Here is a 52,853-nt window from a genome sequence, read left to right as displayed (position 1 = left end):
GCAGGAACTCACCGACTACAGCGGCGAGATCATGTGGTCGGCCAAGTACCGCGCCTACGGCAACCTCGCCGCCCTCGACGTGGCCGAAATCGACAACCCCCTGCGCTTCCAGGGCCAGTACTTCGACGCGGAGACAGGCCTACACTACAACCGCCATCGCTACTACAATCCGGGGACTGGACGGTTCCTGACGCCGGACCCGATCAAGCTGGCGGGTGGGTTGAATAACTACCAGTACGTGCCTAACCCTACGGGATGGGTGGATCCACTAGGATTGGACAACTGCCCTGGAGCAGATTGTAAACCCCCGAACAATACCGCAAATGCGACCAAGCCTGATCGCATCCCGATGACGCAATCTAAATATGATGAGATTATTAATTTAGAACGAGGCAATCGGCCTGGGAGTGCGCGTGAGTACTTGCCGGAGCAGTATGTAGACCTTCACGAAGAGGCTTTTAGACAACAAGGTGGCTCATTTGTTGTTATTGATCAGTGGATTGAGCGATCCTCCTATCCGACGTTCCCCCCTAGAAAATTTGTAGGCCTACCGTCCGAAATGGACAGTGTAGTTGCAAAATACAAAGCAAGTGGTGGAGACTGGGAGGTTCTAAACCGAGAGCTAAATCTGGGTTCGAACGACCTTTCGTCAGCTAAAATTTATCTAGTAAAAATTAAACCTGATGACCCACGATTCAAATACGAAATACCTAACGGGAACGAAGCCGGTGCTTACCCTAAAGAATGGGTTCCTGGTGGCGAGACCAAGAGCGGCACCAAAGAGGCAGCGCTCATCGGCTCCGAGAAAATCGATCACGGTGCCGACATGAAGAAACTTCTAAGCCAATTTGATGATTGGGAACAACTCCAATGACAACCAATTTTGAAACAGCCTTAAATAAAAATGAGTTTCCCGATTATTTTAGAGGGAATGGCGAATACTTCACACGAGACCCTGACTGGGGAACCCAGTTGCATATCATAAATTGGCAGGGGCTATGTGGTTATTTGAAAACATTGGATAACTCAACAGAGATATTGAAGGGGGCGTTTAGCGCCTACTTAAACTCGGTCGAGCTTACTAAAAATGACGCTAATGATCTGCTTGAGAACATTGGATGCTACTATTACCTGCGAAATAAGCATCCTTTTTTGTCGAAGCATGGATTCGACCTTGTGCGAAATGCCGCTGATAGTGAAAAACAGAAAATCTCGCTCGTCATGGCATTCCTAAGAAAGACTGTCGTAACCGACAATAACCCACAAGACATAGAGCTTTATAATCGTCGTATGAGCAAACTCATTGACGACGGTGGCCCAGCCAACATCGATAATCTTTAATTTATCTTTGACGACGGAGCCCATCAGCTTATTCCGCATTGATGGGCGCGTCACCTCCCGTGAACAAGGTGCACGTGGTGCGCATTTGCTGAGCCTCCGAAACCAGTCAATCCGACTTCATCTACGTGCAAGATGTCACTTTTATCCGGAGAAATGGCTGTGCTAACCGATCTGCAGGCCCGTACGGCGCTCAAAGAATTAATTGAGAAATATCTCAAGGGCAAATATCTCGACTTCGACCGCCTAATCGAAATTGTTCAGAATCCTTCGCGACAAGTACCGATCAAAGGGGTGTTGGAAGATATTCGCCGCCACAACAAAATTGAGTACACGCCAGAAGAGGTTCAACTGTTCGACAACCTTCTATATATGTATGGGTAATTTGCTTGCTGCTAATAACCGGAGACCCAAAAAAGAAGACGCCATGAATACCCCCCTAAGCTTGACGACAAGCCAATATCGCGGCATGAAATGCATAGTCAGAGACAGACCTCGCAGCAATGATCGCTTGATGCTCGATGGTGTGCTTTGGGTGCTCTGCTCAGGCGAGATATGCCTGAGCGAAACAATAACTTTACTACCACCAGGAACGACTCCATGAGATTCACCTCAGAAAACGAAACAGTTAATCAACATCACATTGGATGCCGAAGCCTTGGCTTCGGCGAACCAACAGACCTAAAAACGAAACAATACGAACTAATTATCGACTTTAACAAACTGCCAAGCAGCTTCATAGAACACGCCAACACATTCATCCAACAATGCAGGCTTGACGATACTGAACAAGGCTTCCCTGACATCCAGGAACTACAAACTTTGCAGTATCCCGAGTTTTACGAGCTAACGAAAAAATCTCCAACCCTATCCGCATCCTTAATAAAGGACTACCTTTACTTCGACCTGCTTTTTGCACTATTCCCGCAAACTGAAAACCTAAAGCTTGTGATAAGCAATATAACGAGCATCCAAGCAAGTGATACCAGATTAAAAATAACAGGCGAAACCTTTCCTTTCAAAATAAACACCAGCACTAAAAACATTTACCAGCCATAGTAAAACCCACCACGCTCGACTACCGCCACCTGCCCGGCAGCCAGCTCAGCGGCATCGACCTCAACGGCTCCCGCCTGACCAGCCACCAGTTCAGCGCCGGCCGCGAACAGCAACGCCAGCAAGGCCTGCTGCTCAGCCAATACCAGTACGACGAACAAGGGCGGCTGCAGGCCCACAGCGTCAGCCAGCGCGACAAGAACCTGTTCCAGCGCCGCTACGCCTACGACGCCAACGGCAACCTCGCCGGCATCGACGACAGCCGCAAGGGCAACCGCAGCTTCCACTACGACCCGCTCGACCGCCTCATCAGCGTGCGCGGCGCCACCCCGGAAAGCTTCGCCCACGACCCCGCCGGCAACCTCCTCGGCCAGAACGACCTGCCCGTCGCCAACCTGGCCAACGTCAAGGGCAACCGCCTGCTGATGCAGGGCGACCGCCACTACGACTACGACGCCCACGGCAACCTGATCCGCGAACGCCGCGGCGCCGGCCAGAAGCTCGTCACCGAGTACCGCTACGACACCCAGCACCGCCTGGTCGGCGTCACCCTGCCCGGCGGGGGCAGCGCCAGCTACAAATACGACGCCTTCGGCCGCCGCATCGAGAAGACCGTTGACGGCCACACCACCGAGTTCCTCTGGCAAGGCGAACGTCTGATCGCCGAAAGCGCCGACAACCGCTACCGCAGCTACATCTACGAACCCGGCACCTTCCGCCCGCTCGCGATGCTGGACGGCGAAGGCCCGCGCCGGGCCACGCCGTTCTACTACCAGCTCGACCACCTCGGCACCCCGCAGGAGCTCACCGACTACAGCGGCGAGATCATGTGGTCGGCCAAGTACCGCGCCTACGGCAACCTCGCCGCCCTCGACGTGGCCGAAATCGACAACCCGCTGCGCTTCCAGGGCCAGTACTTCGACGCGGAGACGGGCCTACACTACAACCGCCATCGCTACTACAATCCGGGGACTGGACGGTTTTTGACGCCGGATCCGATCAAGCTGGCGGGTGGGTTGAACAACTACCAATATGTAACCAACCCCACAGGCTGGGTGGATCCTCTGGGACTAAACCAATGTCCTGGGGCATCCCGCAAATTTTTAGACAAACCGGCAGATGCTGATGGATCACTCAACATTGGGGCAGGAACAAACCCAATTGAAGGCTACTACAACATTGATATTGACCCTAAAGCACCTGGTGTCCACGCTGGAGATGCAACCGACTTATCAGGCATAAAGTCTGGATCGCAAAGCCACATCAACATGGATAACCCATACGGATTTGATCCTTTAAACTCAGAAATATTAAGAGTACTGTCTGAAAATGGACAAATAACCATCACTGGCAGCGCATATGCAAATAAATACATAAAAAAATCCCTGAGAAACATCGAAGAGCTAGGACTTAAAATCGTCTCGCACACAAAAGTTGATCCAAAAGGGTTCAAAACTGTCAGCGGCGAACAAATAGGATCAAAAACACTCGATCAATTTGTAATCGAGAGGGCAAAATGATTTTTTCAATTGATATTACAGAAGCTTTTGGCGCGCTCGATTTCGACAACGCCGGTGGAATTGTATCCTACATAGACATCCTGCCAACCGAAAACTTAAGCAAACAACTGAGTCTTACCCTATCAAATTTCGTTCTCAATCTGATCGACGAGCCCGTTACAAATTCGATAAATAGGCAAGATCCAGATTTCACTAAGCACATGACCGAAGATGGTTTCCTTATAATAAACAATGCAATCATCAACTTCAAAGAAACAAAAGGATACGAAAAACTACTGCGACTATCAAATCAAGATCATGGATATCTGATTCACGAGCGCCATGGTCAAACATTCAACTCCGGAGATAGAATCTACGACATCGGAGGAAGATCCTGCTCGACCCCCGAGCTACTAATCAACTTCGCCATCATTTCACCAAAATCTATATCACTTGAGTTCGACTCATCGAGCCACACATATATAGAAAACTACACCAAACTCAATGAATCCCTTATAACAATAAATTCAAGAGCAAAACCAGCCCAACCACCACTCACTGGACTGTTCGACACATCATTCAGCAACATACATACCCGCAGCAACTTCGAAGCAGGCTACCGAACCTATATAAAATAAATAGCGAAGATGGCGATGCCACTATGTGAAATTTTCACGTGAACACTTTCCCTCGTCCAACGAACAAGACGATGGCTCCCTGCAGGTCAACCCGGACGGGAGCACCGCCAGCTACAGGTACGACGCCTTCGGCCGCCGCATTGAGAAGACCGTCGACGGCCACACCACCGAGTTCCTCTGGCAAGGCGAACGCCTGATCGCCGAAAGCGCCGACAACCGCTACCGCAGCTACATCTACGAACCGGGCAGCTTCCGCCCGCTGGCGATGCTCGACGGCGAAGGCCCGCGCCGGGCCACGCCGTTCTACTACCAGCTCGACCACCTCGGCACCCCGCAGGAACTCACCGACTACAGCGGCGAGATCATGTGGTCGGCCAGATACCGCGCCTACGGCAACCTCGCCGCCCTCGACGTGGCCGAAATCGACAACCCGCTGCGCTTCCAGGGCCAGTACTTCGACGCGAAGACAGGCCTACACTACAACCGCCATCGCTACTACAATCCGGGGACTGGACGGTTCCTGACGCCGGATCCGATCAAGCTGGCGGGTGGGTTGAACAACTACCAGTACGTGCCTAACCCTACTGGCTGGGTGGATCCACTGGGCCAAAGTAAGTGCCTTGGAGGGAAGAACAACGCTTCTGCGTCATCGAGGCCTGAAGAGAAAGCCAAAGCTAAGGATGGAACTCCACCGCCCCGGTTGCTGACAAAAAAATCAAGCCAGGAGAAGACGTACGTCACTTTGAAAAGCATGGTGAGGAAATAAAACAAACACTAGGCGAAGACAACTATACACTTGAACAGTATGTAGCTGACGCAAATTCAGTAACTCGCAATGGGACATTTGCTCCCGAGCTGAATGCTTATGTCGCAATTCCAGGAGGAGCAGGCAGTGCTAAGGGCTTACTTGTTGGCATCGATAGAGCCACAGGAGAAATCACCACACCGCACCTAAAACCAATTTCATTTTTTTTGAAAACAAGGCTCCAAGTTTAGGTTGGAAAGCTCAGCCAAAATCAGCCAAAACAGATACAATTGGATCTAACCCGCAGCTGGATGGAAGTCCCCATATAAAAACAAGCCGAGTGATAAAAATGATAATTAAGAATATCAAGTGGATTTCGGAAAGCGCTGAGGAAGCAGAGGTTGAAATTAGCGATGGAGAGTTCACCTGCGTTGCTTTCTCGCAGCCATGCGATAGAACTATTGGAGAGACAATAGATGAACCCTTGCACGTTTTTTCCATGAGGGATGCGATGATCTGCGAGAACGAACCTACTGTGGGAATTTGGAATATAGAAAACTCCGGACTTTCCAGAAGAGTTGTTGCCAAAGTAACAGACACCACCCAACAACTTATTGCCGTCGGAAAAATCAATCTAGTCATTGAAGATCACCTGCCCGGAGGATTAGAGAAAGATGACTTAATTGAGTTTAATTGTGGACGAATTGATCTCTGGCAGACAACCTCGCAAGGTTTTCCAATGACAGTCTAGACATGCACCAACACTAAAAATACAGCCTCAAGCAATTCTGAAGAATCTCTAGGAACATTTAGAACAAAAGACACTGCTGAGTTCATCAGCAAAATTGAGTCCTTTATGTTGTCATCGCTACTACAATCCGGGGACTGGACGGTTTTTGACGCCGGATCCGATCAAGCGAGCGGGTGAACTGGTGCAACGGTTACAAAGACCGCACTAAAAAAAGGCGACAATTCGCACACTTACTTTAATAAAAAAGAACATGAAAACACTCTATGCCTGCGAACCTGGAATTAAGCTTTGGGAGCAGCCCTCAAGCCTTGCAACACCTGACTTTGTAACATTCTCACTTATTGATTCTTCTATTGCAGAGATTTGGGAGACATGGTTAAAGTTTGCAACTGCACTAGCTTCCGAATGGCCAACACTAATGAAATGGCGGACCGCAGGCTATTCTATAGCATCAGAGAAAGTTCAAGAGCTACGCTTACGCAAAGAGATTGAAAAAACGCTGAAAAAAGCAGATCTATTGGAAAAGAATGACACCACAAAAATATACTCATACATCCAATTCAACAAAACGCAGAGCATCAGCTTCAACCCAAACGAACTTACACAACACCGAAACACCATAATAATTCTTACAAAAGAAAATGTAGACATCCGTTCCATATGGAGAAAACTATGCAAAAATGACAACGGCATAACCTCACAAGGCTTACTGGATTTCCTAATAGAGCAGCATGAAACACTCATAGCTCGCTTCATTGAAAGCGACATTCATTCGGCAGCACAAATTATCACACCCTCGCCCTACAGCAACAAAATAGACGACACACTTAACAACCTAAGACTAAAGAAAATTGATTCGATCAGAATCCCCGAGGCAATTCAAAGTCTCTAACGCTTTATACCTTCACGCAAAAACACGCACTTAAGAACTGTCGACTCCATTACACATAGTTCTCCTACACCTCATCACTGGTTAAAAAGCACATGAAGAACAAAACAACATGAGCACCCGTCTAGAGCATGAGCTCCAGCCACTTCGAGTCCCAAGCGGTTGGACAATCACAATCAATAATCTATTTGAAGTTGAGCTTACCCCTAACACTGCCGAATGGTTTAGCAGCTCCGTTTTACTAGGTGGAGTCCGACGCTCAACTGGACATTGCTTCGACTCCCGAGTTGAACCTGAGGGTGATCCCAACGGGGAGTTTGTAATCGACTTCCTGACAATCAGGTACGATAATAAAGGAAACCCTCTAAAAAATTCTGAAGGATTTCTAGGGGAGTTTAGAACAAAAGACAAGGCTGAATTCATCAGCAAAATCGAGTCCTTTATGTTAGACACTCAATCTATAAACTTAAAATAAGCAGAAGTGAAAATAGAGGAAGAGTATGCAAAATTTATCAAAGAGGTTATAACCAAAACCCCTCCCACCGAGATTGAGCCTGAGCTAAAAAGTTTACTCCTTAAAGCTGAATCAAATTAAGAAATAAGAACAACAGCCAGAACAAAGAATACACGTTATCGAAACAGCTCTAACTTATCGAGAAACCCTCACCCACCACACCAATGATACATTCTGCAACACCGCCACCAACTATAGCGATAAAAAATTGGCCGATTAGACGTTCTATTGGCGAGCATCTTAAAGTACCGAATGCTAGCTGAATAGAACTTCCGCCGTACCTTAATACCTTTTACACAAACCAGTCTACACTACAACCACCTATCGCTTAGATTATTCTGGAGCCCCCCATCTTGGGACAGCAGAAATGAACAGTATAAAGAAAATACCGAGAAATATTTGGTGGGGACTGGAGGCAAAATCCTATACCGAAATAGCTCAGAAACTTCCTACCGCAGATGAAAAGCTGAGACGATGGGTTGCGATCTACGCTGTATACCACATTGATTTTGACAATAGATTCCCAGGAGAGCGCTACTATAGCTTCCTAGAAAACGCAAAGGGTTCAAGGTACGTAATTGTAGATTTCACCCTACCTATTCACATTCTAGAAACAAGAGATAGCATCGGAGCAAGCGACACAATAATAACCAATTGTAAAAAACTTGACACTGAAGAAGAAATCGATATCTTCCTACAAAACAACAACATCGATCCTGAACTATTTACTCCCCCTTGGACATGCGAGTATCCATTAGATTAATAGAGCCCCCCCCCCTGCATACAGTTCCGCACGAGTTCAAGGATAAAGTTGACGATTAGGGCTGACTTTTGACCCATAGCGTAAGCTAGTGCTACAAGAACCACCTGTTTCAGCGCTACTACACCTACGACGCCCACAGCAACCTGATTCAACTATGCCGCACCTTAAACTACATCCAAAATCGAGTTCCACCAGGTACAAAACAGATGAAAATCACAATTACACGTATAGTAGAATTCCATCTCGACATAGCCCATGTAGAGTTCTCTACCTCTTATGGTGAAGGTCTCTCCAATTTTATTGGCCCGAAGCCGGTAGAAAACCAAGCGCATGATGTAGAAATCGACATCGAAGATGAGTTTACCTGGAATGTAAATATTTTCTTTTCTGACAAACAGTCACCTTCAATTTACTCAAGCGCCGAGTTCCTCCACATTACAGGAGAGCTAATGGACATAACAGCTGATGGATGTGGCGTGCTAAGAATTGGCAACTCACTGGCTTTGATTTCGTTAAATCCCATTCACATTGAAAAAACAACCCCGTTTTTCGTTGAAATCAAAGCAAAAAAAACATTTTTATACCCGACTAACATCTGATCAACACTAGAAACGTTCCCCTTCGGACTAAACCTTAAATAGAAAACTGTCAGCATCGACCTCGATAGTTCGCACTCGACCAGACCTTGACCCAGCACGTGCTGTTCGACCAGTACCAAACGCAAGCCCACGACATCAGATAACGCGACAAGAGCCTGTTCGCCGCTATGCCTACGACGCCAACGGCAACCTCGCCGCCCTCGACGTGGCCGAAATCGACAACCCGCTGCGCTTCCAGCGCCAATACTTCGACGCAGAAACGCGCCTACACTACGACCGCCTTCGCTACTACAATCCGGGGACTGGACGGTTCCTGACGCCGGATCCGATTTAACTGACGGGAAGCTACTACATTATTGACGGACATCAACGAGCGGCAGCAGAAAGGCGAACGCATACGCCCGTTAGCATTAGACTGATCACCGACTTGAAAGAATACGGCAACAAAAACTACGCAGCTATGGACGACATATTAGAATCAGCCAGAAATGCTGGAAATGCTGGAAATGCTGGAAATGCTGGAAATGATAGATTAGAGCGACCAAGAAGATGACAGACAAAGACTTCAGCTCATTAATTGCTAGCTTTCTAGAAAGCGTAGAGTCTTCCCTAAAACTCCTTGAAGATAAATTTGGCTCACGCGAGCTTCATAAACTATGGCGACAAAACAAAATAGCTCAACGAGGAGAGATCACCGACACAATCAGCTACCAGCTACATGGAAATGGATGCATGGTAGAACATCAAGACCACTGTATCGATTTTGACTTCGCCCCAGATGAAAGAACCGATGGCTTTGATGCATGGCGCCTATATAATTACGCATGCGAATTCCCGGAGAAATACGCCTCCTATACAAACCTCAAAACAATCGAAACCATACTGAAAGAATACGAAAAACAAAAAAAGATTCAAAAAATTGAAAACTCAACTTCAAACCTATACTTTTTACAATCAAACAACGCCGTTACAACCACAGCACCCACGTCAACCTGATCCGCGAACGCCGCGGTGCCGGCCAGAAGCTCGTCACCGGGAATCGCTACGACGCTCAGCCCCCCTGGACTGCCCGCACACGCAAGATACGATAGAAATCAAAGACCTATCGCCAAAATAGAGCAGCCTGTTGCAGGTCGAGCGACAAGCCAAACAGAAGAGATACTCAAAATATTAACAGCGTAGAAATAAAACTCGAAAAATCTGACACAAATCGACCGCTCACCGCACTCCTCATCAATTAATGTTAACCACCTCAAAAACTACCATGCTTAGAGTTCCGTTTACAGACCTACCCTACAAACCAACTGTTGATTCCTTGTTAGCAGGACTCGACACAGAGTACAAAGATGACAGCTTCAAATCAAAACTACTAAAACTCAACCCAAACAACAAAGCCGATAGAGAAACCATAATCAAGAATTACATAATAAAAGACCAGGAGCACCTATCATACAAACATAAATACCTATTGATAAAAGAGCTAGAAAAAGCCATAACTGACAAGAACTATGACTTTTCAACATCCTTTGAGTATGATTACGAAACTGACGAACCTTCAGCATCTCCATGGCCCGCAGACGAGATCGACACTCCACGTGGTTTTTTGAGGACATTTACCAAATCGCTAAGAAAACCTGGGAAGCAGATCTTTCAAAGGCTGAATCTGAAGATCCTACAACGTGGTAATTCCACAACAAAAAACCACCAACATCAAAAAACTCGAGCCACCAACAACACAGCTAAAGAAAATCTTACACAATTAAAGATATTAAACTTACAGCTCCTCTCCCCAACAAATAGGGCTATGACGACCGTGAGATCAACCGACCGGTAGCCAACTGCGCACCGCTACGACACTCACTTCTGCAGTTCAACGCCCACGAACACGACCTCAACGGCCCACTGCTGAAGAAAGCAACCATTATGTATTTTGAGCAACCTGAAATGTGGACATCATCAATATCAAACAAAAGAATGTGGACTTCTACCTTTGGAGAAGACTACTCATCTGCCAGCATGCATATTTCGTATGCAATGCTAGACGGAAACTCCATATGCTTAAAACTGCACAACAAAATAGAACCAACTTCCGCACCAACGAAATGACTAGAAAAATACAACGAATACGAATTCAACCTATACATAGTCAGCATAGAAGACTTTAAGGTAGAAAATTTCAACTTCAGCGGCCCCATTACCTTAACAATTACACAAACCGATTCAAGCCACAAGGTCAAACTCGAGTTTGCAAACTCATGCATAGCCATGTGTAACGCAGAAAACATTACCATAGCAAATATCAAGGCATACCATAACGACGGTGCAACATAATTTAAAGCTCACGCCAATGACAGACAAGTAAGCCATAGCAAATAAATTTGCTTTCAGGACAGACTTAAATAAAATGAAAATCTATGGATTTGACAAAATAGAGAAGCTAGGTGGAACAATCACCTTTGACGACATATCGAAACTCAACAAAACCATTGACATATCACTCATCACCGATGATTTGAAAGAGGACCTATTTCAAGCATCCTTCCCGCTCGGCATGACAATTGATATCGGATGGTATCCCGAGTTTAGTGAGTACGGATCGTTCAGAATCACCCTCATTGAAAATTCCAACTGGGAGATTCCTATCTACAGCAAGAGAGCAAAAAACTGGGAAGCGCTTGATAAAGCCATTACTGCGGCACTAGAAAAAATCAAGTAAAAAGGGACTTCAAATGAAAAGAATCAATCGCATTGAAGCCATTGAAAAAATCACATCAGACGAAATAACACGACTAACCAACGAGGATCGCGAGTCGTATATTTTAGATTGGTGGGGCATAGATGAGAGCAACGAGCACTTCAACAGCCTACCCCAAAAGCTAAAGCAGTTAATCATAGACAATGATGACCACCCAGGGGACATAGAGAATAGCTTATATGACCATCTAATCCTCATAGCTCTAAAATCCAGATACAGGGGCACCACCAATGAATATCTCTCAAAAAGATTAAATGATTTAAAAATCGAGAACTACACTATTCATGGAGAAACTGAGCAACTGGAAGCCTGCCCTTGCTGTGGGTTTCGCACACTTTCCTCAATTGCAGAATATGAGATTTGCGCTTTGTGTAACTGGGAAGACAGCGGAGTAACCGATCCGAACACCTACAGCACCCCGAACCACATGACTCTCCAAGACGCAAGAGATGCATTCAGGAGTAACCTCAATACACTTCCGCTAAACAAGTGGATAAAATCTGACCCGTGCTAGACCAGCATCAAATGTAGTTAACCTGTGCGCTGTATGAATGTAAACCAGTGGAGCCTGCTGAGTAGCAGTCACTGCATATAAACGACTACTCCCAGAACCATCAGGTATTCATCATCCACTCTTTCGCCTCAGAGGGCTGGAGACTTCATAACGATTACAAAAACTTTGATGATTGGTTTAAGTATGCTATAGATACGCATCCCGCCTGGGATTCAGAAAAGCAAAACAACTAACCTTCACATTCCCTCTATAAATTTTTCTGGTGCAGCACCAACAACGCACCGCCGCTACTACAATCCGGAAAGCTAATACCTAACAACTCATACCCAACTAAGATACCCAGAATAGCAAAGTGAATGAATTTTCCGCCATCGATGGCACGATAAAGAAAATAACAAGCACACCGAGAAAAATCACCGTAGAATTTCTTGATTGGAAAGAGCAGCTTTGGATGCTCACTTTTGAGAATGTAGTTAGTTTTCAGAGCTCTAGCGCAGAAGGAGAAGAAATCTCCGAAATAACAATAAACATCTTAGAAACCCTTAAAACAACCACAACAAACGAATCCACGGCTAATTTACAAATATACACATTTCTTTGTGCATGGCACCAAATCCCAGTACTCACAGTAATTGCGAGTGGTTTCCACCAAACAAAAATTACACCTGACAGAGACACGCTTTCCAACGCACCTATACTAAGGCAATGAAATCAATGGCATGCAAATTATTTTTCTGAAAACCAATTGATCGAAGTATCAATAGCTGTCTTTTCCGAACTGGGCTGGAGCGAAGAAAAATTGAAAAAACGACACGCCAGAACAATACAAAAACCATAGATTCCCTGACGGACGACACGAAATGAAGACCATATCAGTACCACTTTCCATAGAAGCAATGCACCGACTCGATCTTGATGAGTGTTTGCCCGGAGACCTCGAAGAACTCCTCATCTCTGACGAAACACTTTACGAACTTTTTCGATCCGGAGTGTTTGACACAATAAACATTACCCTTGAAAAATCCATTGACGATTATGAAGACGAGTGCATTTCAGGACAGCGCGACCTTATGACCACCTTGCAAATACTGGATAGCGTTTCCCAAAACACAGAATCCGAAGCCATAGAAAAATTAAAGAAACTTACAGCGCTAGCAATAGAAATGGATACCGGCATATTTTTCCACTTCTGAAACTCATGTCGCCAGGTCACTCAAACACCTCCCCCTCCACCAAATACTTCACCACCACCCGATTCCGATAAAGCCGCTCCCTCTCCACCAACGCCCCCACCTGCCCCTTCTCCCGCACCTCCCGCCAGATCTCGTTCTCACGAAACACCCGCCCCCCCTCACGCACAAACCGATGCCCACGCTCAAACACGTGATACCGGAACGCCCGTTCCCGGTCGCACAGCAACTCCCCTTCCAATTGCTGTTCCCCCACGTTCAGCTTCAGCTGAAAGTGCCGGTCCGTGGGGTTGTGCAGCACCAGGTCGATGTAGTTGTAGAAGATGGCGGCGCCGGAGCCGAAGGGCAGGATGCGGCCGTCGTCCGGGAAGGGGTCGAAGCTGTGGTTGGCGCGTTCGGTGACCACCAGGGGGGAATGGATGGCCATCCAGTGGATCAGGTTGCTGAGTTGGCAGATGCCGCCGCCGACGCCTTGGCGGGCTTCGCCGAAGGACAGTTCCATGCCTTCGACGTAGCCGCGCCGGCGGGTCGGGCGGCCGACCAGGCGGCAGAAGGAGAAGTGTTCGCCGGGGGCGATGACGATGCCGTCGATGGACGCGACCGCCAATCTCAGGTTGATGACTTTGTTGTGTTGCAGGGCCAGGTCCGAATCACCGAGTTTGCGGATCAGTTTCGAGGTGTGCTTGAGGTAGCGAAACGGCAGGCGTTCAGCGGTGCGCCGCTGCGCATAGCGGCAGCTGGAGCAGTGCCAGGCGATGTGGCGGAACAGCCGTTTTTGCCACACCCGCAGCCAGTAGAGGACGGGGTGGTAGAGGGACAGTGGTTTCATCCGTGACGCAACGGCGTGGGCCGTTTTCTTCCTTGAGTTGAAATGGGGCGGCGCATCTTAACGCACCGCCCTGCCCGGCCGCCAAACGCCGTAACATCTGCGGCGCCCGCCGGCGCCGCAAAATTAAGTTTGAACTAAGGTTGCCCCGCTACCTTGCGCTCCAGAAAGCGGCGCCCATGTACGAATCGGCCGTCGCCCACCCTGCCATTGCCTTTCAAATGGGTCGTCATGATGAGCGCGTTGGATTTGCCCGCCGGACAGCATTCGGATTTCAGCCTTGTACTGGTGAACTACAAGACCCGGGACATCACCCGGATGTGCCTGGAGCTTCTGCGCCAGCATGTCGTTGAACATCGAATTCCGGTGTGGGTGGTCGATAACGACTCCGCGGACGAAAGCCTCGATTACTTGCGTTCGCTCGACTGGATCAACTTGATCGAACGCCCTGCCGTGCCGTCGGAGCCAGGCCATATCGCCCATGGCAAGGCACTTGATCTCGCCTTGGCGCAAGTGCAGACCGACTATCTGTTCCTGTTGCACACCGACACTTTTGTCTATGACCCCGCCATCTTCCCGTTGATGATGCGCGAGTGCACCAAGTTGCCGGAGATGGCGGCAGTCGGTTGCGTCGAGCAGATCGACCGCGGTGCGCTCAGGGATGCGTGGCGTTTATCGTCGCGTTACTTCAAGCATTACTTCCGCCGGGCCAAACAACGCATCGGTTTGCCTTCCCGAGAACCCAAGCCCTACCGGGAAACGCACTTGAAGAGTTTCTGCACCTTGTGGAATGCGCGTTTGATCAAAGCCAACGCTTTGCACTTCTCGATGGATGACCGGGTGCCCGGATATACCCTGCAAGACCGCATGGTCGGCTTGGGATACGGGGTGAAGTTTCTGTCGCCGCGCACGGTCTTCCGCTATCTGGATCATATCCAGGCCGGCACGGTGGCGGCTTCGGGCCGCTACGGCAACGGCCACCGGCGCACCAGGATGTATCACAGCGCGCTCAATCGGTTTGAGTTGCGACAAGGCTTGAGGACAGCCAAAAGTTGAGGCCAATAAAAAGGGCGACTGTACAGTCGCCCTTTTTTGTATACAAAATTCCTGACGGTCAATGCCGGTCGAGGTGTTCGCCCAGTGTAATGGCCTGGCAATCCTTGCACCGGTAAAGAGCCCTGACACTGGGCGAACGGGAAGGATTTTAATGGAATTTGGCGGATATGTCGTGCTGATTGAACATGAATTTTATGTACGAAAAAGTTAACGGAGTTCAATCGTCGATATTTACCGGCAAACTTGCTTAACTCACCGGTTGGAACATTTTCATATGACTGTTCTCATACCATTACTTGTACAAGAACAGTCATCTTGTAGAGTCAATACTCAACTTTCATGTTCGGTGGTCACTTTTAATACATCGGTGTAAGTGACCACGACGCTTTGCCCGACTTTGAGGTTTTTAAGTTTGGCCCGGATCTCAGGCTTTTCGACACTGAGGGTTTTCGACTGGCCGGACGGGTTTTCCAGGGTGACCTGATTTTTCGCCAAATCAATTTTGGTGATTTTCAGTTCCACCTGCACCTGCCGGAACGCCTCGCCGCCGGGGTTGGGGGTGCCCGGGGCGTTGCGCAGTTCGCCGGTGCGCTCGGTGGCGCCAGGCAGACCTTTATCCACGTCGGTGTCCAGATAAGCGGCGACGGAATGGGTGACTTCGAGCTTCACCTGATCGCCGACCTTGAGGTTGCCGAGGTTTTTCGCGTTGTCGCTGAGCTGGATGTGGACCTCGCGGCCTTCGGCGCCTTCCAGGACCACCTGATGCTTGGCCGCATCGACCGCCAGCACTTTGGTGGTGACCTGATCGTCTTCGACCGTGGCGGACAGCGGAATGTCGGCGGCGTGCACCGTCAGACCAGCGGTGGACAGGACGGCAGCGAGGGCCATGGCTTGGGTGAGTGCGCGGAGCTTCATAGGCGGTACGTTCCCTGTGATGGATGGCAGCGCCCGGCGTCGGGCGTGGGGTTGAGCATAGACGCTGTCCCTGCCGACGCCATCGCCAGCAGGCGGGCTCCCACAGGTTGCGGGGCGCTCACAGAGGTTGTGTTTAACTCGGACACTGTGGGCGTCGACTTGCCCGCTCTCACATCGCATCAGTACCCGGTCATTTCGAGATAGCCTTGCCCGCCGTGGCTGCCGCTCAGGCGCACCGGGCCTTCCCAGTACGGGATGCGCAGGTTCATCCAGGCGTTGGGGTTGAGGGCGTCGAGGGTGAGGTCGAAGCGCTTGTCGGGTATGGCCACCGTCCAACGCACCGGCATCGCCCGGCCGGCGACCTTCGCCGTGTCTTTGGGGGTCAGGACGATCTGCGCGGCGGACAGCGTCTGCGGCTGGCCGTCGGCGCCGATCCACGTTCCGGTGAGGTACGGCGCGCCGTCCTTCTGGCGCATGCGGTACAGCATCACCTGCTCGCCGCTGTCCAGGTGCAGGGAGAACCAGTCCCAGCCGGTCTGGTCGGCGGTCAGGGGCTGGCTGCTCCATTCGCGGTCGAGCCAGGCCGGGCCGCTGACGGTGTAGCGCTGGCCGTCGATCTGCAGCGTGCCTTCGGCCCGGAAGAACGGCTGGCTGTAGTAGTACGACGCCTGGCCTTGCTCAGACTTGCGGCTATAACCGTGATCGCCCTGCAACACCAACGGACGATCCGTGGTGAGGTGCAACCGGTAGCTGAAGGATTGGTCCTGGGCGCTGAGCTGCAGGTCGTTCAACGCCTCCCCCGCTTGCTCGGCGAAACGCCACTCGTCGATCCACGCTTCGAACGGCGCCAGGCGCACCCCGGCCTGCCCGGTGCCGCCGCGGGCGTAGCGCTCGGCGGCATGGTGGACGTTGGCGGACGTCACCGCCGCATGGCCGAGCCAGATGGTCTGGTTGGCCCAACCCGGCTGCGGCGCAGCGGCGTTCAGGGCGCTGCGGAACAAGGTCCATTGCACGCCGAATTCGTTGCCCTGGCCGTCCTTGAGGTTGGCGGTGACGTACCACCATTCGATGCGAAACCCTTCGTGGGGGCCATGGTCCGCCGGGAAGCTGAACACTCGCCCCGGCACCACCGGCGTGAATGCCTGCGCCTGGTTGCCCAGGCCAGCGAAGCCCTTTTGCTCCGGCGCGGGCTCGCCGCAGCCGGCGAGCAGCGACACCACGAACAGCAGAACCGCCACCTCAATCCTCATGGGCAAAGGTCCTCAGCAGGTCCGCCGGCTGCGTGCGGTACAACGCGTACAACGGCCACGCCGATGCCAAGAGCGTCGCTAGTAGCGCCAGCCCCGTCAGTTGCAGCAACTGCAGCGGAAACACCCGCAGCGGCAGGCGCCAGCCGAACGCCTGCACGTTGATCACCGCGTCCAGGCACCACGCCAGCCCGATGCCCAGCGGCAACGCCACCAGCAGCGTCAACACCGCCAGCAGCCAGGTCTGGCCGAGGTTGAGCAGCATCAGCCCGCGCCGCGTCACGCCCAGCGCCCACAGCGGTGCGAGCTGGCCGAGGCGGCTCTGGCTCTGGGTCAGCAGGCTGATGAACAGCGCCACCCCGGCCACCGCCAGCGTCAAGCTGTTGAGCGCCGCCGTCGCGGCGAAGGTGCGCTCAAAGACCTGCACCGACCAACCTTTCAGCCGCGCCTGATCGACGATGCGGGAATCGTCGAGCCGGAACCGCGCCTGCAAGGCGTCGAGCAACGCCGGAATCTTCGCCGGATCGATCCGCAGGTTGAAGCGGTTCGGCGTCAGTTGCGGCCAGTTGCGCAGCAGGTGAGCACTGTTGACCAGCACATGGCCCTTGGGGTTGCCGTAGTCGGCATAGATGCCCACCACCCTCGGCGACCACGGCCCGCCCGGCGTCGGGATCGTCAGGCGATCCCCCGGGCGCACCTTCAGCCGGCGGCCCAGCTGTTCGCTGAGCATCACCGCGTCGTCCGCCGCCAGCGATGCCCAGGGATCGTCGCCCCTGGCCTCCAGCAACGGCCAATGCTGGCGGTAGTGCGGATGGTCGATCACGCCGAACACCTCCGTCGGCCAGCCTTGCAGCGTCACCGCCACCTGCCAGTTGGGCAGCACCGCCGTCACCTCCGCTCGCTGGCGCAGCCAACTGTAGAGTTCCCGGGACTGGGCCGGGTTGGCGGGGTTCAGGTACAGCTCGGCGGTCAGGCGCTGTTCGAGCCAGTCGTTGAACGTTTGGCGGAACCCGGCCGTCATGCTGCCGGCGCCGATGTTCGCGGCCATGGCCAACAGCAAGGCCATGAGGGCCAGGCTCAGCGCCGGCAACTGCTGCCGGCAATCGGCGACGAACCATTGGCCCAGCACCGAACGGCTGCGCGCGGACAAACCGTTGAGCAGCGCACTGAGCAACACCGGCAGCGCCAACGCGGCACCGAGCAGCAGACCGGCCAGCACCGCGAAGCCGCTGGCCAGGCTGTCGCCCCACAGCAATGCGCCGAGCGCCACCGCCCCCAGCACGAACGCCACCCGGCCCTGACGCCGCAACCAGCGCGCATGCTGCTGATGCCAGGCCTGGGGATCGGCCACCGCCAGCAACGGCAGGCGCGCCGCCCGCAGCAGGCTGCTGGCCCCGGCCAACAGCGCGCCGAGCAGGCTCAGGCCGATCCCGCTGAGCCACCACCAGGGGCTGAGCCGCAACTGCCCGGCCACTTCCGCCCCGTACAATCCGCGCAGGCTGGCCGCCACATCCGGCAGCAACACACTCGCCAGCCAATAGCCGCTGACCACGCCCAACACCCCGCCCGCCAGCGCCAACGCGCCCAGTTCGATGACCAGGCCGGCGATCAGCAGCCGCGCGCTGACCCCGCAGGCACGCAGGGTGCGCAGCAGCCCACGGCGCTGCTCCAACGCCAGGCCGATGGCGGCATGCACGATGAACAGGCCGACGACGAACGACAGGAACCCCAACGCGTCGAGGTTCAGGTGAAAGCTGTCGGTGAGCCGCGCCAGGTTGTTTTCTTCGCCGCTGCCCTTGAGCTGCAGCAGGCCCTTGAAGCCGGCCGGCAGATCGCCCTGGAAACCGGCGGGCAACCACAGGCGCGTCAGTTGCTCGGGCTGGTCGAGGACGGTTTGCGCGACGCCGATGTCCACCAGCAGCACGCCGGGGGCCATGTCCGACTGGGCTTGCAGCGGCGGCAAGGCCCGACCGTTCTCGGCCTGGGGCGTGTCGCCTTCTTGCAGGTTCAGCGCGTGCAGGGTTTCAGGCGCGATCCAGGTGCTTCCCGGCGGGCTGAAGAATCCGACGATGCGCTCGATCGGCATCGCCTGCCCCGCCACGGCGCTGTCCGCCGGCAACGACACCGGCTCGATGCCCATCAATTGCAGGCGCTGGCTGTCGTGGCCCTTGAGGATCAGTCGGCCTTGCAGCACCGGCGACACCGGCCAGCCCTGGCGGCGCAGGTCGACGAACCATTGCTGCGGGAACGGCGCGCCGTTCGGCGAGACAAGGCTGGCCTGGGGTTCGCCGCCGATCAGTCGGCTGGCGCGGGCGTAGCTGTCGCGGGCCTGGCTGTTGAGCGCTTCGACGCCGGTCAGCAGCCCGGTGGCCAGCCACAGGCCGGTCAACACACTGAAGAACTGCACCGGGTGGCGCCGCCAATGGCTGAGCAGCGCGGCCAGCGTGTACCGCAGCACCGTCACGTCAAGCGACCGTTGGACAGCACCGCCCGTTCGGCCAGCCGGGCCGCCACGCGTGAGCTGTGGGTGACCATCAGCAAGGTGGTGGGGGTGTCGTCGAGCAGTTCCAGCAGCAGGCGCAGCACCTCGTCGCTGGTGGTTTCGTCGAGGCTGCCGGTGGGCTCGTCGGCCAGCAGCAGGGTCGGCTGCGCCGCCAGCGCCCGGCCCAACGCCACCCGCTGCTGTTGGCCGCCGGACAGTTGCTCCGGATAGCGCTGCAGCAGCCCGCCCAGGCCCAGGCGCTGCACCAGGTGGTTCTGCCAGCGCGGATCATGCCGCCCGGCGAGCCGCGCCTGGAACGCCAGGTTGTCTTCGATCCGCAGGCTGCCGATCAGGTTGTACTGCTGAAACACCAGGCCGATTTCCGTGCGCCGCCAGCGGGCCAGCTGTGCCTCGTTCATCTCGTCGAGCCGGTGGCCGCCGCTGCGGATGCGGCCGCGATCGACCTTGTCGAGCCCGGCGATCAGGTGCAGCAACGTGCTTTTGCCGCTGCCGGACTCGCCCATCAGCGCCAGGCTGGTGCCGGGCCTGAGCGACAGGTCGACGCCTTGCAGCACGGGCAACAGGCCCTGGGGCGTGGGATAACTTTTGAAGACGTCTTGAACTTCGAGCATGCCGGCATCCGGGCGGTCCGTGTGGGGCAAGGATAGCGGATCTGCATCCGGCGGCGACCGGGCCGGCCTCATCGCCAGCAGGCTGGCTCCCACAAGGGTTGCGGTTGCCCACCGCTTTTGTGAGCGTCACTGAATCCTGTGGGAGCCAGCCTGCTGGCGATAGGGCCGACACAGCCCCAAAGGCCCTACTGCCCCGCCGCCACGCTGGTGCCCGCCTCCCCCGGCGTCACGATGCTGCCCAGATCGATGTGCTTCCACTCGGGCTTGGCCCCCAGCCGCGCGTTGAAGCGGTAATTGAAGGTGAAGTCATCCGCTGTCGGCACGCTCAGCGGCTTGCCGTAAACCGCTTCGATGCCCGCCAGGTCGTAGCCCATCAACTGCAGCAGCGTCGGGAAAATGTTGTAGTGGCTGGAACGGTCCTTGTTCGCCGCCAGTTGGGCCGGCCAGTCAAGGGTCTGCAGGCGCTCGCCCTGGATCACCACCAGCGGCACCAACCCTTCTTCCTCCACCGGGTCGCCGCCGCAATGGGTGTTGAGGCCGGGGTTGCCGCGCTCGTGCAGGTCCTGGCCGTGGTCGGAGGTGTAGATCAGCACCGCGTTGTTCAGGTCGGCCTGGGCGAACACCCGCGAAAAGAACTCGCCGACATTCCACAGCACGGTGTTCTTGTAGGCGTTGCGGTACAGCGCCCAGTCGTCCGGCTGGCCGTTGAAGCCGTCGCGTTTGCCGGTGTCGGCGATGTCGGTGAACTGGCCCCGCGGCAACGCCGGACGGTAGGCCATGAACGCATCGGGGTATTTGTCGTGCACCGGGAAGTGCGCGCCGACCTTGTTGATCACCACCAGTTGCGGCGTGCCGTCGTTGAGCAGTTCGACCAGTTTGGCGGCCGCCGCCATGTCGCGGTCGCGCACGCTGGTCTGGTCGAACTGGACGAATTCGTCGATGTCCTTTTTCTCGGCGCCGTCCATCAGGTTCTGCAGGTTGCCGCCGGTGCGCTGGGCGTCGATGTACACCGTGCGCAGCCCCGCGCCTTTGGCGTACTGCCAGATCGACGGCAGGGTGCTGTTGATCCGCCGGTAGTCGGCGCGGGTGCCGCCGTAGCGCAGGGTGACGTTGGTGTCGGCGCTGCAGTTGGCGATGGACGCGGCGTAGCCGTAGTTGAAGACCGCGACGCCGGGATGCGCCTCCTTGAGGTTGCTGTGCACGCCGAACGGCGCGTTGATGTCCAGGTAGTTGCCGGAAATGCTCTCGTCGATGATCAGCACGATGTCGTGGCCGACCGCCGCCCCATTGCGCGCCAAAGACACCGGCTCCCGCGGCCCGACCGTGTTGTGCAGCGCCTCGTAGGCGAACAGGTTGAGGTAGGCCAACGGCGTGTACATCACCGGCAGCCCTCGGGCGCCCTCCCCGGCACGCACGAACAGCACGGCGCTGAGCAGCATCACCCCGCACAGCGGCGCCGCCACCCGCAACGCATTCGGCAGCGGGAACGGACGCCGTGGCTTGAGGCCGATGCCGAGCAACAGCGGCACGCCGTTCAGCAGGCCGTGCACGATCGCATCCCGGTACTGGTACGCCGCTTCCTGGATGAAGCCGCCGGAGTACACCAGCGACACGAAACCGCTGTAGGTCAGGTAGTCGGCGGTCACCCGCATGTACACATCGAAGAACACCGCCGAGATGAACATCGCCAATGCGAACAAATGGCGAATGAAAGACTGACGTATATAGGCCGTAAGTAGTAATGCGAAAGTAAGCGCCAAAAACATAACGCCAAAAAGAACTACCGCAAAACCGACCCCGATAGCATTTAACCGATCCAGGTAATAATCGGAATAAAGCAGCAGATAGATAATTAAAAGCAGTTCTTTCAAATATCTGAACATGGCATTTCCGGGGGATATCGGCGGGCACCGGTCAATAGTTTGTCGGTCAATTTCTGACACTAGCAGCAGGCCATCAAAGCGCAAGAAGTGCCGGACTTTTGCTCAAAGCGTCAAAAAAACATTGACTCAAAACTGACACACCCAAGTCGTTACAGGCCTTGAATTTTGTGGCCTACGACCGTTTATCGTTTTCTTTGAAATGTGAAAAACATGTCAAGGACGGGACAAACCCAGATACAGCAAGTACTTGATGGCCTTTAGCCCCCAAAACTGGGGGTGTTATACACGTGCAACATGTCATTTTGCTGACATGCTTTTCCAACGCTGCGCTATACCCCTTTTGACAGTTCCAATTCGATCTTCCCCAGCGTCTTGCGAGGCACGCCAATATGGACGTGAGCGTATTCGGTACGGGCTATGTCGGCCTGATTCAAGCAGCGGCATTGGCCGATGTCGGACATCGAGTTTTGTGCATCGATATTGACCCGAACAAAATTAAACAACTTCAACAGGCGGTGCCGCCCATCAGCGAACCGGGCCTGTCGGCGACCCTGGAAGAGAACATCAAGGGCGGTCGCCTGTTGTTCAGCACCCAGGCCAGCGATGCGGTGGAACATGCCGAACTGATCTTCATCGCCGTCGGCACCCCGGCCGACGAAGACGGCTCCGCCGACCTCAGCCATGTGCTCAATGTGGCACGGCAGATCGCCGGTGTGATGGAGGCCGACCGCACGCTGATCATCAAGTCCACGGTGCCGGTCGGCACGGCGGACCAGGTGGCGGCCACCGCCGCCGAAGAGCTGCAGCGGCGCGGCAAGGGCAGCCTCAAGGTGCGGATGGTGTCCAACCCTGAGTTCCTCAAGGAAGGCAGCGCCCTGGCCGACTGCATGCGCCCGGACCGGATCATCATCGGCACCCGCGACGCCCAGGCCCGCGAGCAGATGAGCGAGCTGTACGCGCCGTTCTGCCGCAACCACGAAAAACTGATGTTCATGGACAACCGCAGCGCCGAGCTGACCAAGTACGCGGCCAACGCGATGCTCGCCACCCGCATCAGCTTCATGAACGAACTCGCCAACCTCACCGAACGGCTGGGCGCCGACATCGAAGCGGTGCGCAAGGGCATCGGCTCCGACCCGCGCATCGGCTACCACTTCATCTACCCCGGCTGCGGCTTCGGCGGCTCGTGCTTTCCCAAGGACCTGCGCGCCCTGCTGCACACCGCCGAGCACAACGGCATGCCGCTCAAACTGCTGCGCAGCGTCACCGACGTCAACGACCGCCAGCGGCACATCCTGTTCAGCAAGCTCAAGGCGCAGTTCCCCGAAGGCCTGGCCGGCAAGTCCGTCGCCATCTGGGGCCTGGCGTTCAAGCCCAACACCGACGACATGCGCGAAGCGCCCAGCCGCTACCTGATGGAAGCGCTGTGGGCCGAAGGCGCCAGCGTGCAGGCCTACGACCCGGAAGCCATGGCCGAGTGCCGGCGCATTTACGGTTTCCGCGACGACCTGCACCTGTGCGCCACCCGCGACGACACCCTGGAAGACGCCGATGCCCTGGTGATCTGCACCGAGTGGAAAAACTTTCGCGTGGTGGACTTCGACCTGCTGGCCGAAAAGCTGCGGGCGAAAGTCATCGTCGACGGCCGCAACCTCTACAACCCCGAACACGTGGCGGCGGCCGGCCTGCACTACAGCGGCATCGGCCTGCGCCACATCGCCCCCGAAGGGTTGCAGCCATGAAGGTCCTGGTCACCGGCGCGGCCGGTTTCATCGGAGCCCACTGCGTGCTGCGGCTGATCCGCGACGGGCACGACGTGCTCGGCCTGGACAACTTCAACGGCTACTACGACCCGCAGCTCAAGCACGACCGCGTGCGTTGGGTGCGCCACGAGGCCGGGGATTTTCCGCTGGTGACGACCGACCTGGCCGACGCTGCGGCCATCGAAGCGCTGTTCGCCCGCGAACGGCCGCAGGTGGTGGTGCACCTCGCCGCGCAGGCCGGGGTGCGCTATTCGCTGGAGAACCCGCGGGCGTACCTTGACAGCAACCTGGAAGGCTTCCTGAACATTCTGGAAAGCTGCCGGCGCCACCCGGTCGAGCACCTGATCTACGCCTCCTCCAGCTCGGTGTACGGCGCCAACCAGCACACGCCCTACTCGGTGCAGGACGGCGTCAACCACCCGCTGTCGCTGTACGCCGCCACCAAGAAGGCCAACGAACTGATGGCCCACAGCTACAGCCACCTGTTCGGCATCGCCTGCACCGGTCTGCGCTTTTTCACCGTTTACGGTCCCTGGGGCCGGCCGGACATGTCGCCGATCCAGTTCGCCCGGGCGATCAGCGAAGGGCTGCCGCTGAAGCTGTTCAACTACGGCCGGCACCAGCGCGACTTCACCTACATCGACGACATCGTCGAGAGCATCGCCCGCCTGATCGACCGCGCGCCCCACGCCAACGGCGCCTGGGACCGCGAGCAACCCGACCCCGCCAGCAGCATGGCGCCCTGGCGCCTGTTCAACATCGGCGGCCAGCACCCGGTGGAGCTCAAGACCTACCTGGCGCTGCTGGAGAAGCATCTCGGCCAGAAGGCCGTGGTCGAGCTCCTGCCCCTGCAACCGGGCGACGTGCTCAACACCTGCGCCGAGGCCAGCGACCTGGCCCGGGCCACCGGGTTCCAGCCCCGGATAGAGCTGGATGAGGGACTGGGGCGCTTCATCGCCTGGTTCCGCGAGTACTACCCCACAGCCTATCGCCCACGCGCCGCGCGCGGCTGATCATCCGCGGAGGAATCCATGACTGGACATGAGAAAGGTGTGCCGATCCAACAGCTCTACCGCGACAAGCGCATGGATCCGGAACAGCGAATGCGCCTGGACAGCGCGATCCACCGCCAGGGGCGCGGCTGGGTCACCGGCCGCGAGGGCGGACGGCCCTGGACGCTGTCGCGCACCAACCGCGTGGTCGCCTGCCTCGGCGCCCTGGTCATCCTGCTGCTGATTTCCCCGCTGCTGCTGGGCCTGGCCCTGACCATCAAACTCACCAGCCCAGGGCCTGTGATGTTCGTGCAGAAGCGCACCGGCTACCGCGGCCGCAAGTTCGGCATGTACAAGTTCCGCACCATGGTGGCCAACGCCGAAGAGCTCAAGGAGTCGCTGCGCCACCTGAACAAGCACGGCGCCGACGCCATCGACTTCAAGATCGACAAGGATCCGCGCATCACCGGCATCGGCGGCTTCCTGCGCCGCAGCAGCCTCGACGAGCTGCCCAACCTGTTCAACGTGGTGACCGGCGACATGCGCCTGGTCGGCCCCCGTCCGACCTCCTTCAACGCCTACCGCTACAAGGACAGCCACCTGGCGCGCCTGAGCATCTACCCCGGCATGACCGGCCTGTGGCAGATCTCCGGGCGCAGCGACGTCGACTTCGACCAACGTGTGGAGATGGATCTGAGCTACATCGCCGAGCAGAGCCTTTTGCTTGACCTGAAGATCCTGGTGAAAACCCCCTTCAAAGTATTCAGCGGCCACGGAGCAAGCTAATGGACGGTTCAACCAACAAAAGCCTGAGCATTGCCAGCCCCAGCGAGTCGAACCTGACCTCGACCGTGCTGGACCTGGATCTGCGGATCCTGTTCCTGACCGCCGCCAACCCCGGTGCGGGCACCACCACCAGCGCCCTGGCGCTGGCCAGCCAACTGGCGCAGATGAGCAGCGGCCTGGTGCTGCTGGTGGACGCCAGCCAGTCGGCGACCAATCTCACCCAGCAACTGAACCTGGGCAAGGAGCGCGGCCTGCGCGAACTGCTGTTCAACGAAGAGAACCCGCCGCTGCTGCAGGACTGCGTGGTGCAGGTGTCGAGCCTGCCGTTCCACGTCCTGCCCAACGGCCGGCCGATCCGCACCATGGAGCGCCTGACCCCCGAGCGCCTCGGCCCGCTGCTCGATCAGTTGGGCAGCCAGTACCGCTTCGTGGTGATCGACGGCGACGCGGTGTACTCGGCCGCCGACACCCTGGTGCTGGGCACCCAGGCCGACGGCGTGGTGTTTGTGGTGCGGGCCGAAGACACCCGCTGGGAAGTGGCCCAGGCCGCCGTGCAGCGGCTGACCCAGGCCGGGGCGAAAGTGGTCGGCAGCGTGTTCAACCGCCGCAAGTACTACATGCCCAAATGGCTGTACAAAAACCTGTGAGCCACTGCGAGGGATGACGCCATGAACGCAAAAATGCTTGTGCTGCTGTTGCTCCCGCTCGCCGGCTGCTCCAGCACCTCCGACACCCTGACCATGCCGGTGAACATCCTCACCGCGCCGCCGGCCAACGCCCAGGCCACCGACATGCCCAAGGTCGAGCAGACCCTGCGCCCGCAAGATGTGCTGGACGTGATCTTCCACATCAGCACCAGCGGCTCGGACGCCTACCGCATCCAGTCCGGTGACCAGATCGGCCTGAACTTCACCGCCGCCAGCCAGCTCAACGGCAACCAACTGGTGCTGCCCGACGGCACCATCGAACTGCCGGGCGCCAACACCCAGGTGAAAATCGCCGGCCTGACCAGCGACGAGGCCCGCCAGGAAATCCAGCGCGCCTACAACCGCAAGGCGCTGTTCCAGCCCAACCGCAACCAGTTGACGGTGCAGGTCATCAGCCCGCTGACCAACGAGCAGAACCTCAAGAGCGCCCTCAACCACCCGGCCACCGGCATGAGCCGCGAGATCACCGTGGGCACCGACGGCTACGCCAGCTTCCCGGAGATCGGCGCCGTGCCGCTGCAAGGCATGACCGTCAACCAACTGGAGACCTTCCTCAACCAGAAGTACGCGCAACTGCCGGGCCGGATGACCGTGGACGTGCTGCTCAAGTCCACCGCCGGCAACGAGATCTACGTGCTGGGCGAAGTCGGCCAGCCGGGTTCCTACCCGATCCGCCGGCCGGTCTCGGTGCTTGAGGCCCTGACCCTGGCCCGCGGCACCAACGTCAAGGCGCGCCTGGACTCGGTGATGATCATGCGCCGCAACGGCAACCAGGTGCAGGCCGTGCGCTACGACGTCGAGAAGGCGCTGGCCGGCGACGCGTCGCAGATCGCCTACCTGCAGCCCGACGACATGCTCTACGTGCCCAAGACCAAACTGGCCAGCGCCGGCGAACTCGCCCGGCAACTGGCCGACGTGGTGCTGTTCCAGGGCGTGGGGTTCAGCTTCGGCTACCGCGTCGACAACAAAAACAGCAACAACTGACCCTCGGGTGACCGGCCATGAATCCAAAGGAAAACTACCTGCATGAGTTCTTCAGGATCTTCTTCGCCAACAAGCGGCTGGTGAAGCGTGTCTTCCTGATCTTCGCGGTGATCGCCCTGGCGCTGCCCCTGGTGCTCAAACAGAGTTTCGACATCACGGCCCAAGTGATCGTGCAGTCCAAGAAGCTCTCCCAGGGCGACGCCTCCACATCGCTGACCGTGGACAACGCCACGTTCATTCCGCCGTCGCTGGCGGACATGGAGACCGAGAGCAACATCCTGCGCTCCCCGGCGCTGATCCGTCAGACCATCGGCGAACTGCGGGACAAGGGCGAGTACACCCCGTCGCCGGGGATGTTCAACCGCCTGGTGAGCGAGCCGTTCAAGCGCTACGTCAGCTCGCCGCTGCGCGAACATGTGATCAACCCGCTGCGCGGCCTGCTCGGGCTTGAGACCGATCCGGTGCGCGACACCGCGCTCGACGCGCTCACCCAGCAAGCCATCGACAGCCTGAAGATCGAGACCCTGCCCGGCTCCAACGTGATCTCGGTCATCTACAGCTTCCCGGATCCGCACCAAGGCACGACCTTCGTCGCCGCCCTGCTGCAGAACTATCTGGTCAGCCGTCAGGCCTTGCAGTCGATCGACCTGCCGCAATCGTTCTACGAGTCCAAGAAGCACCTGTACCAGGTGCGCCTGGACGGCCTCGAAGGCACCCGCCAGGCGTTGCTGGAAAGCGTCGGCTCGTCGGACCCGAAGGAGGAAATCACCTTCCGCCTCAACGCGATCAACACCGAAGAGCAAGCGCTGAACCTGTACCAGGATCGCCTGCTGCAAAGCCAGCGCTGGCTCGAATACCTCAAGACCGCCCTGGCCGCGGCCAGCAGCAACAAGCTGGATGACTACTCGTTCCCCTACACCTTCACCACCACCGTGGACAACGTGGCGTTCGAGGACCGCGAGATCAAACAGCTGGGCGAGCAACTGACCACCCAGGTCAGCCGCTACATGAACGACCTGGCGGTGTTCCGCCCCGGCAGCGAACCGATGCTGCTGACCCGCGAGCAGATCGCCCGCACCCGCGCGCAGTTCCTCAAGATCGTCAGCAACCGCATCCAGGAGCGCACCAACGACCTGGCGGTGGTCACTCAGGTCATCAATCAGAAGACCGAGCGCATCGCCCAGTTCAAGGAACGCATCCGCCAGTTGCAGCAGACCCAGAGCAAGCTGCGCCAGATGGACACCGAGATCGACGCGCTGCACGCTGCGTTCTCGACCTACGCCCAGCGCTTCGCCGAAAGCAGCACCACCCGCTCGCTCAACGACGACCTGTCCAACGCCCGGGTGCTCAGCCCGCCGTTCGAGCCGACCGAGCCGGCCTTCCCCAAGCCGCTGCTGATCATTCCGTTCGGCCTGTTCACCGGCCTGCTGCTGGCGATCGCCCTGGTCTATGTGCGTGAGTTCTTCGACCACCGCTTCAAGCACCCTGCACAGATCAGCCACGAACTGGGCGTGCCGGTGCTGCTGGTGATCAACGACCAGAACGCGCTGCCGGGCAACCCGCACAAGAACTGGACCGTGCCGAGCTTCCTGCATTGGGTGCGCAATTGAACGCGCCGTCCTCAGCCAGCACCGCCCTGCCGATCATTCACTTGCTCAGCAGCGGCGGGTTCTACGGCGCCGAGCGGATGCTGCTCGACCACTGCGTGGCCACGCCGGGTCGGCATCAGGTGATGTTCCTCGACGCGCCGCCGGAGCTGATCACGCGCTTTCGCCAGGCCGGGGTCGATGCGCAGGGCTGCGCGGGTTTCACCGCCCTGCTGCGGCACCTGCGCCAGCGGCGCGGCGAATACCCGCTGATCAACACCCACAACTTCAAGGGGCTGCTGTTCGGCTGGCTCGGTGCGACCCTGCTGGGCCTGCCGCTGGTGATCACCCAGCACGGCTTCACCCCGCGCAGCCGCAAGCAGAAGTTCTACACCTGGCTGAGCCTGCAACTGTGCCGCACCGCCTCGGTGAACCGGGTGGTGTGCGTGGCCGAAAGCATCGCCGCCCTGCACCGTCAGGCCAGCGTGCGCGCCGAGAAGCTGCAGGTGATCCCCAACGGCCTGCCGGCGGCAGAGGCCGCCGGCAAGGCACGGGCCGGCCGCCAGCGCCAGCTCGCCGGCTACGTGGGTCGGTTGAGCAGCGAGAAAGGCCCGGACCTGTTCCTCGACGCGCTGATCCCGCTGTGCCTGCACCACTCGCAGCTCGACGCGGTGATGCTCGGCGAAGGCCCGGAACGTGAGGCGCTGCAAGCGCGGATCGATGCCGCCGGCCTGCACCAGCGCATCCGTCTGCCGGGCTATCAGACCGACATGCGCCGCTGGTGGCGGCTGCTCGACGCGCTGGTGATCAGCTCACGCACCGAAGGCACGCCGATGATCCTGCTGGAGGCGATGCAGAGCGGCGTGCCGGTGGTGGCGTTCGGCGTCGGCGGGATCCCCGATGTGCTGGAGCACCGGCACAACGGCCTGATGGCGGCCCCCACCGACACCGCCGCCCTCGCCCGCCAGCTCGACAGCCTGCTGACCGACCCGGTGCTGGCCCGGCAGCTGCGCGACAACGCACGGCGCACGCAACAGGACCGCTACGACCTCAAGGCCCTGGCCGAACGCTGGTCGCAGCTGTACATCCGCACGGCACGGGAGGCACGCGCATGATTGTCCCGCTCTCGATCGTCAGTCTGCTCGGCCTGGTCTGCGTCGCCCTGCTGGCCAGCCCTTATCCGTACCTGGCGCCGGGCGCGGTGCTCGGCCTGGTGGGCGTGGCGATGCTGTACCGCAAGCCGGCCTGGGGCCTGCTCGGCATCGCCGCGCTGGTGCCGTTCGAGGGTTTCTTCAAGGACAGTTCGCTGTCGGGCAGCAAGCTGCTCGGCGCGTCCCTGGCCTTGATCCTGATGCTGCAACTGGCGCTGCACCAGCTGCCGTCCGAGCGCCTGCGCAGCAATGTCTGGCGGTTCCTGATCGGTTTCATGGCCCTGTACCTGCTGAGCCTGCTCGACACCGACGACATGGGCATGTCCCTGGGGCACCTGCGCGAGCTGAGCGTCGGCCTGATCCTGTTCGTCATCACCCTGCTGATCGGCCGCGAGCTGAACCTGGACCTGTTCGCCCGGCTGGTGACCCTGAGCGTCAGCGCCACGTGCGCCATGGCGATGTTCTCCACCAAGTTCCAGGACCAGGGCCGCGCCGCCGGCCTGCTCGAAGACCCCAACGCTTTCGCCCTGCTGATCGCGTTCGCCGTGCCCTTGGGCCTGCTGCTGGTGATCCGCAGCCCGAACCTGCTGCACCGGCTGTTCTGGGGCGGCTGCTGCCTGCTGTTGCTGGGCGGCATGACCAAGACCGAATCCCGTTCCGGGCTGGTGGTGCTGGCCCTGAGTCTGGTGATCGGCTGCTGGCATTACCGTGCGCAGCTGTCGCGCATCCGCCCGCGTCACCTGGGCTTCGCCATGCTCGGCGCGGCCATCGTGATTCCGCTGGCGATCTACGCGATGCCCGCCGGCTACCTGGCGCGCATCCAGTCCTTGAGCGTGCTCAGCGCCGGGGCCCGCGGCCACGACGACGAATCCCTGGGCCGGCGCGCCTCGTACATCGTGGTCGGCGGCCAGATGATCCGCGAGAACCCATTGCTCGGCTCCGGCCCCGGCACGTTCCCGCTGCACTACGCCACCACCGGCTACGCCAAGGCGTTTTCCGCCAACCGCAAGATCGGCGACCTCTACCGCCGTGCGCACAACACTTACCTTGAGATCTTCAGTGAACTGGGGATCCCGGCGGGCCTGCTGTTCGTCGGCATGCTCGCCCAGGGCCTGTACAACCTGATCCGCGCGCGGCGGGCGTGGATGCAGCGGCGCGACTGGGAGCAGGCTGACCTGATGACCCACCTGGGGATGAGCTTCCTGTCGCTGACCCTGTTCCTGATGTTCCTCAGCGCACCGAACCAGAAGTACGTGTGGATCATGCTGGCGCTCGCCAGCGTCCTGCGCCTGAAAGCCGAACAGGCGCCGCCGAGGGAGGCCCGCCCATGACCCGGATCAGCATCGTCATTCCCATGTTCAACGAGGCGCGGCACATCGGCCGCACGCTGCTCGCGGCACAGAAGGCCGCGCAGGCGGCCGGCGTCGAGTGCGAGCTGATCGTGGTCGACAATGGCTCCACCGATGACGGCCCGCAGATCGCCCGGCGGTTCGGCGCCCAGGTGCTGGTGCTGCCGGGGCTGATGATCGGCGCCCTGCGCAACCGCGGCACCGCCCGCGCCACCGGCGAATGGCTGGCGTTCATCGACGCCGACATCGAAATGCCCGAAGACTGGCTCGGCCCGCTGTTCGCCACCGAAGCCGTGGGCAGCGCCGACGTGTTCGGGCTGGACCTGCACACCCCCGCCGCCGCGCCGTGGTACGCCGTGGCCTGGCAGCGCCGCACCCTGCGCCCGCAGACCCACATCGCCCATGCCGTGGACTGGCTGCCCAGCGCCAACCTGCTGATGCGCCGGCGCTGGTTCGACAAGGTCGGCGGGTTCGACGAGAACCTGCGCACCGGCGAAGACAAGGAATTCACCCTGCGCCTGAACGAACAAGGTGCGCGGCTGCTGTCGGTCAACGAAAGCGTGGCCCTGCACTGGGGCTACGAAATGAACTGGCGCGAGTGGATGGGCAAGGAAATGTGGCGCCAGGGCAGCCACCTGCAATTGCTGCGCACCCACGGCATGAGCCTGCGCCTGCTGCGCTTCCCGTTGCTATCGCTGGTCGCGTGGCTGCTGGATCTGTTGGCGGTGTCCGCCCTGCTCAACGGCTTTCCCCATCACGCGGCGATCATGGTGATGCTGACCACCCTGCCGGCGCTGGCGCTCAGCGTGCGCCAGAGCAGCCGCCACCGCCACATCGGCCTGACCCTGCAACTGTGGGGGCTGCACTGGGTGCGCCTGCACCTGGCCGGGGCCGCGTTCATTCTCAGTCTGTGTCATTGGACCGCCAGGAGGCCTGCCCGTGGCTGAATTCATTTTCTGGACCTGCCTGCTGCTGCCGGTGTACGCCTACCTCGGCTATCCGCTGCTGCTGACCCTGCTCGCGCCGCTGTTCCCGGCCTGGCGCCACACCCCGGCGCCGCCGCTGAACGTCAGCGTGGTGATCGCCGCCCACAACGAGGCGCGGCACATCGAGCACAAGCTGCGCACCCTGCTGGCCCAGGACTACCGGCCGGCCACGCTGCAGATCATCCTGGCCAGCGACGGCTCCACCGACGACACCGTGGCCCGCGCCCGTACGGTCGACGACCCGCGCATCACCGTGCTCGACCTGCCGCGCCAGGGCAAGGCCGCCACCCTCAACGCCGGCGTGGCGCAGAGCAGCGGCGACATCCTGGTGTTCACCGACGCCGACAACCAATGGTCGCTCGACACCCTCGGCCACCTGCTCGCGCCCCTGAACGACCCGCAGGTCGGCGCCTGCGCGGGGCACATGGTGATTCCGGTCACCGGCGGCGGCCTGAGCGTCGGCGACAGCCTCTACCGGCATTACGAAGGCTGGCTGCGCCGGGTCGAGAACCGCACCGGCTGCATGGTCTCGGCCGACGGCGCGCTGCTGGCCCTGCGCCGCGAGCTGTTTGAGAACGTGCCGGCGGAGGTCAACGACGACTTCTTCCTCAGCACCTGCGCACCGGCGAAGTTCAAGCGCATCGTCTACGTGCCCGAGGCCCAGGTGATCGACCACGGCGTGGACGATGCGGACAAACAGTTCCGCCGCCGCCAGCGCGTCACCGTCGGCGGCCTGCAGAGCCTGGCCCAGCGCCGCGAGCTGCTCAACCCGCTCAAGCACGGCCTGTACGCGCTGGCCCTGATCAGCCACAAGCTGATCCGCCGCCTGGCGCCGGTCCTGCTGCTGCCGTTGCTGCTGAGCAATTTCTGGCTGTGGGACGACCACGGTTTCTATCGCCTGAGCCTGCTGGCGCAGCTGCTCGGCTATGCCGCCGCCGTCGCCGGCCTGCTGGATTCGCAACACCGCCTCCCCAAACCGTTCCGCCTCGCGGCGTTCCTGCTGGTGACCCTGGCAGGCATGAGCATCGGCCTGTGGCAGTTCTTGCGCGGCCAACGCTACGCCCAGTGGAACCCTGAACAAAACCGATAAGAGCGAGGGCACAGCCATGGCGATCAAACAACTGATAAAACGCACCAGTGGCTGGCTGTACCTCAATTCGTCCGTGGGGCGAAACCAACTGCACGGCGCCGGGGTGATCCTGATGCTCCACCGGGTGCTGGCCAACGACCGCGCCGCCGACCTGCCGCACCGCAACGAACTGTGCGTGGGGCCCAAGGCGTTCGAGCACCTGTTGGTGTGGCTTCGGCGCCATTTCGATTGCGTGCCGCTGATGGAGATCCTGCAGCCCAACGCGCTGCGCACCGAGCGCCCGCAAGTGGCGCTGACCTTCGACGACGGCTGGCGCGACAACGCGGTCAACGCCTTCGCGCTTTTGCAGAAGCACCAGGTGCCGGCCAGCGTGTTCCTGTCCACCGACTTCATCGGCAGCCGCCAGCGCTTCTGGTGGGAAAGCGTCGGCGAAACCCTGTGGGGCAGTCACGGCGAGAAGCCGCGCCAGCACCTGATCGAATGCCTGCATGCCATCGGCCATCCGCTGCCGGTGCTGGTGGACGACATCGACGTGAACCGGCGCAGCCTGTCGTTGCTGCATTACCTGCAAGACCTCAAGACCCTCGACCCGGCCATCCTCGAACGCCTGACCGACGAGTGCCCGCAAGAGGCGCTGCCCCAGGCGCTGGACTGGCACCAGGTGCGCGCGATGGAGGCGTCCGGGCTGGTGCGCTTCGGCCCCCACGGCGCCAGCCACGCCATCCTCACCGGCCTGGACGACGTGCGCCTGAACGAAGAGATCAGCCGCAGCCGCACCGCCCTGCACAACGGCTGCAACCGGCCGTTGCCGGTGTACTGCTACCCCAACGGCGACAACGATGCGCGGGTGCGCGAACACATCGCCAACCACGACTTCCCGTTTGCCCTGGGCACCGGCACCGGCATCTACCGCGGCACGGGCGATCCGCTGAACCTGCCGCGCTTCGGCGTCAGCCAGCGCACCGCGCGCAATCCGGAGCTGCTGTCGTGGCGGATCTTCCGTGGGGCGCGGCCATGAGCCGAGGCAACTACCTGCGCCACCTGGCCCTGAGCATGGGCACCAAACTGGCGATGATCGGCCTGCGCCTTTTGCGCAACGTGCTGCTGGCGCGGATCCTGGGCCCCAGCGAGCGCGGGCTGTTCGCACTGCTCAGTACCCTGCCGGACCTGATCAGCGCGGCCACCAGCGGCGGGCTCAATTCGGCGGTGGGCTATCAAGCGGCCAAACAGCGGCCGATGGGCCTTTTGCTCAGTCAGGTGCTGGTGTTCGGTTGCCTGCTGGCGGGGCTGCTGACCTTGCTGGTGGTGGCGCTGGTGCGCGAATTCGGCGCTGATCTGGACGTGACGGTGCAGTTGGGCCTGCTGGCTTGGCTGTTGCTGCTGGCGGTGCCGCTGACGGTGCTCAAGAGCGGCCTGCTGACCCTGCACAACGCCTCCGGCGGCGTGGTGACGTTCAACGCCTTGCGCCTGGTGGAATCGCTGGCGCCGCTGCTGCTGTTCCTGGCGCTGTTCTGGATGTGGAAGGAATCGGCGCTGGAAGCGGCGCTGATCAGTTGGCTGACCGGCATAAGCCTGGTGGTGCTGGCCGGCTGGGTGTGGCTTGGTCGCGCGCAGCCCGTGCGCCTGCAATGGGACCGCGCCAGCCAGAACGAACTGCTGCGCTACAGCGCCCGCAGCCATCCGGACCTGTTGTTCCAGCAGGTGATCCTGCGCTCGGACTACCTGTTCATCGGCGCCCTGCTCGGCAGCGCCGCGCTGGGCCATTACGCCATGGCCAGCGCCGCCGCCGAACTGCTGCTGATCGTCCCGGAAGCGGTGACCACGCCGCTGATGAAACGCCTGCTGCAGCAGGACGAAGGCATGGATCGGCTCACCCCGCTGGCCCTGCGCCTGACCGCCACGGTGATGCTCGGCGCCTGCCTGACGATGGCGCTGATCGGCCAGTGGCTGATCGTCACCCTGTTCGGCGCCGCCTACCAGCCGGCCTACCCGGCCCTCTTGGCGCTGTTGCCGGGCCTGCTGGGGCTGTGCTACGCGAGCATCCTGCGCCTGGACCTGCTGGGCAAGAACCGCCCCGGCACGGTGTCGCTGCTGATGGGCCTGGGCGCGTTGCTCAACCTGGCGCTGAACCTGCTGCTGATCCCCGCCTACGGCATCGTCGGCGCGGCGGCGGCCTCGTCCATCGCCTACCTGGCGGTGACGGTGGCGATGCTGGTGCTGTACTGCCGGCTGAGCGGCGTGCCGTTCTGGAAGACCCTGATCATCCTGCCCAGCGACGTCGCGCCGATGTGGCTGATGCTGCACAGGAAAACCGCATGAGAAGCCTGGCCCTGCTGCTCGGCCTCGGCCTGTCGCTGGACGCCTTCGCGGCGGCGATGCGCTGGGGCGACATCCGCGACGGCAGCCTGTACCTGCAGGCGGACCGCCCGGACACGCTGACCGTGCGCTGGGCGCCGGCCTGGCAGGCCGACGCCAACGAAGAGCACCTGTACCTGCTCGACGGCCAGGGCAAGCTGCAAGGCGAGCGGCTGATCGCCGCCAGCGAAACCCGCGGCAGCCAGAGCTGGCCCCTGGCGCCGGGCGCGGCCAGTTACCGGTTGGAGATCCCCGGCTACAGTTTCCGCAATTACCGGGTCGAGCACGACGAGCGCACCGTTGCGCTGTTCGCCCCGGCCAAGGTGCATTTCTGCGCCGAGACCCGGGACGGCGACACCCTGTACTTCAAGGTCGCGCCGGGCGAACGCGCGGTGCTGGCGGGCAAGTTCCACGGCGGCGTCGACGCCCTGCAGGCGCAGCGGGTCGGCGACGGGCAGGCCCTCACACTGAAACTGGTGCCCTACCCGGCCTATTGGCAGTTCGACCAGGTGAGCCTGCCGGTCAGCGAGCGCGAACAGGTCTGGCGCCTGCGCCTGCAAGGCAGCGGCAAGGCGGCGTTCTGGCTCGACGGCACGGCCAACCTGTTCGCGCAGGCGCCCGAGCAGCTCAAGCCGCTGCGCGAAGACGACGGCCAGACCCGCCTCACCCTGCACGACAAAGTCCTGGGCCGCACGCCGGACCTGGGCGTCGCCCTGCCCTACGTGCTGCCGCCGCCCGCCAGCCATGCCGTGCTCGATGCGCTGAAGCCGGCGGCGGCCAGTTATTACAGCTTCGTCGACGTGACGACGAAGAACCCGCATTTCGAAGACGCGTTCCGCCAGGCCTATCAGGAACGCTTCGGCATCCGCCAAGACATCACCCTGCTCGCCGGCAGCCAACGCCAGGCCGACCTGCGCGCCGACACGCAAAGCAACGGCGGCCTCGACGCCTGGCTCGCCGGCACCCGTGCGCTGGGGGGCAAGGGCACCCACTACATCGGTTTTGCCGACGAGCCGAACCTCAACTACGCCAGCTACGAGCAGTACCGGGCGATCTTCGCCAGCATGGCCCGCCAGGTGCGCAGCGACCCGGCCAACGCCGCAGCCGGCGTGCGCATCGCGATGCCGGCCAGCGCGAGGCTGGTCAACGGACCGTTCGCCGACCACGCGGCGGACAAGCGCGGCCTCGACTGGGCGCGCCGTCTGCTGGACGAATCCGCCGCCCAGGTCGATGCCCTGGCCTGGCACGAATGGATGGTCCGCGACCTGCTCGCCACCCGCACCTACCGCGACAGCGTGCAGCGGGCCGCGCAACTGGTGGGGCTGGACGCCCACGGCGCGCCGCGCAAGGCGCTGCTGCTGGATCAGACCAACCTGTCCAGCGGCTCCAGCCTGAGCCCCTACGACCAGGACACCCACTACGCTTCGCTGTGGTGGGCGTCGGTGGTGATCAACGCCTCCCAGGACGGCCTGCTGACGATGCTCAACTGGTTCCAGGCCGCCGACGAGCCGCAGTACCCCAAAGGCATGATCCGGGTGCTGGGCGATGACCGTTTCGAACTCAAGCCGGTGGGCCTGGCCCAGCAGTTCATCCGCCAGCACTGGCTGCACCAGGTGCTGTGGCTGGACAACGACGCCTTCGAGGTCGATGCGCTGGCGATGGCCGGCGACGACCAACGCTCGCTGCTGGGCGTGAACAAAGGCACGCGCCTGCAACGGGTGGACCTGGGCGGCGCCAAGTGCCCGCTGAACAACGGCGCCCTGCGCTACTTCGGCGCCGACAACCGCAGCCGCGACGCACCCTTTCGCTGCCAGGACGGCCGCGTGCGCTTCGACCTGCCGGGACAGACCCTGTTCGCCCTGCGCTGGAGCGCCTCATGACCGCCCTTGTGATGTTCTGCCGCGCAGGCCTTCGGCCGCGCCCTGCACCGTCATCAGGAGTGAACACCATGAATGCCCTGAAAAAACTCAGCGAGCGGATCCACCAGAAAGGCCTCAAGGCCACCTTCAAGACCCTGTGGAAGCGCTACGTGTTCTTCCACTGGGAACTGCTGTGGATGGAGCGCGACCTGGTCAGCCCGGTGCCGCCCCACAGCCTCAAGCCCTACCCGGCGCTGAGGGTGGTGAAGATCACCCCGACCAACACCGGTGCCTTCGCCCGCTACTTCGGCGACCGTGTCGGCACCATGGCGGAACTGGCCGCCGAAGGCCACACCGGGCACATGCACCTGGACGACCAGGGCGATGCCGTGGCGTTCATCTGGGGCTGCGCGCACAACTACTACGACCGCCATTACTACGGCTGCGAATTCCCGGTCAAACCCGGCGAGTTCTTCGAGTTCGGCGGCGAACTGACCCGCGCCTACTGGGGCACCGAACTGTCGGTGGATCTGCAGCTGGAGCTGTGGAAAGCCATGGCCGCCCAGGGCTGCGACAAAGTGGTGGACGTCTGCGAGTTCCACAACATCCCGGCGCTCAAGCTGCACCTGCGCATGGGCTACACCGAGCAGGGCCGGATCATGAACGTCTACGGCCTGTTCGGCCGCTGGCGCTTCTACCGCGAAACCCGCTACAGCGGCTCGCGCCTGGATGCGCTGCGCAAGCCTTCCCGTCCACCTGTCACCGCACCGGCGACCTGACCCTATGGCGCAATTCGAATGGCGCACCTCGCTGTGCGCACCCGACTTCCCGGCCGCGCAATACGAAGCGCTGCGCCTGCGGGTGACGGACCACACGCCGTTCAACAGCCTGGCTTGGCTGTGCGCGGCCGAACAGGCGCTGGGCGAGGACGAACGCCTGCACATTCTGCTGGGCTGGGAAGCGGACGAATTGCGCCTGTGCCTGCCCCTGGTGGCCGGGCGCGAACGGTTCGGCGGCTGGCCCTTCCGGGTCGTGCATCACCTGGGGCATCCGCTGGCCGACCGCCTCGCGCTGCTTTCGCAACTGGACGCCGCCGGCATGCGCCGGGCGCTGGCGCTGATCCGCCGGCGGATGCCCCACGCGCTGCTGCAACTCAACGAACTCACGGAGCCGGTGGGCGAGCCGAGCGCCCTCACCCACTGGATGGCCGTCAGCTCTACCGGCGAGCGGCGGCTGAGCTGCCGGGTGCCGGTGCACCTGATCAGCGACGCCGACCGCCAGGAAGTCTCCGGCGATCCGCGCTACAAGCTGCGCCGGGCGCGCAAACGGATCGCCGCCTGCGGCGCGGTGGTGCGGCGCATCGTGCCCGACGCCGACAGCATGGGCCCGCTGCTGCAGGCCATCGGCGAAGTCGAAGCGGTGAGCTGGAAAGGCGACGAAGGCGTCGGCATCTTCGCCACCGAGCGCAGCCGCCGCTGGATGCACAGCGCCTTCACCGCCCTCGCCGCCCAAGGCCGGGTGCGGGTGGTGACGCTGGAACTGGACGGGCGCTGCCTCAGCTACCGCCTGGGCCTGCTCGAACAGGGCCGGCTCTATGACTACAACCTCGCCTTCCTGCCGCAGCACGCGGACCTCGGCAGCGGCCGGGTGCTGCTGGAGGAATGGATCCGCTGGGGACTGGACGAGCACTGGCACTGGATCGACGCTTCACGGGTGAGCCTGGAGAACTCCAGCCACCAACTGCACGAACGCATGACCGGGCAACTGGAGCACTGGCGCTGGAGCTTCTACTCCTGGCGCCCCAGTGGCCTGCTGCTGGGCCTGGCGCTGCGGCTCTGGCAGCGGCTCAAGCCGGCGCTGCAGCGATGGCGGGCGCAGCGGGCGACGCCTGACGCCAAGCCTGCGCCGCACACCACCCCAACGACCACGGAGGGCGAACATGCCACGCCAAATCATAGTCAACGCTGACGATTTCGGCCTCAGCCCGAACGAAAACTCGGTGATCTTCGGCGCCTTCAAGGCCGGGGTCATCAGCTCCGCCACCGCCATGGCCAACATGCCGGCCTTCGAGGCGGCCTGCGCCCTGGCCCGCCATCCGTTGCTCGAAGGCAGGGTCGGCCTGCACTTCAACCTGACCTACGGACGGCCCCTGAGCCAGGCCATCCTGGCCCGCCGCACCTTCTGCGACAGCCACGGCGTGTTCGACCTCAACCTGCCGCGCCACAGCCTGTGGCTGGGCCGTGAGGACCGCGAGGCGGTGCAGCAGGAATTGCAGGCGCAATGGCAGCGCTGCGTCGATCACGGCCTGCGTCCCAGCCATCTGGATTCCCACCAGCACGTGCACAACATCTGGCCGATCGGCGAGATCGTCGCCCGCTTCGCTGCCCGCCAAGGCGTGCCGGTGCGCCTGGCGCGCAACCTGGGGCAGAACCTCAACCTGCCCAAGCGCCTGTTCAAGGGCCTGCTCAACCGTCGCCTGCAAAACCTGGCCGGCGCCACGGCGGACTACGTCTGCACTCCGGTGGACCTGCGCGAGGCGCCCGCGCCGACCGACGGCGTGCTGGAGATCGTCGCCCACCCGACGCAGCTGACCGGCGACTTCGGCGACGCCTACCTGCAACCGGGCGAGTCCCTGAGCCACGTTCTAGAGCGTCGTCTGACGGGGGTTCCACGGATTTCCTACGCCGACCTGAACAAGGAACTGCTGCGCGGCACCGCTGTGCCTGAATGACTTACATACCTTGCAATACATTCGAAGATGGCACTTCGCAATGACTTTGCAGGCGTGATCTATACCCACAAAAAGCGTCATCCACCGCACCGGGCCTAGGCCACGGAGGGCAACATGAGCGTCATCGAAAAGCTGCGTGAGCGCATCAGACAAAAGGGCCTGGGCCGCACCTTCACCACCCTGTGGAAACGCTATGTGTTCTTCCACTGGGAACTGCTGTGGATGGAACGCGACCTGGTCAGCCCGGTGCCGCCGCACAAGCTGCGCCCCTACGAAGGCCTGCGCCGGGTGGACATCACGTCGGAGAACGCCACGGCGTTCGCCAAGCATTTCGGCGACCGCGTGCAGACCATGGCCGAACTGGCCGCCGAGGGCCATACCGGGCACATGTACCTCGACGCCGACGGCCACGCGGTGGCGTTCATCTGGGGCAGCGTGCGCGACTACCATGACCGCCACTACTACGGCTGCGAATTTCCGGTCAAACCCGGCGAGTTCTTCGAATTCGGCGGTGAAATGACCCGGGCGTACTTCGGCAGCAGCCTGTCGGTGGACGTCCAGGTCGCCCTCTGGGAAGCCATGGCCGCCCAGGGCTGCCACAAGGTGGTGGACGTCTGCGAGACCCACAACATCCCGGCGCTCAAGCTGCACATCCGCATGGGTTACCACGAACAGGGCCGCGTGACCCACGTCTACGGCCTGTTCGGCCGCTGGCGCCTGTTCCGCGAGACCCGCTACCAAGGGTCGAGGCTGGAGCCCCTGCGCAAGCCGGGCCGGCCGGTGGTGACGGCGGCGGCGCGGGCTTGACCGAGGCCTCCTACGACTCAAAGAAGCACTGCCTACATGAATTGATGAATGCTCAACGCATTGTGGCGAATGGGCTGACTGCCTGACCGTATCCATCTGGATACAGTCAGGCCATGACCTATCTCATCAAGCAAACACCGACTTTTGCGACATGGCACGCCTCAATCCGGGATCTCCGGGCCAAGATTGCTGTTGCCCGTCGCATTGATCGCGCCTCAGCAGGTAATCTAGGCGACATCAAGTCAGTAGGAGACGGCGTGTCCGAAATGCGTGTAGATGTCGGCTCCGGCTATCGGGTGTATTTCACCCTTCGAGATCGCATCTGCATCATTCTGCTGGCAGGAGGAGACAAATCATCGCAAGGCGCGGACATCAAGCGTGCCAAGAGAATGGCAAAGGAGGTTTGACCGTGAGTCAGGCTTTGACGGTTTTTGATATGGCATCACTGTTGAACAGTGACGAGGCCATCAGCGAATACCTTTCACAGGTGCTGGCTGACGGTGACAACGAAGAGTTTCTTCGCGCCATCGGTCATGTGGTCAAGGCGCGGGGCATGACCCAAGTCGCCAGGGATTCGGGAATGGGCCGTGAAAGCCTGCACAGAGCTTTCGCGCCTGGCGCAAAACCTCGATTCGATACGGTGCTCAGGGTCATTCATGCCCTTGGCATTGATCTGTGCGCCCAGCCGGGGCATGTGATCGATCACACCACTCACTGAATATCGGCTGGGGTTAGGGTGACCGCACATTTTGCGGGCACCTCGACTCACGAAGGGGCTACTGTCTTGATCTTGCCCCGCAGCGCCTTGACTGACGCCATCGCCAGCAGGCTGACTCCCACAAGATCTTGTGGAAGCGGGCTTGCCCCGGGCGGCGATCCGAAGAAGGAGCCGGGACATTCAGCGCTTTTCCGCCACAAAGGTGAAGCACATCGGCATCTGCGCCGTCTGCCCTTCGTAGCGGTCGTACAGTTCTTCGCGGTTGGAGTGCGGGTATTCCTTGAAGTGCGCGATGTTCAGCCCTGCGCCGATGGCGCCGCTGAAGATCGCGCCCAGGGTGTGCACGAACCAGTAGGACGGCGCGGCCTTCTGTTCGACCTTGCCGGCGTAGACGATCGGTTCTTCCTGCACGAACGGCTCTTCACGGAAGTAGGACGCGGCGAGGCGGTACGGATCTTCGGCCTCGGGGTCGAGCATTTCCAGGAACGGGTGGGTTTCGTAGATCACCAGGCGTGCGCCGGGCTTGAGCACCCGGGCGACATGACGGAAGAACGCGCCGATGTCGGGCATCCAGTTGAGGACGCCGATGGTGATCAGCGCCACGTCGAAGCGGCCGTCCAGCTCGGCCGGCAAGCGGTGGATGTCGGCTTCGATGAATTGCGCGTCGTGCGGTGAACGCGCGTTCAGCTCACGGGCCTGTTCGAGAAACGCCACCGACTGGTCGATCCCCGTGACCCGCTGCGCGCCCAACGCGAACAGCGACAGGCTTTCCCGGCCGTTGTTGCAGCCCAGTTGCACCACGTCCTTGCCGTCGACGCCGACCTGTTCCAGCAAGCCGCGCAGGGTGTCGTCCAGGCAGGAGAAGTCCGCTTGGGCGACGTCGGCCAGCAGGGCTTGCCAATCGGGCGTGTCGCGGTGGTGGCGGGCAGAATCGTTCCAGGCCTGACGGTTGCTGGCGACGGCGTCTTGAGGGTTCGGCACTTCCATGGCGCTCTCCGGGTGGTGCTCGTGATTGAGCGGCCCGAGTCTAGGTCAGCCTGACGGCGCCAGTTGTTGGGAACATGTAACCGGCGGCGCGGCTATAGTTAACAGCCTTGGGGAAAACCGTTTCCACAGGTGCCGCCATGCGAACGCTCACTTGGTCGCTGTTGCCGGGCTGTCTGCTCGCCGCCGCTCAGGCCCAGGCGCTGGACAGCAACTTCAATTACTACGGGGCGGACCAGCCCTTCGCCCACCCCGCGCCGCCGTCGCTGTCGGCTGCGCCGCCGCGGACCTTCGACGACACGTCGCCGCAGGACTTCATCGTCATCCCGGACCGCCACGTGTTCCACGACTCGCAATTGCCGACGGTGGCCGACGCCACGGTGCGGGTGTTCGTGCGCACCTACGATGCCGAGCGCGGCATCTACGTCAACGACGAGGTGCTGGATCCCACTTGCCTGCTGGAGTGCCTCAGCCCTCAGACACAGTGATGGCCTCTGTGGAGGGCGGAGGGTCAGGCAGCAGAGCTGCCGGATGTGCCGGCCTCATCGCTTGCAGGCAAGCTCCCACAGGTTTTTAGGGTGACCGCAGATCGTGCATACACCCGCTATCTCCTGTGGGAGCCAGCCTGCTGGCGATGGCGGCAACGCGGATCCTGCGTTCACCACTGACGCTTGTCCGGCCGGGCCAGGCCCAGCTTTTCGATGCGGTAGCGCAGCATGTCGCGGCTCAGGCCCAGCAGGCGGGCGGATTTGGTGACGTTCCAGTCGGTCTTGTCGAGCATCTTGCGCACCATGTCGCGTTCGACCTCCGGCAGGTTCATCGATTCGGTGTTGCTCGCCGGGCGCGGCTCGAAGTGCGGCATCTCGTGCTGGTGCAGCGCCGGCTCGTCCACCAGGCTCATGCACACGTTCAACTGGTGGGCGGCGATGGTGTCGGCCGGCGCCAGCAGCACGGTCTGCTCCAGCATGTTGCGCAGCTCGCGCACGTTGCCGGGCCAGGTGTAGCCGAGCAGCAGTTCTTCGGCCTGCTGGCTGAAATGCAGGTTCGGCTTGCCGTAGCGCTTGCCGTGGCTAGCGAGGAAGTGCCGGGCCAGCAGCAGGACATCGTCGCCCCGGGCATACAGGCGCGGCACCTTGATCGAAATGATCCGCAGGCGGAAGAACAGGTCCCGGCGGAACTTGCCCTGCTGCACCATCTGCTCAAGGTTGCAGTTGGTGGCGCTGATCACCCGCAGGTTGACCTTGCGCTCCTTGACCGAGCCGACCCGACGGATCGTGCGATCCTCCAACAACTTGAGCAGCTTGGCCTGGAGCACCAGATCCATTTCGCCGATCTCGTCGAGAAACAGCGTGCCGCCGTCCGCCGCTTCCACCAGCCCGACCCGGCGGTCCTTGGCGTCGGTGAATGCGCCCTTCTCGTGGCCGAACAGCTCCGATTCCACCAGGTTGGAGGGAATCGACGCACAGTTGAACTCAATGAACGGGCCCTTGCTGCGCGAGCCGTCGAAATGCAGCGCGCGGGCCACCAGTTCCTTGCCGGTGCCGGTCTCGCCTTCCACCAGCACCGGCGGCAGGTCGCCGCCGGTCATGCGCCGCTCGGCTTCGAGCAACTGGCCGAGGGTGTGCTTGAGGTGGTGCATCGGCGCCGATTCGCCGATCAGCGCCTGCACCCCGGACTTCTGCGCCTCGCGCTCCTGGTAGAACGACAGCGTGCGCTCCATCCGTTCGGTGGCCAGGGCCTTGTCCAGCAACAGTTTGAGCTCCGGCAACGCGACCGGTTTGGTGACGTAATGAAAGGCGCCCTCCTTCATCGCCACCACCGCATCTTCGACGTTGCCGTAGCCGGTCATCATGATCACTTTCAGGTCCGGCGCGCTGATGCGCAGCTTCTGGATCAGATCGTGACCGCTCATGCCCGGCAGCGAATTGTCGGTCAGCACGACGTCCGGCATGAAGCTGCCCAAGTGCTCCAGCGCGTCTTCGGCCGAATGGCAGACCGTCACCTCGAAGTCCTTGCGCTCCAGGTAGGTCTGAATATTCTCGGCCAACAGTTCGTCATCCTCGACCAGCAGAATGCTGTGTTCCATATTCCCCTCCCGATGCCACTTTGAAGTTGAGACTGACGCGGGTTCCCTCCTGCTCTTTGCTGGTCAGGACGACCGAGCCCTGAAAACGCTCCATGATTCGCTTGACCAGCGCCAGGCCGACCCCGAGGCCGCCCTGCTTGGTGGTGAAAAACGGCTTGAACACCAGCAACTGCTGCTGGGTGCTCATGCCTTTGCCGGTGTCGGCCAGGGTCATGCGCACGCAGTCGGCCTGGGGCGCGTCGATGTCGATGCTCAGCACGCCGCCCTTGGGCATCGCCTCCAGGGCATTGGCGAACAGGCTATTGAGAATTTGCGTCAGCAGCACCCTTTGGCTGACGACCGGCGGGCAGCCGTCGGGCGTGAACCGCACCTCGACCCCGTTGCGCCGGATCAGCGCCTCGAACGCGCCGAGGGTGTCCTCGACCGCCGGCAGCAGGTCCACCGCCTCGCCGTCGTCGTGCATCGGCCGCAGCGACACCAGCAATTCGCGCACCCAGCGCGACATGCGGTCGACCTGGCTGATGATGTCGCCGATGTTGCGCTGCGCCCCTTGGCTGGCGACCTCCTGAGCGAGTTCGGCGCTGGAGCGGATGGTCGCCAGCGGATTGCGCAGGCTGTGGGCCACCGCCGAGGACATCTCGCCCAGGGCGACAAAGGTCTCGTTGCTGATCAACTGCTGTTGCTGGGTCTGCAGCAGGGCTGCGGCCCGGCGCACGATCCAGAACAGCCCCAGGTAGATCGCCGTCCCGCCCAACAGGGTCGCGACCCAGATCGAGGCGAAGCCGCGGTCGATGCGCTCCACCAGGTCCGCCGGCTCCTTGTAGATCTCGACCATGGCCACGACCTTGCTTTTGTCGGCGTTGAACATCGGGATGTAATTCTCGATGAACAGGTACTTGGGTTCCCGGGACAGCTTCTGCTCGGGCTTCTCGTCGTCGATCTTGTGGTAGCTGGACGACACCGGCACCTGCATCTCGAAGGACTCGTCCAGTTCGTCGTCATCCTCGAACTTCACCCCGATCAGGTCCGGGTTGGTCGACCAGATCACCGTGCGGTCCAAGGCGTAGACCGTGGCCAGCAGGCCGTCCGGCAGGTGTTCGACGTGGTCGAGGAACTCCGCCCGGGCGGCGACGTGGGCCACCGGGTCGACATCCGGATAGTTCTCGTCCTGGCGCGGGTCGAGCATCTCGCCCATGGTGCGTTGCGCGCTGATGCCGGCGTGGCGCATTTCGGCGTCGCCGATGGCCTGGACGAACTGCGCGGTGAGCAGCGCATCGCGCTCCACGCTTTCGGTGACCACGAACCGCGTGGAGACATAGCCCAGGCCCAGCGCCACCGCCGCGATGATGAAAAAACTGGCCAGCGAGAACCAGCGCAGCAAATTGAACTGTCCGCCCCAGAACCTGCCGGCGGCGGCCGTTTCCTTCGGCGCCGATGTTGTCTGTTCTTCCAGTCGCTGCATGGGGATGCCCTGGTGGTGTTGTATCAGGCCGGTTACAGCCGCCGTCACGACTGAGTGTAGGTGGCAATGGCTGCGGTACACGGTCCGTTGATGCTATTTGGCCGCTATTGCATCCGGCTCACCGTTTCGCTGGCGGGGCCCGTGCCAATCGGCGCCGCGGCGCCGTCGGCCAGCGGTTGCGCAGAAGGATGCTGACGCTCGGTCTCGTCGCGCAGGAACTCGATGACCGATTGCGCCGACGCCTCGTCCAGGCGCAGGTTGGGCATCGGTATGCGTTCGTACTGTTCGAACAGCTGCACCGCGATCGGATCCTTTTCCGCCAGCATGCGGTCCGGTTCGCGGATCCAGCGGTTGAGCCACGCGGCGTCGCGCTGGCGGGTCACACCGATCAGGTCCGGGCCGATGCTGCGCATGCCGATGCCCTGGCCGTCCAGCGGGCCGAGGCTGTGGCACGAGGCGCAGCGGGTGCGGAACAGCTCCTCGCCGTTGCTCGGCGGACGGATTTGCGGGGCTTCGGCGTAGCTTTGCTCGGTGCTGGGCTCTTTCCAGTTGTGCAAGGTGTTGGCCAGTTGATCGGCGAGGATCCACGGGTTCTCGAACGGCGAGGCCTTCATCCAGCGTCCGGTGCTCTGGTTGCCGACGATCAGGCTCAGGTTATGGTCCTTGTTGCGGCCATTGTCGACGCCTTCGATGAACAACCCCAATTTTTTGCGCAGGTCGGTCACGTCTTCGAATTCGCCGGTGAGGAATTGCCAGCCCGGCCCCACCTTGAACCGCTGGGCGTACGCCTTGAGCACTGCCGGCGTGTCGCTCAGCGGGTCGATGCTGATCGAGTAGAAGAAGATGTCCTGCCCGACCCGGTCCCCCAGCAGTTTCTGCACCTGGCGCAGGCGTGCGGTCTCCAGCGGGCAGGAATCGCTGCACGAGGTAAAGATGAAGTTGATCACCACCACCTTGCCTTTGATCAGGTCGTCGAAAAAACGCACCTGCCGACCGTCCTGGTCGGTCAGCAGGGTGTTGGGGAAATAGTCGCCGCCCCACGGGGTGGCGGCTTCGCTGGCCGGGGCCGGCGGCGCGGTGCCGGCTCCGGTGTCCGCCTGGTGCGCCACCAGCGCCTGCGCGCCGAGCAGGCAGGCCACCAGGGCCAGCACCCGATGCATGCCCCAGGCCTGGGAGCGCAGTGTCGACCGTTTCATCTTCGCTCCCTCCCGGTTCATGGCTTGACCACCACTTGCGGGCCGAAGCCGTCACCGCTGCGGAAGGTCGGCAGCGCGGCGGAGTTGACGTAGCGCACCCCGTCCCAGCTCGGCAGCGGCGTCGGCATCAGCTGCAGTTGCCCCGGTTTCTCGAGGTCCCAGCGCAGCAGCATCGAGTTGTCTTCGTGCTGGGTGTTGTGGCAGTGCTCCATGTAGGTGCCGGCGAACTCGCGGAAGTTGATCGCCATCTCCACACTGTCCAGCCCGTCGGCTTCGGAGCCGATGCGGTAGACGTCCTTGCGCGCCCATTTTTCCCACTCAGGCGGAGCCTTGCCGCCACGGCTGAGGATGATCCCCTCCTCGAAGTGCACGTGCACCGGATGGCTCCAGCCCTTGCCGCCGGCCTTGATGTTCCACACTTCCAGGGTGCCGATGCCGCTGACGCCGGCATCGGTCGGGCCGCTGGCCAGTTTGGTCGACGCATTGAGACGACGCGGATCCATGTGGAAGCCGAAGCCGCCGTCGGTCTTGATCGTCCACGGCGCCTCGTCGGTGCCGTCGGAGCGGCCGAAGGTGAAGGTGCGGTGCAGGGCCTTGGCCAGCAGGGCCTTGTCGGCGGCGTTGTCGCGGTGGATCTTCAGCGGGATCATCGTCAGCCCTTCGGCCTTGCCAGGCTTGGCCGGTTCATAGGCCGCCGGATCCATGGCCAGGTCCTGGCCGCTGTAGGACTTGACGTTGAGCTGCAAGACCTTGCCCACCGCCGGGTCGCCCCGGTCCCACTGCGGGCCCTTGCTGGTCTGCTTGATCACCGCCAGGTATTTCTCCGACAGCACGTCGGCCAGCGAGATGACCTCTTTGGGCCCCTTGCCGTCGTCCTGGGCCTGCAGGTTGACCACGAACAGCTTGTCGCCGGGCTTGATGCCGTTCTTCGCGAAGTTGACGATGATGTCGAACCGTTCGGCGATGCCCTGGGTCGGCAGGATCGCGTTGTGGTTCTGCTTGTCGCCGTCGGCGTCCAGGTCCATGGAGCCGTCGAACGGCACGCTGTGCTCCATGATGTTGCCGTCGTTGGCGATCATGTGGAACGGCACGCGGCTGTAGGACACGCCCGAGTTCTTCGGCCCCTGGAACTCGCCGCCGGAGCCTTTGACCTCACGCACGATGGCCAGCTTGAAGTAGCGCGACACCGAACCGTTGAGGATCCGGAACCGGTAGCTGCGCGCCCGCACGTCGAGGATCGGCCGCCATTGCCAGTTGACCAGCACCTGATCGCCGATGAAGCCGTCGGTGTTGAACGGGTTGAACCACAACTGGCCTTCCTGGTCCCAGGCCTTGTCGGCGAACACCAGGTTGATGTCGTAGTCGCGGTTGCCCCACGGCAAGGCGCTGCCGCTGGGCAGGCGCAGGTTGACGCCGTCGTTCACCGACTCGTTGCCCCGGTCGATGGCGCTGTAGTAGTTCATCATCGCCGCGTTGCCCTTGTAGACGTTCTGCGCGGTGAAATCGAGCATGTGGTCGTGGAACCAGTGGGTGCTCATGGTTTCCCGGTAGTCGCCGCGGATCTTGATGGTGCCGTGGTCGCAGGTCTTGAGGCCTGGCGTCATGTCGTTGACCCACAGGGTTTCGCCCGGGGCGCAGGGGAACGCGGCGCGCGGATCCTGGGCCTTGGTGTTGATGCTGTCGTAGCCGGCGAGCTGGATCGGCCAGCGGTAGTCGTAGAACTGGCCGGGGAAGAAGAACGCGTTGGCGTAGCCGTCGCTCTCCGCCGGGGCGTGGCCGTTGTGTTCGTGGGTGGTGATGGTGTGCAGGCCGAAGCCGCGGTTGGCCGACGGGTCGATCGGCAGGCCGTTGTAGTGACGCATCAGCACCGGCTGGCCGTAGCGCACCATCAGCAGTTTGGGCGGCAAGGTGCCGTCGAAGGTCCACACCGAGTTGTGGTTCTGCGCCGGCATGGCCGGGTGGAACCGCGCGTCGACGCCCTTGGCGGTGCCGTCGGTCGCCGGCACGCCGGCCACGTTGTGGTACAGCCCGCCCGGCCCGAATTCGCCGACCGCGTAGCCGTGCATCTGCCGGCCGTCACGCAGCCCGCCGTTCAGGCGCGCGCCGGTCTGCACGGTCTTGTAGGCCACCTGCGGGTAGAACTCGTTCCAGCGCTGATGGGCCCAGCCTTTTCCCGGCGGACGGCCCTCGGCGGAGGAGCCGATGTGGCGGTTGAGGAACAGTTCGATCTGCGCCTGCCACGGATTGCGGTCCACCACGTTGGCGAACTGGCTGGGGAACGGCGTCAGCCCGGGCTGACGCAAGAACGCATCCAGCGCGGTGCCGGGCGGTGCGCTGCGGGCGACGCTGTTCGGATCCTGCGCCGGCGCAGGTCCAATGGCCGCCGGCGGAAAGCCCAACGGCCCCGCGGGGGTGGTCGGGTCGAGTTTTTCCGGGCCGAACTCCTCGAACAGGGTCAACTGCTGGGTGAACGGCTGGGCGCCGTACAGCGGGCTCGGCTTGCCGTTGGTGGGGTAGTTGAAACTGGTCTGCACCCGCGGCGGCAAGATGTTCTCGGTGCGGGTCGAGTCGCGCGTGCCTTTGACGCCGTTGGGCAGGTCGAAGGAATCGACGTTGGCCTCGGGCATGGTCAGGATGGCGTTCAGCGCCGTCGGCTCGTCCGCCGGCTCGTCGTAGTAGGCGGAAGGGTCGGAGGTCTCCGGCTGGCTTTCGTCGTCGATGGGGCTGGCCCGGACGGCCATGGTGCCGAGGGTCAATGCCAGAAAGACGCTCAGCGGCGTCAGCAGAAATGGCTTGCAGGGGTAACGCGTTGTTCTGTCCATCACCAGCCGCCTCGTCAAAAGGAAGGGGTGATGGTGTTTTGCAATTACCTCGCCAAAGTATTAATGCCTTTTTAAACAACGAGTTAGAGACGCCGTTGAATTCCCCACTCCCCGGTGACCGGGGCCTGACACCCAGTGATGGGGAAAGTTCAGATTGTTTTTTGCGGTCATTGGATGAGCTGGAACGCCAGACAGACAGTGGTACCCTCGCCCTCGCGGCTGTCCAGGGTCACGCCGCCGCCGAAACGCTCCATGATCCGTTTCACCAGCACCAGGCCCACGCCGAGACCGCCCTGCTTGGTGGTGAAGAACGGCCGGAACGCCATGCTGCGCTGCTCCTCGTTCATGCCCTTGCCGGTGTCGCTGAGCATCACCGTCACCCTGCGGCCGTCGCCGGTCTCCAGGCTGACGGTCAGCGTGCCGCCCTTGTCCATCGCCTCCAGGGCATTGGCCAACAGGCTGTTGAGGATCTGCGTCAGCTGCACCGGTTGGCTGAGCACCATCGGCGTCTCCTGCGGGTGGAACACCACATGGACACCGGCCTTGGCGATCTGCTGCTCGAACGCCATGAGGCTATCGTGCAGCGCCGCCACCAGGTTCACCGGCTCCGGGTCATCGTTGAGCGGGCGCAGCGATTGCAGCAGCTCGCGCACCCATTTGGACATGCGGTCGACCTGGCCGATGATGTCCTTGATGTTCTTGTGCGCAGGCCCCGCATCGAACTCCAGCGCCAGCTCGGCGCTGGAACGGATGGTCGCCAACGGGTTGCGCAGGCTGTGGGCAACCGCCGAGGACATCTCCCCCAGCGCGACGAAGGTTTCGTTGGCGATCAGTTGCTTTTGCTGCGCCGCCAGCAGGATCGCCGCCCGCCGCACGATCCAGAACAGCCCCAGGTAGATCAGACCGCCGCCGAGCGCGGTGGCCAGCCAGATCAGCACCAGCCCGCGCTCCATGCGGCTGATCAGGTCCTTGGGTTCCTTGTAGATTTCCACCATCGCCGTCACATGCTCGCCCTCGGCATCGAACAGCGGGATGTAGTTCTCGATGAAGATGTACTCCGGCGGCACGACGAACTTCTGCTCTTCGCGGCCCTTGTCCACGTCGTGGTAGCTGGCGGACACCGGGATTTTCTCGTCGAAGGCCCGGTCCAGGTCTTCGTCGGCATGGATGCGCGTGCCGATCAGGGCCGGGTTGGTCGACCAGATCACCTGCCGGTCGGGGGCGTAGATGTTGGCCAGGATCACGTCCGGCAAGTGCGCGACGTGGTCGAGGAATTCGTCGCGGGCATTGGCCCGGGCGGCGGGATCGACATCGGGAAAATCGTTGTCATGGCGCGAGTCGAGCAGATCGCCCATGGTGCGGATGTTGGGGATCGAGACATGCCGCACTTCCGCCGAGGCGATGGCCTGGATGAACTGCGCGGTCAGCAGCGCATCGCGCTGTACGCTTTCATCGATCACGAAACGCGTCGACACCGCCCCCAGCGCCACGGCCACCGTGCCGATCACGGCCATGCTGATCAGCGAAAACCAGCGCAACAGGTTGAACGGCTGCTTGCGCGAGCTCAGGCGAAGGCTGCCCTCCTCGGTCGGAAGCGATGGTGACTGCATGTTCATGGCGGCGACTTCCCGATACGTCCCTATAGGTTTATAGCCCACGGTTGGGGGATTGCCCGAAAGCGGGTGCCCACCGCAAACCGCGACCAATGGGGCATTCACCGACAGTCGGCCTTGCGCCATTCACTGTGGGAGCCGGCTTGCCGGCGATGAGGCCGGCACACCCGGCATCCTCATCGCCTGACCCACCGCCATCGCTTGCAGGCAAGCTCCTACACAGTTCGGCGGTGTTCGCGGAACTGGCAGACCACCGCAAAACCTGTGGGAGCCATCGCAGAACTGGCAGACCACCGCCAATCCTGTGGGAGCTAGCTTGCTAGCGATGAGGCCGGCACACCCGGCATCCTCATCGCCTGACCCACCGCCATCGCTGGCAAGCCAGCTCCCACAGGGTTCGATGGTGTTCGCAGAATTGGCAGACCACCGCAAACCTGTGGGAGATTCTATGGTTGAGGCAAAGCCCTCAGCCTGCTTTTGGTTCATATTCGCTTTGCCCTTTGAGCAGGGCGAATACGATCCGGGCCAGTTTGC

At 60.8% G+C, this 52,853-nt stretch carries 48 protein-coding genes and 4 pseudogenes; 40 read left to right on the top strand and 12 right to left on the bottom strand.

Going from position 1 to position 52,853, the window contains the following annotated elements:
• The 19 genes and pseudogenes from CAG41_RS27170 to CAG41_RS27115 all read left to right on the top strand — a co-directional run.
• Window positions 1-874 (top strand): RHS repeat-associated core domain-containing protein (locus CAG41_RS27170; protein WP_178081846.1); only part of this gene is annotated, 874 nt, incomplete at its 5' end.
• Window positions 871-1,341, top strand: a complete 471-nt coding sequence (locus CAG41_RS27165; protein WP_085707720.1) for a hypothetical protein — start codon at window positions 871-873, stop codon at window positions 1,339-1,341. The genes CAG41_RS27170 and CAG41_RS27165, both read left to right, overlap by 4 nt.
• A 159-nt stretch (window positions 1,342-1,500) precedes the next feature.
• A complete protein-coding gene (locus tag CAG41_RS27160) occupies window positions 1,501-1,722 on the top strand; it encodes a hypothetical protein (RefSeq protein ID WP_085707723.1) in 222 nt (73 codons plus the stop codon).
• A gap of 216 nt (window positions 1,723-1,938) precedes the next feature.
• On the top strand, window positions 1,939-2,397 hold the full coding sequence (locus CAG41_RS28715; RefSeq protein ID WP_170930309.1) for a hypothetical protein: 459 nt from the start codon (window positions 1,939-1,941) through the stop codon (window positions 2,395-2,397).
• Window positions 2,398-2,411: 14 nt separating this feature from the next.
• Window positions 2,412-3,486, top strand: a pseudogene (locus CAG41_RS27155) (RHS repeat domain-containing protein); the annotation flags it as partial.
• A 424-nt stretch (window positions 3,487-3,910) separates the two neighbouring features.
• Window positions 3,911-4,531 (top strand): hypothetical protein, encoded by a 621-nt coding sequence (locus CAG41_RS27150; protein WP_085634012.1) that lies wholly within the window; start codon window positions 3,911-3,913, stop codon window positions 4,529-4,531.
• Window positions 4,532-4,622: 91 nt separating this feature from the next.
• Window positions 4,623-5,151 (top strand): annotated as a pseudogene (locus CAG41_RS27145) (RHS repeat-associated core domain-containing protein); the annotation flags it as partial.
• Between the two features lie 474 nt (window positions 5,152-5,625).
• The gene (locus CAG41_RS28490; protein ID WP_139834265.1) at window positions 5,626-6,027 is read left to right on the top strand and encodes a hypothetical protein; all 402 of its coding nucleotides are present in this window, start codon (window positions 5,626-5,628) and stop codon (window positions 6,025-6,027) included.
• 112 nt (window positions 6,028-6,139) lie between these two features.
• Window positions 6,140-6,208 (top strand): annotated as a pseudogene (locus tag CAG41_RS29330) (RHS repeat-associated core domain-containing protein); the annotation flags it as partial.
• A gap of 69 nt (window positions 6,209-6,277) precedes the next feature.
• Window positions 6,278-6,919, top strand: coding sequence for a hypothetical protein (locus CAG41_RS28480; protein WP_139834264.1), 642 nt, complete (start codon window positions 6,278-6,280; stop codon window positions 6,917-6,919).
• A gap of 878 nt (window positions 6,920-7,797) precedes the next feature.
• Entirely contained in the window at window positions 7,798-8,193 is a 396-nt protein-coding gene (locus CAG41_RS27140) for a hypothetical protein (protein WP_085657042.1), read from the top strand.
• Window positions 8,194-8,399: 206 nt separating this feature from the next.
• Window positions 8,400-8,792 carry a hypothetical protein gene (locus CAG41_RS28475; RefSeq protein ID WP_139834263.1) on the top strand — a complete coding sequence of 131 codons (393 nt, stop codon included), beginning with the start codon at window positions 8,400-8,402 and terminating at the stop codon, window positions 8,790-8,792.
• A 172-nt stretch (window positions 8,793-8,964) separates the two neighbouring features.
• Window positions 8,965-9,123: pseudogene (locus CAG41_RS28470) on the top strand (RHS repeat-associated core domain-containing protein); the annotation flags it as partial.
• A 218-nt stretch (window positions 9,124-9,341) separates the two neighbouring features.
• Complete coding sequence (locus tag CAG41_RS27130; protein WP_085657040.1) at window positions 9,342-9,788, top strand: hypothetical protein; 447 nt, start codon at window positions 9,342-9,344, stop codon at window positions 9,786-9,788.
• Between the two features lie 268 nt (window positions 9,789-10,056).
• Entirely contained in the window at window positions 10,057-10,626 is a 570-nt protein-coding gene (locus CAG41_RS28465) for a hypothetical protein (RefSeq protein ID WP_139835002.1), read from the top strand.
• Between the two features lie 570 nt (window positions 10,627-11,196).
• Complete coding sequence (locus CAG41_RS27125; protein WP_085657039.1) at window positions 11,197-11,508, top strand: hypothetical protein; 312 nt, start codon at window positions 11,197-11,199, stop codon at window positions 11,506-11,508.
• A gap of 13 nt (window positions 11,509-11,521) precedes the next feature.
• Window positions 11,522-12,061, top strand: a complete 540-nt coding sequence (locus CAG41_RS27120; RefSeq protein ID WP_085657038.1) for a CPCC family cysteine-rich protein — start codon at window positions 11,522-11,524, stop codon at window positions 12,059-12,061.
• A gap of 352 nt (window positions 12,062-12,413) precedes the next feature.
• Window positions 12,414-12,770, top strand: a complete 357-nt coding sequence (locus tag CAG41_RS28460) for a hypothetical protein (protein ID WP_139834261.1) — start codon at window positions 12,414-12,416, stop codon at window positions 12,768-12,770.
• A gap of 151 nt (window positions 12,771-12,921) precedes the next feature.
• Window positions 12,922-13,254, top strand: a complete 333-nt coding sequence (locus tag CAG41_RS27115) for a hypothetical protein (protein ID WP_085657037.1) — start codon at window positions 12,922-12,924, stop codon at window positions 13,252-13,254.
• A 16-nt stretch (window positions 13,255-13,270) separates the two neighbouring features.
• On the opposite strand, the gene CAG41_RS27110 is transcribed toward CAG41_RS27115, so the two are convergent.
• Window positions 13,271-14,080, bottom strand: coding sequence for a VanW family protein (locus tag CAG41_RS27110; protein ID WP_085707719.1), 810 nt, complete (start codon window positions 14,078-14,080; stop codon window positions 13,271-13,273).
• A 231-nt stretch (window positions 14,081-14,311) separates the two neighbouring features.
• Between CAG41_RS27110 and CAG41_RS27105 the strand changes: the two genes are divergently transcribed.
• Entirely contained in the window at window positions 14,312-15,133 is an 822-nt protein-coding gene (locus CAG41_RS27105; RefSeq protein ID WP_085707722.1) for a glycosyltransferase, read from the top strand.
• 330 nt (window positions 15,134-15,463) lie between these two features.
• On the opposite strand, the gene CAG41_RS27100 is transcribed toward CAG41_RS27105, so the two are convergent.
• From CAG41_RS27100 to CAG41_RS27080, 5 genes are all read right to left on the bottom strand, one after another.
• A complete protein-coding gene (locus CAG41_RS27100) occupies window positions 15,464-16,048 on the bottom strand; it encodes a hypothetical protein (RefSeq protein ID WP_085707718.1) in 585 nt (194 codons plus the stop codon).
• A 179-nt stretch (window positions 16,049-16,227) separates the two neighbouring features.
• Window positions 16,228-17,298, bottom strand: a complete 1,071-nt coding sequence (locus tag CAG41_RS27095) for a lipocalin-like domain-containing protein (RefSeq protein WP_085707717.1) — start codon at window positions 17,296-17,298, stop codon at window positions 16,228-16,230.
• Window positions 17,288-19,759 carry an FtsX-like permease family protein gene (locus CAG41_RS27090; RefSeq protein WP_085707716.1) on the bottom strand — a complete coding sequence of 824 codons (2,472 nt, stop codon included), beginning with the start codon at window positions 19,757-19,759 and terminating at the stop codon, window positions 17,288-17,290. Before CAG41_RS27090 ends, CAG41_RS27095 begins: the two co-directional genes overlap by 11 nt.
• On the bottom strand, window positions 19,756-20,409 hold the full coding sequence (locus CAG41_RS27085; RefSeq protein WP_085586753.1) for an ABC transporter ATP-binding protein: 654 nt from the start codon (window positions 20,407-20,409) through the stop codon (window positions 19,756-19,758). The genes CAG41_RS27090 and CAG41_RS27085 overlap by 4 nt, the downstream gene beginning before the upstream one ends.
• A 185-nt stretch (window positions 20,410-20,594) precedes the next feature.
• Complete coding sequence (locus tag CAG41_RS27080; protein WP_085634004.1) at window positions 20,595-22,292, bottom strand: sulfatase-like hydrolase/transferase; 1,698 nt, start codon at window positions 22,290-22,292, stop codon at window positions 20,595-20,597.
• A gap of 389 nt (window positions 22,293-22,681) precedes the next feature.
• Between CAG41_RS27080 and CAG41_RS27075 the strand changes: the two genes are divergently transcribed.
• From CAG41_RS27075 to CAG41_RS26985, 19 genes are all read left to right on the top strand, one after another.
• Window positions 22,682-24,034, top strand: coding sequence for a UDP-glucose/GDP-mannose dehydrogenase family protein (locus CAG41_RS27075; protein ID WP_085634003.1), 1,353 nt, complete (start codon window positions 22,682-22,684; stop codon window positions 24,032-24,034).
• Entirely contained in the window at window positions 24,031-25,068 is a 1,038-nt protein-coding gene (locus CAG41_RS27070) for an NAD-dependent epimerase (protein ID WP_085634002.1), read from the top strand. Before CAG41_RS27075 ends, CAG41_RS27070 begins: the two co-directional genes overlap by 4 nt.
• 18 nt (window positions 25,069-25,086) lie before the next feature.
• Complete coding sequence (locus tag CAG41_RS27065; RefSeq protein ID WP_085586749.1) at window positions 25,087-25,833, top strand: sugar transferase; 747 nt, start codon at window positions 25,087-25,089, stop codon at window positions 25,831-25,833.
• Window positions 25,833-26,480, top strand: coding sequence for a CpsD/CapB family tyrosine-protein kinase (locus CAG41_RS27060; RefSeq protein ID WP_085586748.1), 648 nt, complete (start codon window positions 25,833-25,835; stop codon window positions 26,478-26,480). Before CAG41_RS27065 ends, CAG41_RS27060 begins: the two co-directional genes overlap by 1 nt.
• 21 nt (window positions 26,481-26,501) lie before the next feature.
• Entirely contained in the window at window positions 26,502-27,524 is a 1,023-nt protein-coding gene (locus CAG41_RS27055) for a polysaccharide biosynthesis/export family protein (protein WP_085586747.1), read from the top strand.
• A gap of 17 nt (window positions 27,525-27,541) precedes the next feature.
• On the top strand, window positions 27,542-29,134 hold the full coding sequence (locus CAG41_RS27050; RefSeq protein ID WP_085586746.1) for a Wzz/FepE/Etk N-terminal domain-containing protein: 1,593 nt from the start codon (window positions 27,542-27,544) through the stop codon (window positions 29,132-29,134).
• Window positions 29,131-30,225 carry a glycosyltransferase family 4 protein gene (locus CAG41_RS27045; protein WP_085707715.1) on the top strand — a complete coding sequence of 365 codons (1,095 nt, stop codon included), beginning with the start codon at window positions 29,131-29,133 and terminating at the stop codon, window positions 30,223-30,225. The genes CAG41_RS27050 and CAG41_RS27045 overlap by 4 nt, the downstream gene beginning before the upstream one ends.
• Entirely contained in the window at window positions 30,222-31,592 is a 1,371-nt protein-coding gene (locus CAG41_RS27040) for an O-antigen ligase (protein WP_085634000.1), read from the top strand. The genes CAG41_RS27045 and CAG41_RS27040 overlap by 4 nt, the downstream gene beginning before the upstream one ends.
• On the top strand, window positions 31,589-32,557 hold the full coding sequence (locus CAG41_RS27035; protein ID WP_085586743.1) for a glycosyltransferase: 969 nt from the start codon (window positions 31,589-31,591) through the stop codon (window positions 32,555-32,557). The genes CAG41_RS27040 and CAG41_RS27035 overlap by 4 nt, the downstream gene beginning before the upstream one ends.
• Window positions 32,550-33,686 carry a glycosyltransferase gene (locus CAG41_RS27030; RefSeq protein WP_085586742.1) on the top strand — a complete coding sequence of 379 codons (1,137 nt, stop codon included), beginning with the start codon at window positions 32,550-32,552 and terminating at the stop codon, window positions 33,684-33,686. The genes CAG41_RS27035 and CAG41_RS27030 overlap by 8 nt, the downstream gene beginning before the upstream one ends.
• A 16-nt stretch (window positions 33,687-33,702) precedes the next feature.
• Window positions 33,703-34,704, top strand: coding sequence for a polysaccharide deacetylase family protein (locus CAG41_RS27025; protein ID WP_085586741.1), 1,002 nt, complete (start codon window positions 33,703-33,705; stop codon window positions 34,702-34,704).
• Window positions 34,701-36,005, top strand: a complete 1,305-nt coding sequence (locus CAG41_RS27020; RefSeq protein ID WP_085707721.1) for a lipopolysaccharide biosynthesis protein — start codon at window positions 34,701-34,703, stop codon at window positions 36,003-36,005. The genes CAG41_RS27025 and CAG41_RS27020 overlap by 4 nt, the downstream gene beginning before the upstream one ends.
• Window positions 36,002-37,921 (top strand): hypothetical protein, encoded by a 1,920-nt coding sequence (locus tag CAG41_RS27015; protein ID WP_085641146.1) that lies wholly within the window; start codon window positions 36,002-36,004, stop codon window positions 37,919-37,921. Before CAG41_RS27020 ends, CAG41_RS27015 begins: the two co-directional genes overlap by 4 nt.
• Before the next feature lie 68 nt (window positions 37,922-37,989).
• Window positions 37,990-38,679: a GNAT family N-acetyltransferase gene (locus CAG41_RS27010; RefSeq protein ID WP_085586739.1), complete on the top strand. Its 690-nt coding sequence runs from the start codon at window positions 37,990-37,992 to the stop codon at window positions 38,677-38,679.
• Window positions 38,680-38,683: 4 nt separating this feature from the next.
• Window positions 38,684-39,868 carry a GNAT family N-acetyltransferase gene (locus CAG41_RS27005; protein WP_085707714.1) on the top strand — a complete coding sequence of 395 codons (1,185 nt, stop codon included), beginning with the start codon at window positions 38,684-38,686 and terminating at the stop codon, window positions 39,866-39,868.
• Window positions 39,840-40,631, top strand: a complete 792-nt coding sequence (locus CAG41_RS27000) for a ChbG/HpnK family deacetylase (protein ID WP_085707713.1) — start codon at window positions 39,840-39,842, stop codon at window positions 40,629-40,631. The genes CAG41_RS27005 and CAG41_RS27000 overlap by 29 nt, the downstream gene beginning before the upstream one ends.
• Before the next feature lie 114 nt (window positions 40,632-40,745).
• Complete coding sequence (locus tag CAG41_RS26995; RefSeq protein ID WP_085707712.1) at window positions 40,746-41,438, top strand: GNAT family N-acetyltransferase; 693 nt, start codon at window positions 40,746-40,748, stop codon at window positions 41,436-41,438.
• A 113-nt stretch (window positions 41,439-41,551) separates the two neighbouring features.
• The gene (locus CAG41_RS26990) at window positions 41,552-41,845 is read left to right on the top strand and encodes a type II toxin-antitoxin system RelE/ParE family toxin (protein WP_085586735.1); all 294 of its coding nucleotides are present in this window, start codon (window positions 41,552-41,554) and stop codon (window positions 41,843-41,845) included.
• Between the two features lie 2 nt (window positions 41,846-41,847).
• A complete protein-coding gene (locus CAG41_RS26985) occupies window positions 41,848-42,156 on the top strand; it encodes an addiction module antidote protein (RefSeq protein WP_085586734.1) in 309 nt (102 codons plus the stop codon).
• Between the two features lie 180 nt (window positions 42,157-42,336).
• Here the strand turns inward: CAG41_RS26985 and CAG41_RS26980 are convergent, their stop codons facing one another.
• Window positions 42,337-43,143: a class I SAM-dependent methyltransferase gene (locus CAG41_RS26980; protein WP_085707711.1), complete on the bottom strand. Its 807-nt coding sequence runs from the start codon at window positions 43,141-43,143 to the stop codon at window positions 42,337-42,339.
• A 137-nt stretch (window positions 43,144-43,280) separates the two neighbouring features.
• Here CAG41_RS26980 and CAG41_RS26975 point away from each other — a divergent pair, with 137 nt between their 5' ends.
• Window positions 43,281-43,628, top strand: coding sequence for a hypothetical protein (locus tag CAG41_RS26975; protein ID WP_085633994.1), 348 nt, complete (start codon window positions 43,281-43,283; stop codon window positions 43,626-43,628).
• A gap of 170 nt (window positions 43,629-43,798) precedes the next feature.
• Here the strand turns inward: CAG41_RS26975 and CAG41_RS26970 are convergent, their stop codons facing one another.
• The 5 genes from CAG41_RS26970 to CAG41_RS26950 all read right to left on the bottom strand — a co-directional run bounded on the left by CAG41_RS26970 (window position 43,799) and on the right by CAG41_RS26950 (window position 52,322).
• Window positions 43,799-45,226 (bottom strand): sigma-54 dependent transcriptional regulator, encoded by a 1,428-nt coding sequence (locus CAG41_RS26970; RefSeq protein ID WP_085586731.1) that lies wholly within the window; start codon window positions 45,224-45,226, stop codon window positions 43,799-43,801.
• On the bottom strand, window positions 45,195-46,688 hold the full coding sequence (locus CAG41_RS26965) for a HAMP domain-containing sensor histidine kinase (RefSeq protein WP_085633992.1): 1,494 nt from the start codon (window positions 46,686-46,688) through the stop codon (window positions 45,195-45,197). Before CAG41_RS26965 ends, CAG41_RS26970 begins: the two co-directional genes overlap by 32 nt.
• Window positions 46,689-46,792: 104 nt before the next feature.
• Window positions 46,793-47,884 carry an SCO family protein gene (locus CAG41_RS26960; RefSeq protein WP_256575596.1) on the bottom strand — a complete coding sequence of 364 codons (1,092 nt, stop codon included), beginning with the start codon at window positions 47,882-47,884 and terminating at the stop codon, window positions 46,793-46,795.
• Window positions 47,885-47,901: 17 nt separating this feature from the next.
• The gene (locus tag CAG41_RS26955; protein WP_085633990.1) at window positions 47,902-50,706 is read right to left on the bottom strand and encodes a multicopper oxidase domain-containing protein; all 2,805 of its coding nucleotides are present in this window, start codon (window positions 50,704-50,706) and stop codon (window positions 47,902-47,904) included.
• A gap of 167 nt (window positions 50,707-50,873) precedes the next feature.
• The gene (locus CAG41_RS26950; protein ID WP_085586727.1) at window positions 50,874-52,322 is read right to left on the bottom strand and encodes a sensor histidine kinase; all 1,449 of its coding nucleotides are present in this window, start codon (window positions 52,320-52,322) and stop codon (window positions 50,874-50,876) included.
• Window positions 52,323-52,853 lie beyond the last annotated feature (531 nt).

It is taken from the genome of Pseudomonas sp. B35(2017), from assembly GCF_002113645.1.
Classification (GTDB): Bacteria; Pseudomonadota; Gammaproteobacteria; order Pseudomonadales; family Pseudomonadaceae; genus Aquipseudomonas; species Aquipseudomonas ekonensis.
The sequence above is the reverse complement of the archived record's forward strand: the minus strand, read 5'-3'. Positions and strand labels throughout refer to the sequence as shown.

Bases quoted from the DNA above. Each gene is read 5' to 3' on its own strand.
- CAG41_RS27165 (WP_085707720.1), top strand. From the start codon at position 871: ATGACAACCAATTTTGAAACAGCCTTAAATAAAAATGAGTTTCCCGAT.
- CAG41_RS28715 (WP_170930309.1), top strand. From the start codon at position 1,939: ATGAGATTCACCTCAGAAAACGAAACAGTTAATCAACATCACATTGGA.
- CAG41_RS27150 (WP_085634012.1), top strand. From the start codon at position 3,911: ATGATTTTTTCAATTGATATTACAGAAGCTTTTGGCGCGCTCGATTTC.
- CAG41_RS28490 (WP_139834265.1), top strand. From the start codon at position 5,626: ATGATAATTAAGAATATCAAGTGGATTTCGGAAAGCGCTGAGGAAGCA.
- CAG41_RS28480 (WP_139834264.1), top strand. From the start codon at position 6,278: ATGAAAACACTCTATGCCTGCGAACCTGGAATTAAGCTTTGGGAGCAG.
- CAG41_RS27140 (WP_085657042.1), top strand. From the start codon at position 7,798: ATGAACAGTATAAAGAAAATACCGAGAAATATTTGGTGGGGACTGGAG.
- CAG41_RS28475 (WP_139834263.1), top strand. From the start codon at position 8,400: ATGAAAATCACAATTACACGTATAGTAGAATTCCATCTCGACATAGCC.
- CAG41_RS27130 (WP_085657040.1), top strand. From the start codon at position 9,342: ATGACAGACAAAGACTTCAGCTCATTAATTGCTAGCTTTCTAGAAAGC.
- CAG41_RS28465 (WP_139835002.1), top strand. From the start codon at position 10,057: ATGCTTAGAGTTCCGTTTACAGACCTACCCTACAAACCAACTGTTGAT.
- CAG41_RS27125 (WP_085657039.1), top strand. From the start codon at position 11,197: ATGAAAATCTATGGATTTGACAAAATAGAGAAGCTAGGTGGAACAATC.
- CAG41_RS27120 (WP_085657038.1), top strand. From the start codon at position 11,522: ATGAAAAGAATCAATCGCATTGAAGCCATTGAAAAAATCACATCAGAC.
- CAG41_RS27115 (WP_085657037.1), top strand. From the start codon at position 12,922: ATGAAGACCATATCAGTACCACTTTCCATAGAAGCAATGCACCGACTC.
- CAG41_RS27110 (WP_085707719.1), bottom strand. From the start codon at position 14,080: ATGAAACCACTGTCCCTCTACCACCCCGTCCTCTACTGGCTGCGGGTG.
- CAG41_RS27105 (WP_085707722.1), top strand. From the start codon at position 14,312: ATGAGCGCGTTGGATTTGCCCGCCGGACAGCATTCGGATTTCAGCCTT.
- CAG41_RS27100 (WP_085707718.1), bottom strand. From the start codon at position 16,048: ATGAAGCTCCGCGCACTCACCCAAGCCATGGCCCTCGCTGCCGTCCTG.
- CAG41_RS27095 (WP_085707717.1), bottom strand. From the start codon at position 17,298: ATGAGGATTGAGGTGGCGGTTCTGCTGTTCGTGGTGTCGCTGCTCGCC.
- CAG41_RS27085 (WP_085586753.1), bottom strand. From the start codon at position 20,409: ATGCTCGAAGTTCAAGACGTCTTCAAAAGTTATCCCACGCCCCAGGGC.
- CAG41_RS27080 (WP_085634004.1), bottom strand. From the start codon at position 22,292: ATGTTCAGATATTTGAAAGAACTGCTTTTAATTATCTATCTGCTGCTT.
- CAG41_RS27075 (WP_085634003.1), top strand. From the start codon at position 22,682: ATGGACGTGAGCGTATTCGGTACGGGCTATGTCGGCCTGATTCAAGCA.
- CAG41_RS27070 (WP_085634002.1), top strand. From the start codon at position 24,031: ATGAAGGTCCTGGTCACCGGCGCGGCCGGTTTCATCGGAGCCCACTGC.
- CAG41_RS27065 (WP_085586749.1), top strand. From the start codon at position 25,087: ATGACTGGACATGAGAAAGGTGTGCCGATCCAACAGCTCTACCGCGAC.
- CAG41_RS27060 (WP_085586748.1), top strand. From the start codon at position 25,833: ATGGACGGTTCAACCAACAAAAGCCTGAGCATTGCCAGCCCCAGCGAG.
- CAG41_RS27055 (WP_085586747.1), top strand. From the start codon at position 26,502: ATGAACGCAAAAATGCTTGTGCTGCTGTTGCTCCCGCTCGCCGGCTGC.
- CAG41_RS27050 (WP_085586746.1), top strand. From the start codon at position 27,542: ATGAATCCAAAGGAAAACTACCTGCATGAGTTCTTCAGGATCTTCTTC.
- CAG41_RS27040 (WP_085634000.1), top strand. From the start codon at position 30,222: ATGATTGTCCCGCTCTCGATCGTCAGTCTGCTCGGCCTGGTCTGCGTC.
- CAG41_RS27035 (WP_085586743.1), top strand. From the start codon at position 31,589: ATGACCCGGATCAGCATCGTCATTCCCATGTTCAACGAGGCGCGGCAC.
- CAG41_RS27025 (WP_085586741.1), top strand. From the start codon at position 33,703: ATGGCGATCAAACAACTGATAAAACGCACCAGTGGCTGGCTGTACCTC.
- CAG41_RS27020 (WP_085707721.1), top strand. From the start codon at position 34,701: ATGAGCCGAGGCAACTACCTGCGCCACCTGGCCCTGAGCATGGGCACC.
- CAG41_RS27015 (WP_085641146.1), top strand. From the start codon at position 36,002: ATGAGAAGCCTGGCCCTGCTGCTCGGCCTCGGCCTGTCGCTGGACGCC.
- CAG41_RS27010 (WP_085586739.1), top strand. From the start codon at position 37,990: ATGAATGCCCTGAAAAAACTCAGCGAGCGGATCCACCAGAAAGGCCTC.
- CAG41_RS27005 (WP_085707714.1), top strand. From the start codon at position 38,684: ATGGCGCAATTCGAATGGCGCACCTCGCTGTGCGCACCCGACTTCCCG.
- CAG41_RS27000 (WP_085707713.1), top strand. From the start codon at position 39,840: ATGCCACGCCAAATCATAGTCAACGCTGACGATTTCGGCCTCAGCCCG.
- CAG41_RS26995 (WP_085707712.1), top strand. From the start codon at position 40,746: ATGAGCGTCATCGAAAAGCTGCGTGAGCGCATCAGACAAAAGGGCCTG.
- CAG41_RS26990 (WP_085586735.1), top strand. From the start codon at position 41,552: ATGACCTATCTCATCAAGCAAACACCGACTTTTGCGACATGGCACGCC.
- CAG41_RS26980 (WP_085707711.1), bottom strand. From the start codon at position 43,143: ATGGAAGTGCCGAACCCTCAAGACGCCGTCGCCAGCAACCGTCAGGCC.
- CAG41_RS26975 (WP_085633994.1), top strand. From the start codon at position 43,281: ATGCGAACGCTCACTTGGTCGCTGTTGCCGGGCTGTCTGCTCGCCGCC.
- CAG41_RS26970 (WP_085586731.1), bottom strand. From the start codon at position 45,226: ATGGAACACAGCATTCTGCTGGTCGAGGATGACGAACTGTTGGCCGAG.
- CAG41_RS26965 (WP_085633992.1), bottom strand. From the start codon at position 46,688: ATGCAGCGACTGGAAGAACAGACAACATCGGCGCCGAAGGAAACGGCC.
- CAG41_RS26960 (WP_256575596.1), bottom strand. From the start codon at position 47,884: ATGAAACGGTCGACACTGCGCTCCCAGGCCTGGGGCATGCATCGGGTG.
- CAG41_RS26955 (WP_085633990.1), bottom strand. From the start codon at position 50,706: ATGGACAGAACAACGCGTTACCCCTGCAAGCCATTTCTGCTGACGCCG.
- CAG41_RS26950 (WP_085586727.1), bottom strand. From the start codon at position 52,322: ATGAACATGCAGTCACCATCGCTTCCGACCGAGGAGGGCAGCCTTCGC.